This window comes from Streptomyces clavifer, from assembly GCF_036345975.1.
Lineage (GTDB): Bacteria > Actinomycetota > Actinomycetes > Streptomycetales > Streptomycetaceae > Streptomyces > Streptomyces clavifer.
Genome location: NZ_CP107793.1, coordinates 115,070 through 172,477 on the forward strand (window position 1 = coordinate 115,070; position 57,408 = coordinate 172,477).

General features: G+C 70.2%; 50 protein-coding genes and 5 pseudogenes (1 of these 55 running past the window's edge). 35 read left to right on the top strand and 20 right to left on the bottom strand.

Annotated features, from left to right (window positions below):
- Positions 1-210: 210 nt before the first annotated feature.
- Together OG927_RS00455 and OG927_RS00460 are read left to right on the top strand one after the other, a co-directional pair.
- Positions 211-1,896: a serine/threonine-protein kinase gene (locus tag OG927_RS00455; protein WP_330319476.1), complete on the top strand. Its 1,686-nt coding sequence runs from the start codon at positions 211-213 to the stop codon at positions 1,894-1,896.
- Between the two features lie 448 nt (positions 1,897-2,344).
- The gene (locus OG927_RS00460; protein ID WP_330319477.1) at positions 2,345-3,370 is read left to right on the top strand and encodes a C40 family peptidase; all 1,026 of its coding nucleotides are present in this window, start codon (positions 2,345-2,347) and stop codon (positions 3,368-3,370) included.
- Positions 3,371-3,490: 120 nt separating this feature from the next.
- On the opposite strand, the gene OG927_RS00465 is transcribed toward OG927_RS00460, so the two are convergent.
- On the bottom strand, positions 3,491-4,531 hold the full coding sequence (locus OG927_RS00465; RefSeq protein ID WP_330319478.1) for an endonuclease/exonuclease/phosphatase family protein: 1,041 nt from the start codon (positions 4,529-4,531) through the stop codon (positions 3,491-3,493).
- 458 nt (positions 4,532-4,989) lie between these two features.
- On the opposite strand from OG927_RS00465, the gene OG927_RS00470 reads away from it, so the two are divergent.
- Positions 4,990-5,385: an SEL1-like repeat protein gene (locus OG927_RS00470; RefSeq protein WP_241192067.1), complete on the top strand. Its 396-nt coding sequence runs from the start codon at positions 4,990-4,992 to the stop codon at positions 5,383-5,385.
- A gap of 652 nt (positions 5,386-6,037) precedes the next feature.
- Here the strand turns inward: OG927_RS00470 and OG927_RS00475 are convergent.
- Entirely contained in the window at positions 6,038-6,298 is a 261-nt protein-coding gene (locus OG927_RS00475; protein WP_056790186.1) for a hypothetical protein, read from the bottom strand.
- A 622-nt stretch (positions 6,299-6,920) separates the two neighbouring features.
- Between OG927_RS00475 and OG927_RS00480 the strand changes: the two genes are divergently transcribed.
- From OG927_RS00480 to OG927_RS00505, 6 genes are all read left to right on the top strand, one after another.
- Entirely contained in the window at positions 6,921-7,451 is a 531-nt protein-coding gene (locus tag OG927_RS00480) for a hypothetical protein (RefSeq protein WP_330319479.1), read from the top strand.
- Positions 7,452-7,534: 83 nt separating this feature from the next.
- Positions 7,535-8,377: a DUF4097 family beta strand repeat-containing protein gene (locus tag OG927_RS00485; RefSeq protein ID WP_330319480.1), complete on the top strand. Its 843-nt coding sequence runs from the start codon at positions 7,535-7,537 to the stop codon at positions 8,375-8,377.
- 81 nt (positions 8,378-8,458) lie between these two features.
- Positions 8,459-9,460, top strand: coding sequence for an ATP-binding cassette domain-containing protein (locus OG927_RS00490; protein ID WP_056790176.1), 1,002 nt, complete (start codon positions 8,459-8,461; stop codon positions 9,458-9,460).
- The gene (locus OG927_RS00495; protein WP_056790173.1) at positions 9,457-10,248 is read left to right on the top strand and encodes an ABC transporter permease; all 792 of its coding nucleotides are present in this window, start codon (positions 9,457-9,459) and stop codon (positions 10,246-10,248) included. Before OG927_RS00490 ends, OG927_RS00495 begins: the two co-directional genes overlap by 4 nt.
- Before the next feature lie 325 nt (positions 10,249-10,573).
- Complete coding sequence (locus tag OG927_RS00500; protein WP_330319481.1) at positions 10,574-12,688, top strand: DUF4139 domain-containing protein; 2,115 nt, start codon at positions 10,574-10,576, stop codon at positions 12,686-12,688.
- A gap of 6 nt (positions 12,689-12,694) precedes the next feature.
- A complete protein-coding gene (locus tag OG927_RS00505; protein ID WP_330319482.1) occupies positions 12,695-14,254 on the top strand; it encodes a DUF4139 domain-containing protein in 1,560 nt (519 codons plus the stop codon).
- Between the two features lie 127 nt (positions 14,255-14,381).
- Here OG927_RS00505 and OG927_RS00510 read toward each other — a convergent pair whose 3' ends face one another.
- Positions 14,382-14,660 carry a hypothetical protein gene (locus tag OG927_RS00510; RefSeq protein WP_056790164.1) on the bottom strand — a complete coding sequence of 93 codons (279 nt, stop codon included), beginning with the start codon at positions 14,658-14,660 and terminating at the stop codon, positions 14,382-14,384.
- 304 nt (positions 14,661-14,964) lie between these two features.
- On the opposite strand from OG927_RS00510, the gene thpR reads away from it, so the two are divergent.
- Together thpR and OG927_RS00520 are read left to right on the top strand one after the other, a co-directional pair.
- The gene (gene thpR, locus OG927_RS00515; RefSeq protein WP_056790161.1) at positions 14,965-15,561 is read left to right on the top strand and encodes an RNA 2',3'-cyclic phosphodiesterase; all 597 of its coding nucleotides are present in this window, start codon (positions 14,965-14,967) and stop codon (positions 15,559-15,561) included.
- Positions 15,562-16,008: 447 nt separating this feature from the next.
- The gene (locus OG927_RS00520; protein WP_056790158.1) at positions 16,009-16,899 is read left to right on the top strand and encodes a TIGR03620 family F420-dependent LLM class oxidoreductase; all 891 of its coding nucleotides are present in this window, start codon (positions 16,009-16,011) and stop codon (positions 16,897-16,899) included.
- A 159-nt stretch (positions 16,900-17,058) separates the two neighbouring features.
- Here OG927_RS00520 and OG927_RS00525 read toward each other — a convergent pair whose 3' ends face one another.
- Entirely contained in the window at positions 17,059-17,508 is a 450-nt protein-coding gene (locus tag OG927_RS00525; protein WP_319109060.1) for a spore-associated protein, read from the bottom strand.
- Positions 17,509-18,194: 686 nt separating this feature from the next.
- Here OG927_RS00525 and rfbB point away from each other — a divergent pair.
- The 8 genes from rfbB to OG927_RS00565 all read left to right on the top strand — a co-directional run bounded on the left by rfbB (position 18,195) and on the right by OG927_RS00565 (position 27,927).
- Positions 18,195-19,157 carry a dTDP-glucose 4,6-dehydratase gene (gene rfbB / locus OG927_RS00530; RefSeq protein WP_056790150.1) on the top strand — a complete coding sequence of 321 codons (963 nt, stop codon included), beginning with the start codon at positions 18,195-18,197 and terminating at the stop codon, positions 19,155-19,157.
- A 474-nt stretch (positions 19,158-19,631) separates the two neighbouring features.
- A complete protein-coding gene (locus OG927_RS00535; protein WP_209471559.1) occupies positions 19,632-21,068 on the top strand; it encodes an MFS transporter in 1,437 nt (478 codons plus the stop codon).
- Positions 21,069-22,600: 1,532 nt separating this feature from the next.
- Positions 22,601-23,833 carry a glucose-1-phosphate thymidylyltransferase RfbA gene (gene rfbA / locus OG927_RS00540; protein ID WP_456293800.1) on the top strand — a complete coding sequence of 411 codons (1,233 nt, stop codon included), beginning with the start codon at positions 22,601-22,603 and terminating at the stop codon, positions 23,831-23,833.
- Between the two features lie 11 nt (positions 23,834-23,844).
- Positions 23,845-24,462: a dTDP-4-dehydrorhamnose 3,5-epimerase family protein gene (locus tag OG927_RS00545; protein ID WP_330319483.1), complete on the top strand. Its 618-nt coding sequence runs from the start codon at positions 23,845-23,847 to the stop codon at positions 24,460-24,462.
- A 59-nt stretch (positions 24,463-24,521) separates the two neighbouring features.
- On the top strand, positions 24,522-25,694 hold the full coding sequence (locus OG927_RS00550; RefSeq protein WP_056790137.1) for a macrolide family glycosyltransferase: 1,173 nt from the start codon (positions 24,522-24,524) through the stop codon (positions 25,692-25,694).
- A 233-nt stretch (positions 25,695-25,927) separates the two neighbouring features.
- Positions 25,928-26,380, top strand: coding sequence for a nuclear transport factor 2 family protein (locus OG927_RS00555; RefSeq protein WP_056790133.1), 453 nt, complete (start codon positions 25,928-25,930; stop codon positions 26,378-26,380).
- Between the two features lie 319 nt (positions 26,381-26,699).
- A complete protein-coding gene (locus OG927_RS00560; protein ID WP_330319484.1) occupies positions 26,700-26,993 on the top strand; it encodes a hypothetical protein in 294 nt (97 codons plus the stop codon).
- 358 nt (positions 26,994-27,351) lie between these two features.
- Positions 27,352-27,927, top strand: a complete 576-nt coding sequence (locus tag OG927_RS00565; protein ID WP_408058026.1) for a transposase family protein — start codon at positions 27,352-27,354, stop codon at positions 27,925-27,927.
- Here the strand turns inward: OG927_RS00565 and OG927_RS00570 are convergent.
- Positions 27,808-28,821, bottom strand: coding sequence for a DUF4262 domain-containing protein (locus tag OG927_RS00570; RefSeq protein WP_330319485.1), 1,014 nt, complete (start codon positions 28,819-28,821; stop codon positions 27,808-27,810). The genes OG927_RS00565 and OG927_RS00570 overlap by 120 nt on opposite strands.
- A gap of 224 nt (positions 28,822-29,045) precedes the next feature.
- On the opposite strand from OG927_RS00570, the gene OG927_RS00575 reads away from it, so the two are divergent.
- Both OG927_RS00575 and OG927_RS00580 read left to right on the top strand, forming a co-directional pair.
- A complete protein-coding gene (locus OG927_RS00575; protein WP_330319486.1) occupies positions 29,046-30,077 on the top strand; it encodes a hypothetical protein in 1,032 nt (343 codons plus the stop codon).
- A gap of 173 nt (positions 30,078-30,250) precedes the next feature.
- The gene (locus tag OG927_RS00580) at positions 30,251-30,469 is read left to right on the top strand and encodes a hypothetical protein (protein WP_157866816.1); all 219 of its coding nucleotides are present in this window, start codon (positions 30,251-30,253) and stop codon (positions 30,467-30,469) included.
- Positions 30,470-30,692: 223 nt separating this feature from the next.
- Here the strand turns inward: OG927_RS00580 and OG927_RS00585 are convergent, their stop codons facing one another.
- The 7 genes and pseudogenes from OG927_RS00585 to OG927_RS00615 all read right to left on the bottom strand — a co-directional run bounded on the left by OG927_RS00585 (position 30,693) and on the right by OG927_RS00615 (position 36,925).
- Complete coding sequence (locus tag OG927_RS00585; protein WP_124283363.1) at positions 30,693-31,172, bottom strand: nucleoside deaminase; 480 nt, start codon at positions 31,170-31,172, stop codon at positions 30,693-30,695.
- 58 nt (positions 31,173-31,230) lie between these two features.
- A pseudogene (locus tag OG927_RS36175) lies at positions 31,231-31,491 on the bottom strand (IS701 family transposase); the annotation flags it as partial.
- 83 nt (positions 31,492-31,574) lie between these two features.
- Entirely contained in the window at positions 31,575-32,957 is a 1,383-nt protein-coding gene (locus tag OG927_RS00595; RefSeq protein ID WP_330319487.1) for an MFS transporter, read from the bottom strand.
- Positions 32,958-33,010: 53 nt separating this feature from the next.
- The gene (locus tag OG927_RS00600) at positions 33,011-33,934 is read right to left on the bottom strand and encodes an amidohydrolase family protein (protein WP_330319488.1); all 924 of its coding nucleotides are present in this window, start codon (positions 33,932-33,934) and stop codon (positions 33,011-33,013) included.
- A gap of 20 nt (positions 33,935-33,954) precedes the next feature.
- Positions 33,955-34,638: a 4-carboxy-4-hydroxy-2-oxoadipate aldolase/oxaloacetate decarboxylase gene (ligK, locus tag OG927_RS00605; protein WP_056790109.1), complete on the bottom strand. Its 684-nt coding sequence runs from the start codon at positions 34,636-34,638 to the stop codon at positions 33,955-33,957.
- Positions 34,639-34,715: 77 nt separating this feature from the next.
- Positions 34,716-35,741: an amidohydrolase family protein gene (locus OG927_RS00610; RefSeq protein WP_330319489.1), complete on the bottom strand. Its 1,026-nt coding sequence runs from the start codon at positions 35,739-35,741 to the stop codon at positions 34,716-34,718.
- Positions 35,738-36,925, bottom strand: a complete 1,188-nt coding sequence (locus OG927_RS00615; protein WP_330319490.1) for a 4-oxalomesaconate tautomerase — start codon at positions 36,923-36,925, stop codon at positions 35,738-35,740. Before OG927_RS00615 ends, OG927_RS00610 begins: the two co-directional genes overlap by 4 nt.
- Before the next feature lie 170 nt (positions 36,926-37,095).
- Here OG927_RS00615 and OG927_RS00620 point away from each other — a divergent pair, with 170 nt between their 5' ends.
- The 3 genes and pseudogenes from OG927_RS00620 to OG927_RS00630 all read left to right on the top strand — a co-directional run.
- Positions 37,096-37,776, top strand: a complete 681-nt coding sequence (locus OG927_RS00620) for a GntR family transcriptional regulator (RefSeq protein ID WP_330319491.1) — start codon at positions 37,096-37,098, stop codon at positions 37,774-37,776.
- A gap of 282 nt (positions 37,777-38,058) precedes the next feature.
- A pseudogene (locus OG927_RS00625) lies at positions 38,059-38,324 on the top strand (ATP-binding protein); the annotation flags it as partial.
- 472 nt (positions 38,325-38,796) lie between these two features.
- Positions 38,797-38,913: pseudogene (locus OG927_RS00630) on the top strand (IS5/IS1182 family transposase); the annotation flags it as partial.
- A 26-nt stretch (positions 38,914-38,939) separates the two neighbouring features.
- Here OG927_RS00630 and OG927_RS00635 read toward each other — a convergent pair.
- Positions 38,940-39,944: a DUF6215 domain-containing protein gene (locus tag OG927_RS00635; RefSeq protein WP_330319492.1), complete on the bottom strand. Its 1,005-nt coding sequence runs from the start codon at positions 39,942-39,944 to the stop codon at positions 38,940-38,942.
- 366 nt (positions 39,945-40,310) lie between these two features.
- On the opposite strand from OG927_RS00635, the pseudogene OG927_RS00640 reads away from it, so the two are divergent.
- Together OG927_RS00640 and OG927_RS00645 are read left to right on the top strand one after the other, a co-directional pair.
- A pseudogene (locus OG927_RS00640) lies at positions 40,311-40,891 on the top strand (transposase); the annotation flags it as partial.
- A gap of 961 nt (positions 40,892-41,852) precedes the next feature.
- A complete protein-coding gene (locus OG927_RS00645; RefSeq protein WP_330319493.1) occupies positions 41,853-42,962 on the top strand; it encodes a hypothetical protein in 1,110 nt (369 codons plus the stop codon).
- 344 nt (positions 42,963-43,306) lie between these two features.
- Here the strand turns inward: OG927_RS00645 and OG927_RS00650 are convergent, their stop codons facing one another.
- Entirely contained in the window at positions 43,307-43,906 is a 600-nt protein-coding gene (locus tag OG927_RS00650) for a DedA family protein (protein ID WP_330319494.1), read from the bottom strand.
- The gene (locus OG927_RS00655) at positions 43,903-44,088 is read right to left on the bottom strand and encodes a hypothetical protein (RefSeq protein WP_124283355.1); all 186 of its coding nucleotides are present in this window, start codon (positions 44,086-44,088) and stop codon (positions 43,903-43,905) included. The genes OG927_RS00650 and OG927_RS00655 overlap by 4 nt, the downstream gene beginning before the upstream one ends.
- Before the next feature lie 446 nt (positions 44,089-44,534).
- On the opposite strand from OG927_RS00655, the gene OG927_RS00660 reads away from it, so the two are divergent.
- The 4 genes and pseudogenes from OG927_RS00660 to OG927_RS00675 all read left to right on the top strand — a co-directional run bounded on the left by OG927_RS00660 (position 44,535) and on the right by OG927_RS00675 (position 48,636).
- Positions 44,535-44,927: a hypothetical protein gene (locus OG927_RS00660; protein ID WP_056790073.1), complete on the top strand. Its 393-nt coding sequence runs from the start codon at positions 44,535-44,537 to the stop codon at positions 44,925-44,927.
- 88 nt (positions 44,928-45,015) lie between these two features.
- Positions 45,016-45,966: pseudogene (locus tag OG927_RS00665) on the top strand (IS5 family transposase).
- Between the two features lie 524 nt (positions 45,967-46,490).
- The gene (locus OG927_RS00670; RefSeq protein WP_319099408.1) at positions 46,491-47,141 is read left to right on the top strand and encodes a hypothetical protein; all 651 of its coding nucleotides are present in this window, start codon (positions 46,491-46,493) and stop codon (positions 47,139-47,141) included.
- Entirely contained in the window at positions 47,134-48,636 is a 1,503-nt protein-coding gene (locus OG927_RS00675) for a PQQ-binding-like beta-propeller repeat protein (RefSeq protein WP_319099410.1), read from the top strand. Before OG927_RS00670 ends, OG927_RS00675 begins: the two co-directional genes overlap by 8 nt.
- 337 nt (positions 48,637-48,973) lie before the next feature.
- Here the strand turns inward: OG927_RS00675 and OG927_RS00680 are convergent, their stop codons facing one another.
- Positions 48,974-49,882 (bottom strand): NAD(P)-dependent oxidoreductase, encoded by a 909-nt coding sequence (locus OG927_RS00680; protein WP_056790064.1) that lies wholly within the window; start codon positions 49,880-49,882, stop codon positions 48,974-48,976.
- Between the two features lie 83 nt (positions 49,883-49,965).
- On the opposite strand from OG927_RS00680, the gene OG927_RS00685 reads away from it, so the two are divergent.
- From OG927_RS00685 to OG927_RS00695, 3 genes are all read left to right on the top strand, one after another.
- A complete protein-coding gene (locus OG927_RS00685; RefSeq protein WP_056790060.1) occupies positions 49,966-50,337 on the top strand; it encodes a winged helix-turn-helix transcriptional regulator in 372 nt (123 codons plus the stop codon).
- 1,660 nt (positions 50,338-51,997) lie between these two features.
- Positions 51,998-52,228 carry a hypothetical protein gene (locus tag OG927_RS00690; protein WP_330319495.1) on the top strand — a complete coding sequence of 77 codons (231 nt, stop codon included), beginning with the start codon at positions 51,998-52,000 and terminating at the stop codon, positions 52,226-52,228.
- 543 nt (positions 52,229-52,771) lie between these two features.
- Positions 52,772-53,014: a DUF6411 family protein gene (locus tag OG927_RS00695; protein ID WP_056790055.1), complete on the top strand. Its 243-nt coding sequence runs from the start codon at positions 52,772-52,774 to the stop codon at positions 53,012-53,014.
- Between the two features lie 340 nt (positions 53,015-53,354).
- Here OG927_RS00695 and OG927_RS00700 read toward each other — a convergent pair whose 3' ends face one another.
- The gene (locus tag OG927_RS00700; protein WP_274922993.1) at positions 53,355-53,930 is read right to left on the bottom strand and encodes a hypothetical protein; all 576 of its coding nucleotides are present in this window, start codon (positions 53,928-53,930) and stop codon (positions 53,355-53,357) included.
- Positions 53,931-54,214: 284 nt separating this feature from the next.
- Here OG927_RS00700 and OG927_RS00705 point away from each other — a divergent pair, with 284 nt between their 5' ends.
- The gene (locus tag OG927_RS00705; protein ID WP_274922992.1) at positions 54,215-54,589 is read left to right on the top strand and encodes a hypothetical protein; all 375 of its coding nucleotides are present in this window, start codon (positions 54,215-54,217) and stop codon (positions 54,587-54,589) included.
- Positions 54,590-54,708: 119 nt separating this feature from the next.
- Here the strand turns inward: OG927_RS00705 and OG927_RS00710 are convergent, their stop codons facing one another.
- The 3 genes from OG927_RS00710 to OG927_RS00720 form a co-directional block, all read right to left on the bottom strand.
- A complete protein-coding gene (locus OG927_RS00710; RefSeq protein WP_056790050.1) occupies positions 54,709-54,981 on the bottom strand; it encodes a DUF3253 domain-containing protein in 273 nt (90 codons plus the stop codon).
- Between the two features lie 291 nt (positions 54,982-55,272).
- Positions 55,273-55,476, bottom strand: a complete 204-nt coding sequence (locus tag OG927_RS00715; RefSeq protein WP_056790045.1) for a cold-shock protein — start codon at positions 55,474-55,476, stop codon at positions 55,273-55,275.
- A gap of 463 nt (positions 55,477-55,939) precedes the next feature.
- The gene (locus OG927_RS00720) at positions 55,940-56,224 is read right to left on the bottom strand and encodes a hypothetical protein (RefSeq protein ID WP_330319496.1); all 285 of its coding nucleotides are present in this window, start codon (positions 56,222-56,224) and stop codon (positions 55,940-55,942) included.
- Positions 56,225-56,980: 756 nt separating this feature from the next.
- On the opposite strand from OG927_RS00720, the gene OG927_RS00725 reads away from it, so the two are divergent.
- Positions 56,981-57,408, top strand: the 5' portion of a protein-coding gene (locus OG927_RS00725) for a response regulator transcription factor (protein ID WP_056790040.1). It continues 256 nt past the right edge of the window; the window shows 428 of its 684 coding nt (coding positions 1-428); the start codon lies at positions 56,981-56,983; its stop codon lies off the right edge, out of view.

The window sequence follows — 57,408 nt, forward strand, 5'->3', positions numbered from 1 at the left end:
GCCGAAGCACGGCAAGGAGTTCCGCTTCACCGAGCCGGAGAACGGGGGCGGGCGGCCGGCTGCCTCACGTTCCCGGTGACGGTGTCACAGAAGGTGTGGGTGACGGTCCGGATGTCTCGGTGCCGGTCGTGAGGGTCCGTAGCGGGCCGAGCCGGCGCTGCGCCTAGGCTGCAGGCTTTGGCCGACGCAGCACACGGGGGTACAGGGCCGATGAACCAGGCGACGGGGGCCTTCCAGCCGCTCAGGGCCGACGATCCGCCCGTGGTGGGGGGCTACCGGCTCGCCGCGCGGCTGGGCGCCGGTGGCATGGGGCAGGTGTATCTGTCGCACACGCAGGGCGGCCGTCCCGTGGCGGTCAAGGTCGTGCGGCCGGAGCTGGCCGACGATCCCGGCTTCCGGCGCAGGTTCGGCCGGGAGATCGAGGCGGCCCGGCAGGTCCGGGGGGCGTACACCGCCGAATTGATCGACGCCGACGCGGACGGCGTACCACCGTGGCTGGCCACGCTGTACGTGCCGGGGCCGTCGCTGACGGAGGCGGTGACCCGGCGTGGGCCGTTGCCGGTGCCGGCGGTGCTGTGGCTGATGGCGGGGGTGGCCGAGGCCTTGCAGGCCATCCACGCCGAGGGCATCGTGCACCGGGACCTGAAACCGTCGAATGTGCTGCTGGCCGCCGACGGCCCACGGGTGATCGATTTCGGTATCGCGCTGGCCGTCGACGGGACCTCGTACACGGCGACGGGAGGAACGATCGGCACGCCTGCCTTCATGACTCCGGAACAGGCGTCCGGGGACGAGACGACGGCGGCGACGGACGTCTTCGCGCTCGGCCAGACGGCGGCGTTCGCGGCGCTGGGCAGGCCGCTCTACGGCTCCGGTTCGGCCGTCAACATGCTGTACCGGATCGTGCACTGCGAACCCGACCTGTCCCTGCTGCCCCAGGCGCTGCGTCCGCTGTTCGCCCGGTGTCTGGCGGCCGACCCGGCGCAGCGTGCCACGCCGGCGGAGGTCGTGCAGTGGTGCCGGCAGCGGCTGGGGGCTGATGCGGACGGGGGCGGGGGGCCCGCTGTGTGGCGGGAGGTCGCCGGGCCGCAGGCCGTGGTTCCGGCGCCGGTAGCCGAGTCGACCCCGGCCTACCCGCAGCCGCCGGTCCCCGCCCAGGCGCTCGCGCAGCCGCGGTTCGGGGAGCCGCAGCCGACGCGGGAGCAGCGCAGGTCCCGCAGGCGGCGCGGTGCTCTGATCACGGCGGCCGGTGTGACGGGAGGTGCGTTGCTGGTGGTGGCACTGGCCTGGTCGGTCATGGATGTGAAGGACCGGATCGGTGACCGGGTCGCGGCCGGGGCCACGGCGTCCGCGACGAGTCCGGCCGCACGGTCGTCGTCGGCATCCGTACCGGGAGGTTCGTCGGACTCCTCCTCGGAGGCTTCGGGCTCGTCGGGGGAAGCCGGTGACGGTGCGTCCGGTGATGGCGCGTCGGGGGACGGTGCGCCCTCGTCGTCGGGCTCGGGCCAGGAGCCGCGGCCGCAGGGGTTCGTCCTGATGCGGCTGGACGCGAAGAGCTCGCTGAGCCTCTCGGGCTCCGACCCGCAGCTGGAGGGCCCCGAGGGCGACGTCCGCTTCGGGTGCAAGTCGGTGGGCTGTGAACTGTGGGGCGAGGAGACGGTGTTCATCCAGATGTTCGGAGCGCACGGCACCACCCTGGACGAGTGCCGTCTCCTGCTCGGGAGCACCACGAGGCACAGCGTGAAGCTGGCCGCGGCGGCGGCCGGCACCGAGATCTGCATGAAGGACGCCGAGGGCAACATCGGGCTGTACGTGATCCAGACGAAGTCGACCGCGATACCGGACCTCGCCTTCCTGCAAGGAGACCTGACTGTCTGGCGGGGCGCGGCCCGGTAGGGGTTCGGTGGGTCTGCGGGCAGGTGGGTGCTCGGGGTTTTCTGGTGGGGGCGGGGGCTGTTGGGCGCGGGCCGGCGGGCCGGGGCTGTCCGGGGAGTCCGGTGAAGGGGCCGGGCACGGTCCTGCCCCCGCAGTGGCTTCCGTGCCCGGTGGGTCGTGGCGCCGCATGCCGGAAAGGTGCAGGTGAGCGCAACGGACCGTCAGGCCGCGGCTGCGCAGTGTGCGTGGTGAGTACGGAAAGGTCCGGGGTGTCGACAATATTCCTGTGAAGATTGCGTAGATCACGAGATGGTTACTAGGGTCGGCCGTCGAACCTTCGTACGGTTGATTGCCCATCCGGGGTGACGGCGAAGGGACCGCCGAGTCCGTGACGTGCACGGGGCCGGGGATGCAGGTGTATTCCCCCCGCAGCCCGGTAGGCGGTTCGAGGAAGAAGGAGCTCGCCTTCGTGGCGTCCCACCGTCGTCCCAAGCAGCCGAGCCGCACCCGCGTGACCGTGCTCACCGCGACCGCCGCAGCCGCAGTGGCCCTGACCTCCCAGGCCGCCCACGCCGACCCCAAGCCGACCAGGAGCGAGGTCAAGGCGAAGGTCGACAAGCTGTACCACGAGGCCGAGGAGGCCACGGAGAAGTACAACGGTGCCAAGGAGCGGCAGGACAAGCTCAAGAACCAGGCAGACGCACTCCAGGACAAGGTCGCCCGCGGCCAGGACGAGCTCAACACGCTGCGCGCCGAGCTCGGTTCGCTGGCCACCGCGCAGTATCGCTCCGGCGGGCTGGACCCGTCGGTCCAGCTGCTGCTCTCCTCGGACCCGGACAGCTTCCTCGACCAGGCCTCCGCGCTCGACCAGCTGACGGCCCAGCAGGCCGAGTCGCTGCAGAAGATCCAGGCGAAGCAGCGCACCCTCGCGCAGCAGCGCACGGAAGCGCGCTCGAAGCTCAGCGACCTCTCCGAGGTCCGCGAGACGCTCGGCAGGAACAAGCAGAAGTTCCAGGGCAAGCTCGCCGACGCGCAGAAGCTGCTCAACACCCTGACCGTCGCCGAACGCGCCAGGATGGACCAGGACGAGCAGCGTGCCGGCCGCACCGCAGAGGACCGGGTCGACCTCGGCAACGAGGCCCCCGCCTCCGCGCTCGGCGCCGCGGCACTCCAGGCCGCCGACACACGGGTCGGCAAGCCCTACGTCCGTACCGCCACGGGCCCCGACTCCTTCGACTGCTCGGGTCTGACCCAGTGGGCCTACGCCCAGGCCGGTGCCGACATCACCCGCACGACGTTCACCCAGATCAATGAGGGCACCCGCATCCAGCGCGGCCAGCTCAAGCCGGGCGACCTGGTGTTCTTCAGCAACACCTCGCACGTGGGCCTCTACGCGGGCAACAACACGGTGCTCCACGCCCCCTACCCGGGTGCCTTCGTCCGCTACGAGTCGATGAACACCGTCGGCAGCTACCAGGCCGCGGTGCGCATCTGATCACATCCGGGCGGGCCCGGTGCCCGGCCGACTGCGCTGTGTGTGTGGGGGGCGGCGTTCGTGGGGGCGAGCCCCGCTGTCGGCGACGCCTGTGGCCGGGCTGTTCGCCGGGGGCGGGGCTCAGTGGGTGTCGCGCGGCGGCGGGAGCACGGCGAGGACCGCGATGACAGCCCGGTGGTCCGTCCCTGCCAGGGTGCGTTCCCTGACGGACACCCCTGCCAGCCCGGGGCCGTGCAGTACGTGGTCGAGCTGGACCAGGGGCGGGACGATCCCCGTGCCGACGGGCCAGGTCGGGGCCCATCCCCGGCCCAGTTCGGCGTGGGTGTCGGTGAGGCCGGCGGCCAGCAGTGCCCGCATCGGGGTGTGGTCGAGGGTCGCGTTGAAGTCGCCCAGGAACACGGTGTCCGCTCCCCCGTCCCGGGCCAGGGAGGCGAGGGCGGTCATGTCCCTGGTCCACCGGTCCGCGTCCCCGAGCGGGTAGTAGGTGTGAACGGCCACGAACCGCACCGTGCGTGCGCCGACTGCGACCCCGGCAGTGGTCTGCGGCCACGCGGTGTCGGCACGTGTCGTACCCGCCCGGGACAACGGGAGCCGGGAGTAGATCGACGAGTCGTACTCGGGGTGCAGTTCCCGGTACGGGAGCAGGGCGTCCAGCCCGGCCGTGTCGAGCGCGGCGAGCCCGGCGGACGGTGTCTGTTCCACGGCCAGTACGTCGATCCGCTCGGCACGGACCATCTCCGCCACCGCATGGGGGTCCACCGCCCCCGCATCGGTGTTGATCGTCGCCACCCGCAGCTCGGACGCCGACGGGGGGACGGAGGGCGCGTCGGACACGAACCGCGGTGCCATCAGGAGGATCTGGGCCACGGCCAGGACCGTTGCCGCCGCTGCAGTGCCCCGCGATCGCAGGGCGGGGACACCGGCCGTCACGCCGAGCACCAGCAGGCACAGGACGGCCGAGTGGGGCAACAGCACCAGCGGCACGGCGAGCAGCGTCCCGGCGTCGCTGCCCGTCAGCCGTACGAGGAGGAGGGCGGCAGGCACGGCGAGGGCGAGAGCGCAGGCCGCCCGCGCCCAGGTCCGGCCGCGGCGTCGTGGACCGTGCCCGCGGGCGGGGCGCGCAGCCTTCGGGTCCGTGGAGGTCCTCGTGTCGGCACTCACACCGTGCGCCCTTTCAGGAAGCCTGTCTCCGAGCAGCCTCACCCAGGCCGGTTCGGCCGTCGATGAACGCCGCACCGTCGGGGCCTGCGGGGGGGGGGGCAGGTGCGGTCGCGGCGTTCCCGCCGGGACGAGAGGACATGGGCATCCTCGCGTTGACCGCACACAGGAGGACGGGCGGCTTCCGCACGGCTGCCGCCCCGGCCCCCGTGCGGGCGCCCCGGAGTTTAGCGCGCCGGGCGGATCACGTTCCAGGTGCGGCGCCCGGGCGCCGAAGCGGCCCGGCATCTCGGACACGAGGGCTCGCAGAGGTTTTCGCTGCCCGCACGAATGCGGTGTTCGTCCGTGCGTAGCGGGGCCGCCTGCCGGGGAGGACCCAGCGGGGTACATGCGTCAACCGGGGGGCACAGATGCCTTTTCTGCTGTTTGTGACGGCTGCGGTACTGAGCATCATCTCGTTCGTGACCGGCAACGACACTGTTTTCACGGTGAGTTGGGTGGTCTGGTTCCTGGCAGTGCTGCTGGTGCTGCGCAACCGCCGGGTGCGGCTCAGGTACAGCACACCGGAGAAGCTGCGGGCAGCGATCGCCGAGGGCGATGTGCGGGCCCTGCGGGCCACGGCGATGCTCGCGAAGATCAACAAGGATCTGGATGAGGCGGAGCGGCTGCTGCGCCTGGCGGTGGACCGGGGGGATCGGGAGGCCATGTGGGAGATGGGCCGGCTGGTCGAGGAGCGCGACGGTCTCGCCGCGTCGGAGCGGTGGTTCCGGATGGCGGCGGAGAACGGGCACTTCTTCGCGAAGCGCTTCTTCCGGCCCGGCCACGCACTCAACATGGACGGGACGAACCCGCTGTAGCGGGGGGCGGCAGGGGCTCGGAGAGGACTGCCGGCGGGGGCACGCCACGCAGGTGGAGTGGCTTCGTTCGGGGTTCCTCTCGTGTTCCTGCGGTCCTGGGTGTCCAGGTCCTTCGAGGACCTGTGGGTCCGTCGAGGACCGTGGGCTCCCCGGGATCACGCGGCGGGACGACGCGGCGCGGCGCAGGCGTCGTCATGGTCTCCCGTCAGGCCCTGGTCCGAGGGAAGGTTCTCGCGCGGGGTGGCGATCTGCCGGGTGCACCCCGGGCCGGACCGCCGCGGCCGGCCCCGCCCTTCACGCGCGGCGGCCATGGCATCGCCGGGGTGCCGGGTTCCGGGGCTGCTGTGGAACACGGGGCCGGGTGGCGGGCGCCGGGTGCATGGGGTTCAGTGGCCGAGGGTTCCCGGGCCCTGCCGCCGGAGCGCGGTCGTCAGCTGCCGACGGGCCGGGCGGGGGGAACGGCTCCGCATGTTCGGGGTGGTGGGGCTGGGGTGACGCAACAGGGCCTACAGGTCCTGAGATGCGCGGCCGGAGGCTACTGGTCGGGCCGGGGGCGAGGAAGGGGAGTCCGGCCCGCGACGCCGTTCCTTCCGGGTCACGGCGCCGCGGGCCGGCTGCGCCGCGTGTCAGCGGGGTCGCCGGCGTACAAGCGTCATCCCGTCGGCTCGTCCGGGGCGGGCTGGTCCGTGCGGATGGCGGCGTTACGGGCGGAGTCACGGCCCGAGCCGGCCTCGTCGGGATCGGTCTTCTCGGCGTCCGGTTCCGCTTCGGGACGTTCGGTACCCGGCGGGAGGATCACGTCGAGGGCGTCTTCGCCCTCCTGGGCCTGCTGGTCGGGCATGTCTGCGGGTATCGGCGGCGGGCTGGCCTTCGCCCCGGTGTAGGCGGTTCCCTGAGGCCTGCGGTCGGTCATGTCGTCTACTCCCGTGGGTGCGTGCGCGCCCGCTCCGGTGCGTGCGGGCCGGTGTCGCACCTCGCGTACCCCCTGGGCCCCGGACGACGCATGCCCGCCCGGGCTGCGGAGCAGCGGTGCGGGGCGTTGCGGGGTGCGGGGCGTTGTGGGGTGCGGGCCCTACTGCGCCCGGCTGCGGGCTGTGGCACCTTCCACTGTACGTACGGGGGTGGTTGTGCGCCGGGGGCGGAACACGGTGACGGGGCAGCCGGTGTCCGGTGCCCGGCCGGTCGCGTCGCGTTGGTGCGGTTGTTGCCTCCCGGGCCGTGCGTGGCGTCCGGGTGCGCGTGTGCCGTGCCAGTGGCGCGGCCGGGCATCACCGGGGTCCGGACGGGCCCGGGGTCCCGCAGACAGCATGGCGCCACCCGGCATCACATGGCACCACTTGGCACTGCGTGGCGCCGCACGGTGCCAAGTGGCGCCATTTCATGCCGCGAGAAGTGGGCGAACACGCATGGTGCCACGATTGTCCAGCTCAGCTTCAGCACGTTTCCGCAGGTCAGAGGTACTGGAGCTGATGGCGTGTACAGGAATGGCACCGAGCGCCTTGCGCATGGAGCCAACATGGTGCCATTATGGCGTCATGGACCTCACCCCGTATGTCGACACCCTTCGCCGCGAACTCGTGGTGGCCGCCGAAGCCGGCGGCGACGAAGCCCGCGAGCTGGCGGAGAGGCTCACTGCTCCTCTGGAGTCGGCGACCCGGCTGGCCATGCTCCACATGCTTTCCGCCGCGACGGACGAGATCACCCGTGAGCTCGCCCCCGGCTCGGTGGATGTACGGCTGCGCGGGCTCGACCCCGATTTCGTGGTGACAGCGCCGCCCACCGACGGCGGCGTCCCCGCGGAGCCGGCGGGGCCCGTCGGACCGCTCAGGGCCCAGGCCCCGGCCCCGGCCCCGGCCGACGGTGACGAGGGCGGCACCGCCCGCGTCAACCTGCGCCTGCCGGCCCACCTCAAGGCCCGCGCGGAGGAGGTCGCGGCCGGCGAGGGCCTGTCGGTCAACGCGTGGCTGGTGCGTGCCGTGTCGGCCGCGGTCGACGGTGGCGCCCGGCCGCGCGCAGCGGAGAAGAGCCAGACCATCGGACAGAGCTTCACGGGCTGGGTGCGCTGAGCGCGCCCCGGGCCCGCACCACTTCACCGACACCACGTCCCACCAGCGGGGACGCCCTGAAGACCCAAGAGGACGGGACAGCCATGCCTTCTTTCGACACCCCCGAACCGATCTCGGCCACGGCGCACGTGGATGCCGGCTCCATCCAGTTCACCGCGGGCGACCGCTCCGACACCGTCGTCGAGGTGCGGCCCCGCGACCCGGACAAGGACCAGGACGTGCGGGCGGCCGAGCAGACCGAGACCACGTACGCGAGCGGTGAACTGGCCGTCAGGACACCCAAGCCCAACCTGTTCGGCCGCACCGGCACCGTCGACGTGACGGTCGAACTGCCCACGGGCTCACGCATCGAGGTGACCGGCGCCTGGGCCCAGGTGCTCGGCGAGGGCCGGCTCGGCGAGGTCCGCGTGAAGACCTCCGCCGGCGACGTCCGCCTGGACACGACCGGCCCGCTGCGGCTGACCGCGTCCCACGGCTCGATCACCGTGGACCGGGTCGAGGGCCCGGCCGAGATCACCACCAGTTCCGGCAGCATGCGTGTCGGCCTCGTCGACGGCCCCGCCGTCCTGAAGAACTCGCACGGCACCACGACCGTCGGCGCCGTGACCGGTGAACTGCGGGTGAGCGGCGCCAACGGTGACATCGAGATCCGGCGCGCCGAGGACTCGGTCACCGCCACCACCGCCCACGGCACCCTGCGCGTGGGTGAGGTGGCCCGGGGCACCGTCCAGCTGGAGACCCACCACGGCGCCATCGAAGTCGGCGTCCGCGAGGGCACCGCCGCCTGGCTCGACGTCCAGTCGGGCTCCGGGCAGGTGCGCAACACCCTCACCGCGTCCGGGGCCCCGGAGGAGACCGAGGACACCGTCAGGGTCCGCGCCCGCACCCGGCACGGCAGCATCGACGTCCGCCGCGCCAGGGCCTGACCCCGACCAACGGGCCCCGGCCCACCCGCTCCCCCATCCACTCCAGCCTCCGAACGGGAGAGCCCCATGCCTATTTCTGTCATGCCCACATCCAGATCGGGTGACGGTCGCACGCCGGCGGCCGCCGTATCCGCCGTCGGTCTGCGCAAGTCGTACGGCGACAAGACCGTTCTCGACGGCATCGATCTGCGGATCCCGGCCGGGTCCGTGTTCGCGCTGCTCGGGCCGAACGGCGCCGGCAAGACCACCGCCGTGAAGATCCTGTCCACGCTCATCACCGCCGACGGCGGGCAGGCCCAGGTCGCGGGCCACGACCTCGCCGCCGACCCGCAGGCCGTACGGGCCGCGATCGGTGTCACCGGGCAGTTCTCCGCCGTCGACGGCCTGATCACCGGCGAGGAGAACATGCTCCTCATGGCCGACCTGCACCACCTCTCCCGCAGCGAGGGCCGGCGCACCGCCGCCGAGCTCCTGGAGCGCTTCGACCTCCTCGACGCGGCGAAGAAGCCCGCCTCCACCTACTCCGGCGGCATGAAGCGCCGCCTGGACATCGCCATGACCCTGGTCGGCGGCCCCCGGATCATCTTCCTCGACGAACCGACCACCGGCCTCGACCCCCGCTCCCGCCACACCATGTGGGGCATCATCCGCGAGCTGGTCTCCGACGGGGTGACCGTCTTCCTCACCACCCAGTACCTCGAGGAGGCGGACGAACTCGCCGACCGCATCGCCGTCCTGAACAACGGGAAGATCGCCGCCGAGGGCACCGCCGACGAACTGAAGCGGCTCGTCCCGGGCGGTCACGTCCGCCTGCGCTTCACCGACCCGGCCGCCTACCGGTCCGCCACCTCGGCCCTGCGCGAAGTCACCGCCGACGACGAGGCACTGTCGCTGCAGATCCCCAGCGGCGGCAGCCAGCGCGAACTGCGCACCATCCTCGACCGGCTCGACTCCGCAGGCATCGAGGCCGACGAACTCACCGTGCACACCCCCGACCTCGACGACGTGTTCTTCGCCCTGACCGCCACCACCGTGCCCGCCCGGAACACCCGGAACACCCAGCCCGAGGAGACCGTCCGATGAGTACCCTGTCCCTCGCCGTGCGCGACTCCTCCACCATGCTGCGCCGCAACCTCCTGCACGCCCGGCGCTACCCCTCCCTCACCCTCAACCTCCTGCTCACCCCGATCATGCTCCTGCTGCTCTTCGTCTACATCTTCGGCGACACCATGAGCACCGGCATCAGCGGCGGCGGGACGGGCCGCTCCGCCTACATCGCCTACATCGTCCCCGGCCTCCTGCTGATGACCATCGGCAGCACCGTCGTCGGCACCGCCGTCTCCGTCTCCACCGACATGACCGAAGGCATCATCGCCCGCTTCCGCACCATGGCCATCCACCGCGGATCCGTACTCGTCGGACACGTCGTCGGCAGCGTCCTGCAGTCGGTCGCCAGCGTGGTCCTCGTCGGAGCCGTCGGCGTGGCCATCGGCTTCCGCTCCACCGACGCCACCGCCCTGGAATGGCTCGCGGCGTTCGCCCTGCTCGCCCTCTTCGCCCTGGCACTCACATGGATCGCCGTCGGAATGGGCATGGCCAGCCCGAACGCGGAAGCGGCCAGCAACAACGCGACGCCGCTGATCATCCTGCCCCTCATCTCGAGCGCCTTCGTCCCCGTCGAAGCGATGCCGGGCTGGTTCCAGCCGATCGCCGAGTACCAGCCCTTCACACCCGCCATCGAAACCCTGCGCGGCCTGCTGCTCGGCACCGAGATCGGCCACAACGGATGGCTCGCCGTCGCCTGGTGCCTGGGCCTCACCGTGCTCGGCTACCTCTGGTCGAAGGCAGCCTTCGACCGCGACCCGAAGTAACCAGAACAACCTCCCCACTCCCCGCTTCCGCCTTCCGCGTGAGCGTCCCGCCCGGGGCGGCGCACTCCGACACCGCGTCGGCGTACGCCGCCCCGCCCGCGTTCCCGGCCGCCCGCCGGGACCCGGCAGCCCGGACACCACCGGCCGGAACCCGCACCCCCTGCCGCCGGCCTCCCCCGCGAGTCAGGGACCGCGGGGGCACACCGCCGCGGGCCGGCCCCACCGCGGCGGGCCCGAAGGCGGGGCCGGGCGCACCTGTACGCGGACGCGGCTGGCCACGGGCCCGGGCGTAGGCTTCGCCCAGCATGAACAGGGGGCGCAGCACATGACGGACGAAACAGCGCAGAGGTGGCAGTCGACCCTCGATTCCGTGGTGGTGTACGCGCAGGGTGCGGTGTGCCGGCGCCTGGCGCGGGGCAGTGTGCCGCCGGACGGCAGGGTGCGGGTGACGGGTCTGCCCCGCTCGCTGGACCCGGCCTCGCTGCGGGTGCGTGTTCCGGACGCTCCCGGGGTGCGTGTCAGCGAGGCCAGGGTGGAGGCCGAGGCCGGGCCGTCCGGCGCTCGTGTGCCCGGCGGGCTGCGGGAGGCGGCCGAGGGGCTGCGCGAGCAGTACGCGGCGGCCCTGCGCCGCCGGGACCATCTGCTGGGCCTGATCGAGGAGATCAGGGCTCTGCGCCCGGTCCCGCCGGCCCGCAGGTCCCAGGACCCGCCCCGTCGTACCCCGGTCGGGGCGTGGCTGGAACTCGCCGGGTTCGTGGACGAGCGGCTGGCAGGGCTGCACACCCGGCTGGCGGAGGCACAGGAGGAGGTGCGCAGTTCCGGCCACGCGCTCGGCATCGCCGAGGACAGGCTCGCCCGCGCCTCGACCGGTACACCCCCGGCACATGTGGAGACGACGCTCTCGGCCCTCCTGGCCGTCGACACCTCCGCCGCCGGTGACACCGCGACGGAGATCGAGGTGGAGGTGGAGTACGGGGTGCCGGGCGCCGTCTGGGTGCCCGCCTACCGCCTGACCTACCGTCAGGGTGAGGGCAGCGGCCGTCTGGTGCTGCGTGCCTCGGTCGCCCAGCGCACCGGGGAGGACTGGAGCGGTGTGTCCCTCGCCCTGGCCACGGCCGACCTGCGGCGCAGCACCGCTCTGCCCAGGCTCCGCTCGGTGCGGATCGGGCGCCGTCAGCCCGCCTGCGCGCCCTCCGGCTGGCGCGAGCCCCCGGCGGGTCTCGCCGGCCTGTTCTCCGGGTACGACGCGGCGGGCCCGTGTCCTGTTCCGGACGCCGGGCCGCCGGCTGCCGGGGCCGGCCCCGTCGCGGCGCCCGCCCCGCAGGCCTACGGCGGTCCTCCCGCCGCGTTCGCGGTGCCGGGGGGTGCCCCGGAGCCCTACGCAGGTATCGGGTCCGGGCCCGCGCCGCCGGTCGGGGCGGGCCGGGGTGCGGGGAGGCCGGGTTCCGCCGGCGGGGCCTTCAAGGCCCCCGCCCCCGCGGCCCCCTCCCCCGCGGCGCCCGTCTTCGGGTCGCCGCGGGCGTCCGGGGCTCCTGGCCGGGCCGTGCCTGTTTCCCCTGCGCCACCCGTCCCTGCGCAGGACGTCCCTGCGCAGGGGGCCGGTGCACCGCAACCGAGCGGCGAGGAGCTCGACTACGGCGGGCTCGTCCTGTGCGGGCCCGACGAGGACGGCGGCCGACGTGGCCTGCTGTTCCCCGGCTCCCCCTTCGACCCGGTGGCGGCCGGGTACCGCCGCCGCGCCGAATCGGTGGCCTCGCTGCCGCTGCCCGGGCACGCCGTGCGGCCCGGGGGGCCGGCGGGTTCCTTCGACCACCGTTTCGATCCGCCCGCCCGCGCCGACATTCCCTCCGACGGCACCTGGCACACCGTCACCATCGGCGAGATCCCGGTCGCGCTGCGCACCGAGTACCTCTGCACACCGTCGGTGGAGCAGACCGTGTACGCGACGTCGGTGCTCTCCAACGCCACCGACCAGGCTCTGCTCGCCGGCCCGGTGGACGTCGTCGTCGACGGCGCATTCCTGCTGACCGCAGCGCTGCCGGCGCTCGCCCCCGGCGGTGTGTGCCGCCTCGGTCTCGGACCGGCCGAAGGCATCGGGGTCACCCGCCGCACCAACCTGCACGAGTCCGCCTCGGGGCTGCGCAGCAACATCACCGTGCTCGATCACCAGGTCCGCGTGGAGGTGGCCAACCGCCTCGCGCGGCCCGTCACCCTCGAGGTCCGCGAGCGGGTGCCCGTCACCACCGAAGCGGATGTCCGCATCGAGGAACGGGCCGGCTGGACGGCACCCCAGGACGGCCCGGGGCCCGACCGTCACGCCCCGGGCACCCGCATCCGGCGGGTGGACCTGCCCGCCGGCGGCACCGCCGTCCTCGACGGCGGCTACGAGATCCGGATCCCGGCCGGGAAGGCCCTCGCCGGCGGCAACCGCAGGAGCTGACCCACGATGACCACGGCCCCGAAGCCGATCGCCCTGCCCGTCACCGCCGTCACCTGCCTGGAGGACCGCGCCCACGTCGAGCGTGCTGTCACCCTCGACCTGGAGGCGGGGATCCAGCGGCTGCGCCTGGGCCCGGTCAGTGCCCTGGCCGTCGACCGGACCCTTCACGCCGAGCTGAGCGCCGACCACCCGGCGACCGTCCTGGACGTGCGGATCGTCCGGAGCTGGACACCGCGCGGGCCGCTGCCGCACGCCGAGGACTCCGCCCTGCGCAGACACGCGCACACCCTCACCCAGGAGCAGCTCGCCCTGGTCCGCCGGCAGGAGCGGCTGCACACCCGCCAGGACCTCCTGGGCCGCCTGGCCACCGATCTGCTGCGCGAGATCGGTGAGAGTGCCGGCGCCGGGGAGACGGACGGGCCCCGCTGGGCCCGCGAACTGGACCGGGTGGACCAGGAACGCGACACGTGCGGCGAGGAGCTGCGCACCGTGGAGGCGCGGCTCGGGGCCCTGGGCGAGGAGCTCGGCGAGGCCGGGCAGGCCCTGCACGCAGCCGAGGAGGAGCCCGCCGGACTCGTCGGCCACATCGAGCTGACCGTGCAGAGCGCGGTTGCCGGGCCGGTCGGTGTGCGTCTGAGCCACCTGACCCCGTGTGCGCTGTGGCGGCCCGCCTACCGGGCCGTGCTCGAGGGGGACCGTCTGACGCTGGAGACGGATGCGATGGTCTGGCAGCGCACCGGTGAGGACTGGTCGGACGTACGGCTGACGTTGTCGACGGCCCGTTCCGCGCTCGCCACCGTTGCGCCGGACCTGGTCGAGGACCGGCTGACGCTCACGGACCGCTCCGTCGCGGAGCGCCGTGTCGTAGACGTCGAGGTGCGCGAGGAGGAGATCGGGACGCTGGGCCCGGCACCGGTACGGGGTCTGCCGGGGGTCGACGACGGTGGCGAAGCACAGGTGTTGCGGTCCCCTGCGGGGGTCTTCGTGCCCAGTGACGGAACCGCGCACCGTGTGCCGCTGTCCGCGTTCACCACAGCCGCACGCAGTGAGTACGCGTGTTCACCCGAGCTGTCCGACCTGGTCACCCGGGTGGTGCGGTTCGACGGACCGGCCGGCCATGCGCTGCTCGCCGGGCCCGTGGACCTGGTTCGCGACAGCGGATTCAGCGGCCGCGGCACACTGGACTTCACCGCTCCCGGCGCGCCCGTCGAGCTCGCCTTCGGCAGTTGCGACGACCACCGGGTGGTACGGCATGCCGAGGAGTCACGCAGTAGTGCCGGGCTCACCCAGCGGACCGTCATCACCCGCACGGTGAGACTGCACCTGTCGCGGTTCGGTGCCCCCGGGGAACACGGTGAGCGGGTGGTCGTGGTCCGGGAGCGGCTCCCCGTCTCCGAAGTCTCCGCGGTGGGGGTACGGCTGCTCGAGGAGTCCTGCTCCCCCGCACCCGACCTGGTCGACGCCGAGGGCATAGCCCGCTGGGACGTCCCCCTGTCGCCCCGCGGCCACCGCACACTCACCCTCGTCTACGAACTGACGGCGAACGCGAAAGTCACCGGGCTCTGAGAGCAACGGTGCTGCCGGGCAGGGTCGGGCACCGTACGGAACCGGACCCGGAACCCGGGTCACTGGTCCCCGGCTCCGGGCTCCGGGACCGGGCCGGCTGCCCGGGGTGACACCTCGTGTGGTGCGCTCAGGGGGTGTCGCCGGACCAGTCCCAGCGCCCCGGGTCGCCGGGGCGCTGGTCGTACAAGGCCCGTCCCCCGCCGCCGAACCGCCCGAGCTCGGTCTTCAGCGCGGCACCGGTACGGATCGCGTCCCTCGTCCAGCCGGTGATGTCGAGCAGCAGGCCGTCCAGCGGCCCCCCGACCAGTTCGGCGTAGGTCTGCCCCCGCCTCGGTCCCTGGTCCGGGGCCCCCGGGTCCTGGCCGTACACCCGGCCGCGCAACAGCTGCTCGTCGTCACTGTCCATGCCCCCAGCCTTCCAGCCGCCACTGACAGTGCGGACCTGCCGGCCCCGGCCCCGACCTAGGCTTCGGCTTCGGCTTCGGCGCCGGGTCGCCCGGTGCTCCGGTGAAGGCCCCGCCGCGGGCCGGGGCTGCGGGCGTACGTGCCGGTGTTCTGCCTCGAAGGGTGTGTACGCCCGGGCGGCCCGGGCGTGGTGCGGCCGCGCGGTGCGGGCAGGTGCCGAGGACGGCCGTCCCGTCGCCTCACCCCGCACGTCGTTCCCCGGCCCGGGCGTCGCCCCGGACACCCGATGAGGTACGAAGTCCGGTGTGAACGAACAGACTCGGCCCGCGACCGTTCGCGTGTTCATCGCCCTCGCCCCGCCCGACCACGCGAAGGAGGAACTCGCCCGGGAGCTTGGCCCCGCCTATGGCACACACCCTCACCTGCGGTGGAACCGCATCGAGGACTGGCACATCACCCTGGCGTTCCTCGGGGAGCTGCCGGCCGGGACCGTACCGCTGCTGCGCCGGCCGCTCGCCGACCTCGCAGCCGGCCGCCGGCCGCCCGGTCTGGCACTGCGCGGCAGCGGCAGCTTCGACGACCGGGTGCTGTGGAGCGGAGTCGAGGGAGACCTCGGCGAACTGCACACGCTCGCCGCCGACGTGCGCAGCGCGGTCAGGAACTGCGGTGTCACCTTCGAGGAACGGCCCCTGCGCCCCCATCTGACGCTGGCCCGCGCCCGTCGGGGAGATCGGACCTCGGCAGCGGAGATCGCCGAAGGGCTCGCCGGATTCACCGGCCGCCGCTGGCCTGCCGAACGCCTGCACCTGGTCGGCAGCAACGCCGGGCGCGGCAAGGGGCCGATCCACTACCGCGACATCGAGTCCTGGGCCCTGGGCGACGGGGGCCGCACAGGGGCATGAAACACGACGCTCGTCCTCCCTGCCCCCCGGGGGGCCCGGGCCCCGCAGCCCACGGACGTCCCCGGCCCACGGACATCCCGTCCCGTCCGGTCCCACGGCCCGCCCCGTCCCGTCCGCAGCCCTCGGCCGTTTCGCCGCCCCGGCCTTCCGCAGCCGGCCCTGCGGTGCGGGGGCTCACCCCCGCCCCCGTGCCGAGCCACCGGGGACTCGCGGACGGCACGGCTGCGGCACCGGCTCCGGCTCCGGCCGCCGAGCCCGTCGAAGCCCACCACGTCCGGGCCGGCCGGCGCACCACACCGTCCGGCCGGGCCGGGTCGGGTCGGGCGGGCCTGTGCTGCACGGACCGGGGAGCGGGCCGGCCCGGGTGCGGCGTTGAGATGGATGCGCTGTTGAGATGAATGCCTGCCCGGCCGGGAATAGAGGGCGGGGGTGCCTGTTGATCACACCATGACTTCTCTGACGCATGGGGCATGGGGACGGGTGGGTATCTGGAGCAGTGCTCTGCACGCATCGCGGACGGACGACGCGGGCAGGGCAGCGATCGAGGAGGCGGTCGCCGAGCTCGAGGAACTGGGGTATGGCACGGTCTGGATCGGAGGCAGTCCCACGCCCGACGACGCAGCGGCCGTCGTCGCCGCGACCCGCACGGTGACCGTGGCCACCGGGATCCTGAGCATCTGGGACCACACCGCGAAGGACGTGGCGGCACGGATCGCGGCACTCGAGGCGAGCGCACGCGGGCGGTTCGTCCTCGGCCTGGGCGTCAGCCACGGCCCGATGGTGCCGCAGTACGCGAAGCCCTACAGCGCGATGGTCGCCTACCTCGACGCCCTGGACGCCGCCACCCCGCCCGTGGCCGGCGGACACCGCGTCCTGGCGGCGCTCGGCCCGAAGATGCTGAAGCTCGCAGCCGGCCGGTCGCTGGGCGCACATCCCTATCTCGTCACCACCGAGCACACCGCGGAGGCACGCGAGGCGCTCGGCCCCGGCGCGCTGCTCGCCCCGGAGCTGACGGTCGTACTCGACCACGACCTCGACCGGGCCCGCACCACCGCGCGGAACATGCTGGGCATGTATCTCCGGCTGCCCAACTACACCGACAACCTGCTGCGCCTGGGGTTCACCGACAGCGACTTCGGGGGCGGCGGCAGTGTCCGCCTCCTGGACGCCCTGTTCGCGCTGGGTGACACCGAACGGGTGAGGACGCGGACACGGGAGTACCTGGATGCCGGTGCCGATCACGTCGCGCTCCAGGTACTCACCGCCGGTGAGGGCGGCGCCGGCCTGCCGCGGGCCCAGTGGCGTGAGCTGGCCGGGGTGTTCGCCGGCGAACTGTAGCGGTGTGCCCCCTGCTCCGGGCCGTCCCCTGAAGGTTCCCGCACCGCCCGCGGCTCGTTGCCGCCTCCCCGGCCGCGCGGCCGCGGTCAGCGGCAGTGCGCGAGGCCGGGCGGCGGGAAGGCGGCGGCGCGGGAACCCGTGGCCGGGGTGAGGCCCGGATCAGCGGATCTCGGTGACCCGGCGTTCCTTCAGGGCGGCGCAGTTGGAGTTCTCCACCGACACGTACACGTTGGCTATGTTGCCGCCCCAGCTCACGCAGTGGCCCTTGCCGTAGACGTAGGCGGGCCCGGCGTAGGAGGTGTAGTTCCCGAAGTCGTCGGCCCACGCGTCGGTGTCGGGGACGTAGACGTACACGGACATGCTCTTGGCCGTGCCCGGGTTGGAACGGATCGTGGCGACACAGTTCTTGCCGTTGGAGGAGTTGTACGTCAGGTAGACGGTGCCCAGTGAACCGACGGGCACCGAGTTCACGGTCTTGTAGGCGCTGCCGCAGACGCCCTGGGGTGTGACGTTGGGTGCGGCGGAGGCGGTCGTGGCCAGGGCGGTCGTGCCGCCCACGGCCAGGGCGGCGACCGCCCCTGCAGCGGCGATAGTACGCGTGATTCCCATATTTCCCCCTTGTGTACCTGAGAGCGGTTTGCTCCTACTCGATGTGACCCTCGAACGGTGCGGATGGTTGTGCCGGGATCCGACCGGGATACACGGGCCCTCGGGGTGAAGTGGGTTGGCCCGGCGCCCTGTTGATGGCGTCCACCGGTTCATTCGGGGCCGGTCCGGCCGCGTCCGGGCGGCCCCGAAGGCCGGGGTGGGCCGCGTCCGGGCGGCCCCGAGGACCGGGGTGGGCCGCGTCCCGCCCTGGTCCTGCCGGCCTCCGCCGGACCGGGGCGGGACGGACGGGCCGAGAGCATGCGCCTTGCGCCTGCGGGGGCCGGTTCGCAGCCCCGGGACGAGTGCCCGGGACGGGGGCGCACCGGACGGGCAGGGCAACCGGGCAGAGGACCGGGGCGGGGAGGGGGGTGGGGTGGGGTGGGTGTTCCGGGTGGGTGGGCAGAGGACGGGGCGGGGTGTCGCGGGTGGAGAGGAAGGGTGCCGCCGGGCGGGGCGGGCTCGGGGGCTGCTGTCGTTGCCGGAGGGGTGCCGGCCGGGTGGGCGGTTCGCTGCCCGAGGTACCGGACGGTGTGCGGCCGGGCACCGGCGTGTGCGGCCGGGTCTTGGTGCGTGGTGTGCGGCCGGGTCTTGGCGTGTGCGGGGAGGGCTCGAGCGGGTGTCGAGCGGGAGGCCCTAGGGTCGCCGGCATGCGGATCTTCGTTACCGGCGGTGCAGGATTTATCGGGTCCCAGTACGTCAGGGCGCTGCTGTCCGGCGAGCTTCCCGGGTCGGACGGCGCCCGGGTCACTGTCATCGACAAGCTCGGCCACGGCAGCAACATGGACAACCTCGCCCCGGTCGCGGAGCATCCCGGTTTCCGGTTCGTCCACGGTGACATCTGCGATGCGCAACTGGTCGACGAGGTGGTGCGCGGGCACGACGTGATCGTGCACTTCGCCGCCGAGTCGCATGTCGACCGGTCGATCGATGACGCGCGCCCGTTCGTGACGGCCAATGTGCTCGGTACGCAGGTCCTGCTGGACGCGGCCCGGCGGCACGGGGCAGGGCGCTTCGTCCATGTGTCGACGGACGAGGTCTACGGTTCCATCGCGGACGGGTCGTGGACCGAGTCGCAGCCGCTGGCACCGAATTCACCGTACGCGGCGTCGAAGGCGGGTTCCGACCTGCTGGTCCTTTCCGCGCACCGGACCCACGGGCTGGACGTCGTGATCACCCGGTGCTCGAACAACTACGGCCCTTACCAGAATCCGGAGAAGGTCATCCCGCTGTTCGTGACGAACCTTCTGCGGGGCCGGCGGGTCCCGTTGTACGGGGAGGGCGGAAACGTTCGTGAATGGCTTCATGTCGCGGACCACTGCCTGGCCATTCAGCTGGTTCTGCGGGGCGGGCGGCCCGGTCGTGTCTACCACGTGGGCGGCGGCACGGAGCTGACGAACCGGGAGCTGACCGGGCGTCTGCTGGAGAGCTGCGGGGCGGGCTGGGACAGGGTCGAGCGGGTCGCCGACCGGCTCGGCCACGACCAGCGGTACTCCCTGGACATGACCAGGATCCGCGATGAGCTGGGGTTCGTCCCCCAGCAGTCCTTCGACACCGGTCTCAAGGACACGGTCGAGTGGTACAGGGAAAACACTTCCTGGTGGGACCGGTAGAAGTCCGGTGCCCTGCGCGCAGGGTCCCGGAGGCTTTCTTCGTGATGCGTGCGGTGGCCCCCGGATCTCGTGGTGCGGTCCTGCGGCGGCCCGGGCTTCCCTCACACAGAAATGAACAAGGGTGATAGATATGGCCGACCGGAAGACACCGGGGACCGGCAGGGAAGTACGGCCGGTGCACTGTGCCGGGGACCGGCCCGGCAAGGACGCCCCCGAGGTTGTCGAGGCCGGTGTCCCCGCTTTCCCGCCCGGCAGCGTACCGGCAGACGGCCGGCGCCCGCAGGTGAGCGCCGCCGTCCGGGGCCTGACGGCCCAGCAGCCGGGGCCGGTGATGCTGCCGCCCTGTGCCCACGGGCTCCCCCGGGGGCCGCGTGGCCGTCGGGGTCCCGCGATGACCGGCGCCGGGCGGGCACGGCCCGCACACCGGGAACCGGGCGTGGCCCACTCCCCCATCCGAACAAGGAGTTCTCTGCGATGACCGCTCAGATGACCATGGAGGCCCCGGTCAGGGCGCGCCGGGCCGGACTCGTCCTGGCGGTGTGCTGCCTGGGGCAGCTGATCGTGATCCTCGACGCTTCGATCGTGAACGTCGCCATCCCCTCCATCCAGGACGCGCTGCACTTCACACCGGGCAGCCTGACCTGGGTGTACAACGGGTACCTGATCCCGTTCGCGGGTTTCCTGCTGTTCTCCGGGCGGATGGTCGACCTGTTCGGCGGCCGGCGTCTGCTCCTGATCGGTACTGCCGTGTTCACGGTGTTCAGCTTCGTCGGGGGGATCGCCCCGAACGCGGCGACGCTGGTCCTGGGGCGCGCCGGGCAGGGCTTCGGCGGTGCGGTCATCGCGTCCGCGACCCTGGCCGTGCTGAGCTCCACGTTCACCGAGCCGGTCGAGCGTGCCAAGGCGTTCGCCCTGTGGGGTGCGGCGTCCGGGAGCGGCGGGGCGATCGGTGTCCTGAGCGGCGGGGCGATCGTCGAGTGGGCGTCGTGGCGGTGGGTGTTCCTGGTGAACCTGCCGCTGGGCCTGCTGATCGCGGGTATGGCCGTCATGTCGGTCACCGCCGCCCCGGGCGGCGCGGGCGGCCCGCGTAAGAAGGCCAAGCTCGACGTGCTGGGGTCCCTGTCGGTCACCCTGGGGATCGCCGCCCTCGTCTACGGGCTCGCCGAGGGGCAGCACTACGGGTGGGGATCGGCGCGTATCGTCACGTCGCTGACGATCGGTGTGGTCCTGCTCGCGGTGTTCGTGCTCGACCAGGCCAAACTGGCCGAGCAGCCGCTGATGGAGCTGAGCCTGTTCCGTAACCGCTCGGTGTGGGCGGCCAACCTCACGATGCTGGCCTTCGGTGCGGCACTGCCCACGATGTTCTACTTCCTGACCCTGCTCTACCAGTCGGTGCTCCACTACAGTGCCATCCGTACCGGGCTGGCGTTCCTGCCCCTGACGGTGTTCGCGTTCATCGGTGCCGCCGCGTCCTCGAGCGTGGCACCGCGCACCGGTCCCCGGCCGATGATGCTGGTCGGGCTCCTGCCGATGATCGCCGGGCTGGTGTGGCAGTCGGCGGCCGACGAGCACGCCACCTACCTCGCCGATCTGCTGGGCCCGACCCTGCTGTTCGGTGTGGGTCTGGGCATCGTGGTCACCTCGGTGGCGGGCGCGGCGACGGCGGGTGTGCCGGAGGACAAGCACGGCCTGGCATCGGGGGTGCTGAACACCTCGCAGTCGCTGGGCGGCGCGGCCGGGCTCGCGGTCATGGTGGCCCTGGCCCAGACCCGTACGGCGGAGGTCGCCGGTGACGGTCCCCCGGACGCGCATGCGTTCGTGGCCGGGTACGGGGTCGCGTTCCTCGCGACCGGGGTACTGCTCACCCTGAGCCTCGCGGCCGCGGCGGCGGTACCGCGCGGCCCCCGGTAGCCCCAGCGGCCCCCAGGGCCGCACACCCCCACCCGTACGGTCACCGCCCGGCCCACCGCGGCCCCCCCGTTTTTTGGCGGTCCGCTGTCCGGGACGGGCTGCGGGCAGCCCTCGCCGCCCGCAGCGGACCAGCAGTGAGAAGCCCGCCCGGCCCACCGGGCGGGCTTCTCACTGCCCCCGGGCCCGAGTGAACCCCGAACACCCCCGGAGCAGCACACAGACACCGGACAAGTCGCAGGCCGCAGCAGACGGAAGCGGAGGCGGAGGCAGAGGCAGAGGCGGAGGCGGACGGCCGCAGGTGCAGGCGCGGGGCGCAGGCAGAGGCAAAGGCAGAGGCAGAAGCTGAGGCAGAAGCGGAGGCTGAGGCTGAGGCTGAGGCAGAAGCGCAGGCTGAGGCTGAGGCAGAAGCGCAGGCTGAGGCAGAAGCGCAGGCTGAGGCAGAAGCGCAGGGCGCAGGCAGAGGCTGAGGCAGAAGCGCAGGGCGCAGACGAAGGCGGACGGCCGCAGGACCGCAAGGCCGCAAGGCCGCAGGACCGCAAGGCCGCAGGACCGCAAGGCCGCAGGACCGCAAGGCCGCAGGACCGCAGGCAGGGGATCTGTGGGGAGCCGTGTGCGAAGCGGGAGAGCGAAACCAAATCCGGGAGAACCCTGCCGGGGAGGGCGGGGCCCTTGTGGAACAGGGCCGTGAAGCGGGGCGGGCCCGCGGTGTGGCGGTGGGTGGTCTCCCTGGCCATGACGACAAGAGGGACGCCCAGGGCAGGCACGCAGGCACCATGTCCCTGCCCTGCTCCGCCTCGCACAGCGGGTGGGCCGGCGTCCTCTTCTTCGTGCTCCGCGAGGGAACCTTCCACGGATCCCGGCCGGCCACCGACATCAGCCATTCATCGGGCCGGCACGCCCTCACAAGGGTTGGGCACGACCACGGCCAGTGGCCCGGGGCAAGGCAGGAGTGATCCGGGAAGTACTCGATGTGCCGGCGGCAGCCCTCGTTCGTCTCCGCAACCGACCGGAGTCCGTCACCGCGAACGCTCAGGCCCGGCCGGTCACCCCCGGTGAGCGGAACGCCGCGCCCCGAACCGACTCGGACACACACGCACACGCACCCGGCCCCACTGGTGCCGGCCGCCTCGGCCGAACAGAAGCCTGCCCGTGCCAGTGCCGCCGAAGCCCGCTCAGCCGAGGCAGTGGTTTCCCTGCCCCTCCCCCGAGACACGGCCGGCCGGGTTCCGCAGAGCCACCCCAACCGAAGCATCCGGCCCCTCCTCATCGGAGAAGAACAAAACCCTCGCCCGCCACCACCGCCCTCCCCCCTCCGTCCCACAACGGCCGGACCCGGCAACCAGAGCCGAGCCCCGGCCGGCCGGGCCCGGGCCACCACGCAGCCGGCCGCCACGGACACCCCACACCCCCGACGAACACCACAAGGGCCCCCGGGCCCGGACCGCGCCTGCGGCCCGCAACACCCAGAGCAGCAGCCCGGCGCCCACCCGGCCTCGATCGGCGCTATAGGCGGCGTCCTTAGCCTCCCGAACATGCGAGGCATCATCTTGGCCGGCGGGACCGGCTCCCGGCTGTGGCCGGTCACCCAAGTCATGTCGAAACAGCTCATGCCTGTATTCGACAAGCCGATGATCTACTACCCCCTGTCCACCCTGGTACTGGCAGGCGTGCGGGACATCCTCGTCATCACCATGCCCTCCGAACGGGACTCCTTCGAGCGGCTGCTGGGCGACGGATCGCAACTGGGCCTGCAGATCCAGTACGCGACGCAGCCCAGCCCCGGAGGCATCGCGCAGGCGTTCCTGATCGGGGCGGACTTCATCGGGGACGAACCGGTCGCGCTCATCCTCGGCGACAACATCTTCCACGGCGTGGGCCTCGGGGAACAGCTCAAAGCACACTCCTCCCCCCAGGGCGGGCACATCTTCGCCTACCCGGTCGCGAACCCGAGCGCGTTCGGCGTACTGGACTTCGACCGCGAGGGACACGTCCTGTCCATCGAGGAGAAGCCCGCACACCCCAAATCCAGGTACGTGGTCCCCGGCCTCTACTTCTACGACAACCGTGTCGTGGAGATCGCAGGGTCCCTCCTGCCCAGTGCACGGGGCGAGCTGGAGATCACCGAGGTCAACCAGGCCTACCTGCGCCGCGGTGAACTCGCCGTGACCGTCCTGGACCGCGGAACCGCGTGGCTGGACACCGGGACGTTCGCCTCGATGGTGCAGGCCTCGGAATTCGTCCGGGTCATCGAGGAGCGACAGGGCCTGAAGATCGGCTGTGTCGAGGAAGCAGCCTGGCGCAACGGGCTCATCGGCGACGACCACCTGCGTGAACTCGCCCAGCCCCTCCTGCCCAGCGGCTACGGAACCTACCTGACCGGCCTCCTGGACGCCGCCGCCGAAGACATCCAACAACCCACCCCCACCCCGGCAACGGCATCACCGGCACCGGCTACGGCGTCGGCATCGTCGGCCCCGGTGTCGGATCCGGCGTCGGATCCGGTGCCGGTCTCGGCCCCGGCGTCGGATCCGGTGCCGGTGTCGGTGTCGGGTCCGGTGTCGTCGGCCCTGGCGTCGGAGGGCCCGCGGCAGCCCGCCCCGGCCACGGACGAAGAGACCCGCCACCCCACCCCCGCCGGACACAGCCGGCAGCCCACCCCGCCGCACACCTCCCCCCAGCCCACCCCCGCCAAGGAAAGCCGCCAGCCCACCCCCGCCGAACAGACCCGCCGCCCGGTCCCGGTCGGCGCCGGCGCCACCGGGTGAGAAGGAAACTCATGAAGATCGAAGAACTCGGCATCCAGGGCGTCCACCTCGTCCGGCCACAGGTGTTCGACGACCCGCGCGGCGCGTTCCTGGAACTGTTCGTCGGCCACCGACTGTCCGCGCAGACCGGCCGCCCCATGGACGTGGCCCAGGTCAACTGCTCCGTCTCCCGGCACGGCACGATCCGCGGGATCCACCTCACCGCAACCCCGCCCGGCGAAGCCAAGTACGTGACCTGCGTGAGCGGCTCGATCATCGACGTCGTCGTCGACGTCCGCACCGGCTCACCCACCTACGGGGCATCCCTCGCCATCCCCCTGGACGACACACAGCACCACGCCCTGTACATCGCCGAAGGCCTCGGCCACGGATTCGCCGCGGTCAGCGACACCGCCGTGGTCACCTACCTCTGCGACAACACCTACACCCCCGGCCAGACCATCTCGATCAACCCCCTGGACCCCCAACTCGCCCTGCCCTGGCCCGACCTCGACGACATCGTCCTGTCCGACAAGGACCGCACCGCCCCGACCCTCGCCCAGGCCGAAGCCCTGGGCATCCTCCCCCACTACACCACCCCACACACCCCCGCCCGCCCGGCAGGACAACGGCCCGCCCCCCACAAGTGACACAAGGTCACCCAGGAGCAACCCGCCCACCGACACCAGGAACAGGACCAGGAACACTCATGAAGAGGCACATCGCCTTCCTGAACATCCCCGCCGCCGGTCACGTCACACCGACCCTGGGCGTAGTCGAAGAACTCGTCAAGCGCGGCCACAAGGTCAGCTACCTCGCCGCCGGCCCCGTCGCCGAACGCATCGCCTCCACCGGCGCCGAGATCATCCCCTACACCTCCGCCCTCGACCCCCGCACCATCGCACCGACCGGCGCACAGGACTGGCTGGCCCGCGTCCTGCTCGGCGCGGTCCGCGAAGCAGCCGCCACCGCACCCGTCCTGGAAGCCCACTTCGGCGACGACCTGCCCGACTGCCTCGTCTACGACATCTCCATGCAGTTCCTGGGCCGCGTCATGTCCCGCAAACTCGGCATACCCGGCATCCAGCTCTACCCCGTCCTGGCCTCCCACCAGTACTTCTCCCAAGCACACGACACAGCCGAAGGACTCTTCGGCGACCTCACCCGCGAACTACGCACATTCGCCGACACCCACGGCCTCCACGACACGCCCCTGGACGAACTCATGTCCGACGCCCCCCGCAACATCTCCTTCATGCCCCGCGAGTTCCAGACCGACGCCGGCTCCTTCCCCGACGACCAGTACACCTTCGTCGGGATCCCCCTGCGCGAAAGCGACCTCCAGGGCACCTGGCGGCCCACGAACAACAACCCCGTCGTCCTGATCTCCCTGGGCACCACCTTCAACACCCAACCCGAATTCTTCGCGATGTGCGCGAAAGCATTCGAAGGACTCCCCTGGCACGTCGTGATCGCCGCGGGCCCCGGCGTCGACCTCGAAGCCGTCGGTGAACTCCCCCCGAACGCCGAGATCCATTCCTGGCTCACCCTCCAGGCCGTCCTCGAACACGCCGGCGCGTTCGTCTGCCACGGCGGCGCCGGCAGCACCATGAACGCCCTGTATGCCGGAGTCCCTCTCGTCTCGGTCCCCCACAACGGTGACGAAGAAATGATCGCCGCACGAACCGCCGAGCTGAAACTCGGCCGGGTCCTGACCCCCCACGACATCACCGCCGACACGCTACGCGCAGCCGTCCAGGACGTCGCTACCGACACCACCATCCAGACCAACGTACGCACCATGCGTCACGCCATGCACGAAGCCGGCGGCGCTCCCCGCGCAGCCGACACCATCCTGAACCACCTCACCACCACCCCATAACACCCCACACCCCCACCACCCCACCACCCCCGCACCGCCACCCACACAACCACACCACCCACAACCCCCTGCACCACCACACCCACAACCCCCTGCACCACCCCGGCCCGCACCCACACACCGCCACTCACACACACCGCCACCCACAGGGCTGCCACCACAACCCCGCTCTACAGCACCACCCCAGCCCCCTGCACCACCAAGGCCCGTAGTCACCGGAGAAGAAGGAAACGATGAACACACACGACCTCACCACCAAACTCGCCCCACACAACATCTACCTCGAAATCCAGCAGTTCTACGCACTCCAGCTGAAAATCCTCGACCGCGGCGACGGCGAACAATGGGCCCGCACCTTCACCCCCGACGGCGTATTCCAGGCCGCCGACATGCCCGACCCCCTCACCGGCCGCGCAACCCTCACCAAAGCAATCGAACACCAAACCCTCAAACACGAAGGACTCATCCTCCGCCACTGGCTCGGACAACTCACCATCGAACAACTCGACGACAACACCGTCCACGCACAGAGCTACGTCATGGTCTACGTCATCCCCAACCAAACCCTCCTCGACGGAGACGTCCACTTCCGCCACCACACCCTCTGCAACGACAAACTCACCCGCACCAACGGAACCTGGCACGTCAACAACCGCTACGTCACCACCGACGGCAACTACAAATAACCCCCACACACCAACAACACCACCACCCACCACCCCACACCACCACAACAACAACAGCACTGTCAGCGGCAGCAGACCATGCGCTGGCCGAGTTCGGCGGGCGAGCCCTGCTTCCAGGCGGTGTTGTCGCCCAGGCCGGCTCTCAGCCGGTCCCGCAGGCCTTGCTCGCCCTCGGGGCCACGGGTGGTACTGAGATGGCGTCGATCAACGGCAGGTCCGGCTCCGGCGGTATGCCGTGTTCGGCTGCGCCCACGACCGACCCCCGCTTACGATCCGTCAGCAGGTCGACACACCGTGAGAACACCGCAGGGCGCTGGGGATGCAGGAGCGACAGTGGATCACCACCCGCTGGAGCGAACTGGACTCCCTCGCCGCAAAGTTGGCCAAGCAACTCCAGGAGGTCCAGGCCAAGCGGGATGAACTGGCGATCGTGGAGCGGGTGTTGTACCGTCCGGCCGAGCAGGCCCTCGCCGACGCCGCGGCTGTCGCTCCGGTACCGGCGAAGGTGGCCGGGCGGGCAGTCCTACTCATCCCGCTCCGCAGCGACGCGGCCAACGAGGGCGCGCTGCCCCGACGACTACCGCAAGATCCGCGCGATCGTGCGGGAGGCTGACGGCCCGGTGCAGGTCAGGGCGTCGGCGAGCGGCTGGGCCTGGACACCTCGGTGCGCGGCAAGCTGGAACCTCTGCGGGCGAAGATGACCAAGCTCGCCGACCGCGACTGTCTGCACAAGCGGGGCGACGTGCGGTTCACGGCACGTCCGTAGTCGCGCGGGGCGCGCCCTTACTGACGGGCCCTCGTTTGGTGTGAAGAAAAACATCAGTTCCGCGAGGGCCCTGACGGCCTTGTCTACACCGCCCGCCTGCCGCTGTCGAGTGCCACCCTGAACTGGCTCGCCGACCTGATACCCGGCTACCTCAACAAGATCGGCTCGCGGTGGCGTCCTGCCCGCGGGGAAGATCACCACCATCGTGCTGGCGGTGCTGCGCTGTTACCAGCGGCCTGGCGACCTGGCCGGCGGCAACGGCATCCACCGCACCACCGTGACCCGATGGGTGAAGGAGGTCGTCGGCCTGCTCGCCGCCCGCGCCCCACGCCTGGACCGGGCCCTGAAGAAGATCGCCCGAAAGGGCGGCGACATCGTACTGCTGGACGGATCGGTGATCCGCACCCGGCGCAGAACCGGGAGGGAGAACCGGAAGAACTACTCCGGCAAGAACAAATGCCACGGCCTGCTCGTGATCGCCCTCACCGACGACCGGGGCCGACTGCTGTGGATCTCGGCGGCCCGCCCCGGGCGCGCCTCGGAGATCACCGCCTGCCGGCACGACAAGCTCACCCGGAAACCGCGGGAAGCCGGGCTCGGCGCCATCGCCGACCTGGGGTTCGTCGGCCCCGACGACGGCGGCCCCGACGGTGATCACAGGCTACAAGACCGCCCGAACCGACCCGGCCCCGCCAAAGCCGCTGACGGTACGACAGGTGACCGGCTGGCTCACCCGACACCCCGCCGCCCTGAGCGCGGAAGACCGGGCCAGCCTGAATGACGTTCTGGCCCGCTGTCCCGAACTGGATACGCCCGCCGGACACGTCCGGGACTTCGGCGAGATACTCACCGGCCGCCTCGGCTCCACGCTCCCCGCCTGGATCGACGCAGTCGAAGCCAGCCAGTTGCCCGGACTCACCGGGTTCGCACTCCACCTGCGCCGAGACCTCGACGCCGTGGCCGCCGGTCTCACTCTGAACTGGAGCTCCTGCAGCATCGGGGTGCCGTGAACCGCATCAAGAAGATCAAGAGACAGCTCTACGGCCGAGCCGGATTCGAACTCCTTCGTAAGATGATCTTGCTTCAATAGCGCGTCGCCCTGGTGCCGGCTCGCCAGCTTCCCGGCCCCTTGAGACCAGAGTTCGGACGTCCAGATCCCGACAGGACGGCCACGCGAAGGGAACCACAACTGAGGCTGTGAGTCGCGACGCCTCTCGTCAGCCTGCCCATCCCAATGGAAACGGCCCTCGGCATCAGGCCACAGCACGGGGAGAGGCGGCCGCCGGTAGAACCCGATCGCCTGTCCGAAGAAGGTCCGGTGCCAGCTGCGATCGATCTGCCTGAGCGCGACTTGATACCCGTGGACAACATCAGGATGGCTCTGGCCGTCCGCCAGCACTTCGCCTGCGGCGGACTTCTCTCCGAGCGTGTTAAGCATGCGGTGCATGGCGTGGACATTGAGCCCGAACATGGCGAGTTCGGGTCCGCCGTGGGTGTGCGCGAGGCCGATCGTGTAGACGAATCCAGGACTGATCTCGTCTTCGGGAACCATCACGACGTGCCATCCGTACTGCCGCACATGCTCGATGACCGTCAGATCCATGCGGTCCGCTTCATCCCGGTCGCCGTAGTCATGGCAGAGGACACAGCGGCACTGGAACGGATCACCAGTCATGTGCGGAGGTCACGAGGTGAGCGTTCAGGTCGAGCAACCGGGGTTTGGGCCCTCTCAATCGAACAGCGACGTCACGCTTCGCGACGGCTCCCCAAGATCTCGTGGACAAAGCCGGCCAATGTCGGTGAAAGGTAGGAACACCTCCCGACCATCAAGGCCAGACCCTCGGCCTGGCGACCGGCCGGCTGAGGACCAGGCCGGCCGCGGCCCTAGAGTTCGGGATCATGACGAGGACCACGCCACCGCGCCCGCTCGACGTCGAGGCGCTCTTCCCCGGGATCTCGGCCCACCGCGGCACGACTACCCGGTTGCACCCGCGGCCGGGCAGCCCTGACGTGTCGGTGAGCTCCGTGGGCGGGCCGATGCTCTGGCCGGCGGACGAGCCGTGGCCGGTGTGCACCGATCCGCACCCCCACGGGCGTGGCCGGCGCCCCGCGGACATCCACCGGGAGCGGCAGCTCCTGGCCGCCGCGTGGGCCCGGGACCCGGGCTCCGGCCCCACGGACGAGGAACGGCGGCTCCTGGAGGAGCTCAGGCGCAGGCACCGGGCGGCAGGGGAGGGCGGGGAGTCAGATCCGCTCCCGATGATCGGTCTGGCCCAGCTGTACCGCCAGGACGTGCCAGACCTGCTCGCGGGGCCGGAGGAGTGCGATCTGCTCCAGGTCTTCTGGTGCCCCTTCGACGCGCACGGCGAGAACCGGACCGGCATGCTGCTGGACCTGCGCTGGCGCCGGTCGTGCGAGGTCGTCAGGGCGATGGCGCAGCCGCCCGTGCCGGAGGTCGTGGGCTTCGAGGGTTACGTACCCGAGCCGTGCGCGCTGCACCCCGAGCAGGTGGTCACGTACCCCTTCGCCGAGCTGCTGCCCGGAGAGCTGTGCGCCCGGATCGAGGCCAGGGAAGAGGCCCTCGAAGAGGAGGCCGAGGAAGCGGACGCGGAGGAATGGGACTGGCCGACCTACCAGTTCGACCTGTCCGTCCCGCCCGGCTGGCGAGCCGGGGGCTACGCGTCCTGGAACCTGACCGACGCCGCCGCCACGGACTGCCCGGTCTGCGCGGCCCCGATGGAACTGCTGCTGACCATCGCCAGCTCGGAGTGGGACGGCGGAAGCGGCAGCTGGATACCGCTGGAGGAACGGGGCCCTGCCGTCGGCGGGGGCGGCGAGCCCACCGGGGTCACGGTGGGCCGCTGGGGCAAGCTGATCATCTTCGCCTGCCCCGCCGACCCGCGACATCCGCACCTCAGAAGCATCCAGTAGCTGCCGCACGGACCATCGCGCACGAACCCTGGCTATGGCATCGGCGCGAGACATCCGGATGCAGTCGGCCAGGGGTGGCGGCATCTCGACTGGGATTTCCCCAGCCGGAGCACCACCGTGCTGGGGCTGATCTCACGTGCCCGGCCGTGCACCGCGGCCCACGACCCGACCCGGTGGTCATCGACGACAACGTCGGCTACGGCAGCACGCTGCGCGCCGCGCGCGCCCTGGTCGAACAGCTCGGCGGGCGGGCCGTCACCCGCAGCGTCGAATCCGCCTGGACTCTCTACCACCGGTCCGGCGGCACGACATCGCCGACGCTGCAGACCTGCCGACCTGCCGACCTACCGACCCGCGCCCCAACCTGCACCACAGCATCCACAAGCGTCTGACCGGACACCTGCTGCGCGGCGACACCGGAGCCTGTCTGCGCGCCGGAGCCCTCACCCTGCGGCGGAGCCTTGAGGCGCTCGATCTGTGCAGCCCGCAGGTCCGGAATTACGCCCGTTTCCCGAAGCTCGGTCAACCGGCGTTCGAACTCCCGCCGCGCGGTGATGCCGTCGGTTCGCGATGAGTCCCGTGGTGCTCGACCCGGCCCGAACCGCATTGTTGCGCTCAGGAGGCGCGGTGAAAGCGGTGGTGTAGGTCGCGCACCTGCTCCGCGAGGCCGGGAATCGGGCCCTCCACCACGAGGTCAGGGACGATATCTTGGATCGGCAGGGCCCGCACAGGAGGCGCGGGAATATCCAACTCGGCGAGCCAGGCTGTCAGTTGCTCGGAGGAGCTCACGTACACGATGCGCCCCAGCCCGACCCAGCCATGCGCGGCGGCGCACATCGGGCAGTGCTCACCAGAGGTGAAGACGGTCGCAGCCGCTCGTTCCGCGGGGGACATGTTCGCCGCGGCCCACCGAGCCAGCTCGAACTCCGGATGGCGGGTCCGGTCGCCCGAGGCCACACGGTTGTGGTCCTCGGCGAGGACGGTCCCGTCCGCGGCGACGAGCACGGAGCCGAACGGCTCGTCGCCCACTTCCAGGGCTTCGGTCGCCAGTTCCACGCAGCGGCGCAGATGCCGCAGCTCAGCGTCGGTCACCATGTTGCCTCCAGCCCCTGTGCCTCAGTGGATGCTAGATCCTCGATCCGCTCGAAGCATCCGAATTCAGCTCGCGGTAGTCGTGTTCGATGCGCCACCGCAGCTTCGCGAGGCGGACGAGATCGCGGGCGGGAAGGTCGGCAGGCAGGTTGGAGATCCAGTACTTGACCGGCTCGTTCTCACCTACGGACCACTGAGCGACAGCCATTGCGGACCGGTGACTCCGTCTGGTGCGGGTTTCGGGCGGCGGCCGGCGAGGCGGACCCGCAGGAAAACCAAGCGGGCGGACACGGCAGCCTTCGGACCCCCTGCGCCAGGTCAGTCACCACGACCGCGCTGCCACGTCCCGCAGCCAGGATCTCCCGCGCACCACCCACCCGGGGACGCCTGCTGTGACTCCGGCGTTCAGGATGTCGCCGATACGGCCTTCTGCTCCTCCAGTGCCTTGGCCTCCGCCGCCAGCCGGTGGCGGCGCGTGGCCGGGCCGAAGATCGCCAGCACGATAGCTCCGACGGTCCAGGTTCCGGCGATGAACATGAAGACCGCTTCGTAGCCGACTCCGTTGTAGATGCCGGCGATCATCAGCGGGCCGGCCGCGTTCGACAGTCGCCCAAGGCCGTAGGCGATGCTGGTGCCGAGGGAGCGGCCCCGGGTGTCAAAGAGTTCCGGCGAGTATGCGTAGGCCAGGGCGGTGTAGCCGCGCTCGAAGAGATTGACCAGGAACCCAAAGGCGACGATCAGCACCGGGGTGAACGTCAGCCCGTACATCAAACCGGTGACGGCGATGATCAGGCCGAAGACCACCAGGGACCACTTGCGCTCGAACCGGTCGGTGACCATCGCCGCGAGGAAGGAGCCGAGCGGTGCGCCGACCGTCGTCAGCGCCACGTAGAAGATCGAGTCCTCCACGCTGATGCCTTCGGCGGCCAGCAGCGTCGGCGCCCAGCTGGAGTAGCCGAAGAAGCCGATGGTCTGGGTGATCCACAGGACCGACAGCAGGATCGTGGGGAACAGGAACTTCTTATCCTTGAGCATGCCCAGACCGGACCTGCCGGCCGGGCCCTGCGGCTGCGGTTCCTGTGCGGCGGGCAACTCACCGTGCTCGAGTGTCACGCCGGCCTCGAGGCGCGTCAGGACAGCGTCGGCCTCCTCGTGGCGGCCGCGGGACTCGAGCCACTGCGGAGACTCCTCGAGTTTGCGCACGAAGAACAGGAACAGCACACCGAGAGAGCCCCACAGGTAAACCAGGCGCCAGGACCAGTCGGACATCGGCACCACCGCGGAGGCGATCAGGTTGGTGACAGGGGTACCGCAGATACCGATGACGATGGCATATGCCTGGAACTTGCCGCGTTTGGCGCGCGGGTAGAGCTCGCTGATGTAAACGACGGCCACGACGGTCATCGCGGAGAGTCCCGCCGAGGTCAGCACACGGAAGACGCCCAGCGACCAGATGTCCCAGGCGAATACGCACGCGAAGGACCACGCGGTGAACCAGACCGTGCTCATGATGAGCATGCGCAGGCGTCCCAGCCGGTCGGCCAGTCCGCCGGCGACGACGGCCCCGAAGAACATGCCGACGAAGGACAACGAGATCACATAGGCGATGTGGTTGACGTCGATGCCCCATTGTTCGCGCACCACGGGGGCTGTGATGGCGAAGGTGTTGATGTCCGCGAACTCGAAGAAGTACGCGAACGCCACCGCGTAGAGGGCGGTCTTGTGGAACTTGGATATGGGCAACCGGTCGAGCCGGTTGGCCGCGTTGGTGGCGGGTTTGTGCTGCACTGCACGCTCCTGGGGTGGGGACGCGGCACCATTGCGGGGCCGGTGGTTTGCCGTCAGCCGGCCTCTTCCGGCCAGTACAGGTGCCGAGGGTTGTCGACCAGCAGAGCCTGCTGCCGGGTAAACGTCGTGGCGATATGCGGAATGTGGTCGACGAGCAGACCGTCGTCGGGCATGTGGTTCTTGAGGTTGGGGTGGGGCCAGTCGGTGCCCCACAGGGCCCGGTCGGTGAACTCGTCGACGACCTTGCGGGCGAACGGCACGACATCGCGGTAGGCGTGGCGCTCACCGTTCAGAGCGGGCGGTCCGGTGACGGTCAGGCGCTCGGGGCAGGAGACCTTGACCCAGACGTCGTTGGTCTCGACGAAGCGCAGGAAACGAGCGAACTCGGGTCCGTCCGGGCTTCGTGTGACGTCGGGGCGGCCCATGTGGTCGATGACGAGCGGGACTGGCAGGGAGGCGAAGAACGTCTCCAGGTCGGCCAGGTCCGCAGCCTCGAAGTAGAGGACGACGTGCCATCCCAGCGGTGCGATCCTGCGGGCGATGGTCGCCAGTGCCTCGGTGGGCGCGGCATCCACCAGGCGTCGGACGAAGTTGAAGCGCACCCCTCGCACTCCGGCGTCGTGCAGGCGTCGCAGTTCCTCTTCGCTGACGTCGGGGCGCACGGTCGCCACCCCGCGGGCCCGATCGCCGGCAGTCTGCAGAGCGTCTACCAGGGCGCTGTTGTCGGCACCGTGGCAGGTGGCCTGGACGATGACGTTGCGCGCGATGCCGAGGCGGTCGCGGAGGGCGAACAGGTCGTGCTTTGAGGCGTCGACAGGCGTGTACTTGCGTTCGGCCGCGTAAGGAAACTCGGCGGCGGGGCCGAATACGTGGCAGTGGGTGTCAACCGCCCCCGTCGGCAGTGGGAAGGCGGGATCGGTGGGTCCGCGGTACCAGTCGAGCCAGCCCGGGGTGATAGCGAAGGCCGGGTCAGTCATCGGGAGTGCTCCTCGTGCCGTCAGTCGACGTAGGTCAGGCCGAGCTCGGCCAGGGGGCCGCGCATGGCGTACATGTCCAGGCCCAGTTCCCCCTCCACGAACCGTTTCCGCTTTCCCTCCTCGGCGGCCTCGCGCCTTGCGGCAGCTTCGGCCACCGCGACGGCCTGGGGAGCGGGGACCACGACCACGCCGTCGGCGTCAGCGACGATCACGTCACCCGGGTTGACCAGGGCGTTGGCGACGACGACGGGAACGTTGACCGAACCGAGCGTGGCCTTGACAGTGCCCTTGGCGTTGATCGTGCGAGCGAAGACGGGGAAGTCCATCTGCCGCAGCTCGTCGACATCGCGGCAGCCACCGTCGATGACCAGGCCCTTGGCCCCGCGGGCTCGGAGGGAGGTGGCGAGCAGCTCTCCGAAGAAGCCGTCCCCGCTCTCGGTGGTGCAGCCGGCGACGACCACATCGCCCTCCCGCACCTGCTCAGCGGCCACATGCAGCATCCAGTTGTCGCCGGGCTGCAGCAGCACGGTGACAGCGGTGCCGCAGAGCTTCGCGCCCTCGTAGACGGGCCGGATATACGGACGCAGCAGGCCGAGTCGGCCCATGGCCTCGTGGACCGTTGCGACCCCGTACCGGGACAGGGCCTCGACCGCCGCGCGGTCGGCGCGTTCTGTCCTGCGGTGGACGACTCCGAGTTCGTGCATGATTTGACTCCTTGCGCTGTCGTTGGTGATCGATTCGAGAGCAGAACCAGGCCGTGTGGGGCCGAGGGCCCGGGGGCTCAGCGGCCCTGGGCGGTCAAGCGGGCATCCAGACGGGGGTAGACAAGCCTGGCATTCCGTTCCTCGACCGCGGTCAGTTGTTCGTCGGACAGGCCCGCGTTCTCTACGTAGCGGCGCGTGTCGTCAAAGTGGTGGCCGGTGTGCGAGTCGATGCCACGGACGGCCCCGATCATCTCGGAAGCGAAGAGGATGTTGCCGTGCGGGACCACTTCCAACAGCAGATCGATGCCTGGCTGGTGGTAGACGCAGGTGTCGAAGAAGACGTTGCGCAGCAGTGATTCCACCGCCTCGGGCTTGCCCAGCGCCTGCGCCAGGCCCCGGAATCGGCCCCAGTGATATGGCACGGCGCCGCCGCCGTGCGGGATGATCAGGCGTAGCTCGGGAAAGTCGGCGAACAGGTCCCCGGTCAGCAGTTGCATGAACGCGGTGGTGTCGGCGTTGAGGTAGTGCGCCCCGGTGGTATGGAAGGCCGCATTGCAGCTGGTGGAGACGTGAACCATGGCGGGCACGTCCAGCTCGGCGAGCTTCTCCCACACCGGGTACCAGGACCGGTCGGTCAACGGTGGTGCGGTCCAGTGGCCGCCGGAGGGGTCCGGGTTGATGTTGACTGTGACGGCGCCCAGCTCCAGCACGGCACGTTCGATTTCGGGGATGACCGTAGCCGGATCGGTTCCCGGTGACTGCGGCAGCATCGCACCGGGGGCGAATCGCCCGGGGTACAGCTCGGCGACACGGTGGCACAGATCGTTGCAGATGCGGGCCCAGGCGGAGGAGGTGGCGAAGTCACCGATGTGGTGGGCCATGAACGAGGCGCGAGGAGAGAAGACGGTGACGTCGATGCCGCGCTCGTCCATGGCACGCAGTTGGTTGGTCTCGATGGACTCACGGATCTGGTCGTCACTGATGGCGGGCCCTGCGCGGTCGGGTGCCCGTGCCCGATCGGTGAGCGCGGCGATCTGGGCCCCACGCCACTCCCCCAGCGGGGCCGGCGCCGTCGTGTAGTGGCCGTGGACGTCGATGATCACGCGGTCTTCTCCTGAGTGGTGGGGGCGGGGTCCCAGAGGGAACGGGGTACGAGCAGGTCGCCGGCCATGATGAGGCGGGCGGTGCGCAGCAGCGCGGAGCGCGTGACCCGCTGGGGAACGTCCGGGGCGAGGCCGAGGGTGACGCTGAACTCTCCGGACGGGTGCTCGACGGAAATGGTGGGCTCCGTGCCGGAGACATCGGCGGCAACGTCGCGGGCGACACTGCCTTCGAGTACACAGGCAGTCGCGGCCGTGACTGCGGCGAGCACGCCGATGGACTGGTGGCAGACCCGTGGGATGAGGCTGCGCGTGGAGAGGGTGCCTCCGTGACGCGGCGGCGCCACCAGCGTCATCTTCGGGTAGTTCTTCTCCGTGACGTCGCCCAGGCCCATGGCTTCGCCGCAGATCAGGCGCAGGGCCTCGACACGGGCCTTGAGCCCTTCGTCGGCGTCGATCTGTGACGGTATCTCGTAGCCGGTGGCGCCCAGGCGCTCGGCTGTCACGATCACCAGGGGCTGGCCGTTGTCGATCAGGGTGACGTCCACGGCGCCGATCCCGGGGACCTCGACGGTGTCGCGTGCATGCCCAGTGGGGAGCAGGGAGTCGGCGACGGAGCCGGCCGTGTCCAGGAAGCCGATCTCGACCGGAGCGGCAGTGCCTGGGACACCGTCGATACGGGCCTGGCCCCGGTAGTCGACGTGCCGCGCCCCGTCCGTGTCCAGTGGGGTGGCGACGGTGATCTCGGCGACCATGCCGGTGTTGCGGGTACGCACCCGGGCGGTGGTGCGGTCGGCGTCGGGGACGACCATGCCGGTTTCGACGGCGAACGGCAGCACCGCGGCCAGCATGTTGCCGCAGTTGGAGGAAGTGTCGGCTGTGTCCCCGCCGGGCTGCACTTGAACGAAAGTCCACTCCAGGTCGACGCCGGGTTCCGTGCCCGGACCCACGATGCCTACCTTGCTGGTCAACGGGTGCCCGCCGCCGATGCCGTCGATCTGGCGCGGGTCGGGTGATCCCATCGCGGCCAGCAGTACGGCGTCACGGAGCCTGGTGTCCTTTGGCAGCACTCTCGCGTCGAAGAACGGCCCTCGCGACGTACCGCCTCGCATGAACAGGCACGGAATCGCGGTCTGGGAGCCGTGTCGGCGCGCCCCGCGGGACCGGGCAACTGCTTCGGCAGGCATCGGCACTCCTTCGTCGACTGGGGATACGCAGAGGAAGCTAGGTCATCAACCAGATTGTTGACAAGATGTTTGGCGAAATTACAAAAAAGTTCGTCGGGGTCGCGGCCGGAGTCCTCACGAGGCTCTAGGCTTCACATGCACTGACCTGCCGACGAAAGAGGTCGAACGAGTTGACGGACAAGCTGACGGGCGCAGCCGGACGCCAGTACGTGACCGACGCCATCAGGCACTCCTTGCGCTCCGGGGACCTGGTACCCGGGCAGCGACTCGTGGAGAACGACCTCGCCGAGTCCTACGGGACGACTCGCAGCGCGGTCCGCGAGGCTCTGCAGGACCTCGCCGCCGAGGAGATCGTCGAGATCATCCCCCGCCGCGGCGCGCGCATCCGGGCGGTCTCCATCGACGAGGCCATACAGATCACCGAGTGCCGCTCCGCGCTGGAGCAGCTGTGCGCCACGAAGGCCGCTACGCAGGCGAACGAGGCACAGCGTACGGAACTGCGTCGGATAGGCACGGAGATGCGGCAGGCCGTCGCGGACGGAGCGGTACACACATACTCCGCCCTCAACCAGCGCCTGCACGAACTGGTGGTCGAGGCCAGCGGTCAGGAGGTCGCCAGGCGCCAGCTCGAACGACTCAACGGACCGATGGTGCGTTATCAGTTCCGGCTGGCCTTGCGCCCCGGCCGTCCCGCCCAGTCACTGCAGCAGCACCTGGACATCATCGACGGGATCGTCAGCGGTGACGCCACGGCAGCGGCACGGGCTGCTGCCGCGCACTTGAACGACGTGATCGAACAACTGCGGTCGTCGGCCACCACATCATCCGCAACGGCACCAACCCGCACATGAACCGCCATCGCGTCCGGCAGGCTGACGAGGCACACAGCCCGCTGTTCGCATGGCCATAACTTGATTCGGTGGACGGATGTGCCGCCGACGCGCGGGCGCAGTCAGCGCATGGTCGTCGCGGGAGTCGAAGGTCTGCTGGCGGGCCACGTGCTCGGCGAGCGCCGGCCGTTGAGCGCGCTGCGGGCGCCGCCGGATACTGACGGTTGCGACCAGCGACGTTGACACCCATTTCGGCATAGTCGCGGTCTCGACATAGGTCGATCGATGCTGATATCCGCATAGATCGACGAGCTCGGCTACATGGACTCGACCGCCGCGGCGCCGAACTCCTCTTCCAGGTATTGACCGAACGCGAGGAGAAGAACAGCGTCGCCATCGCCTCCGACGAGCCCTTCGGCGGCTGGACCAAGACCTTCACAGATCCCCGCCTCGACGCGGCCATCGTCGACCGCCTCACCTTCAACAACGCGATCATCGAGACCGGCACCGACTCCTACCGCCTCGCCAGCACACGCGCCCGAGCTGAAGAGCCCGCAAAGGCCGGCTGACCCCGTGCTCCCGCATCCGGGCCGCCACCCGGAGCGCGGCCCGGATGGGACACCGAGGTAACCGTAATGAAACGGGTCATCACCGGTCGAAACCGCGCTTTGCTCCAGGTCATCCACGAACTGCTCGTGCACTCGAAGCTCGTGTCCCCTGCCAGGACTCGCCAAGACGATGGTCTTCGCCTCCCCGAGTGCCGTGGGGCCGGCCCTCAGTAGCTCGCGCGTGATCACCACTGCGTCGAGCACCTCGACCCGACGCTCACTCAGCAGCCTCTGCACGACAGCCATCCCACCAGCAGTCGTCAGCAGCGGTCGGCACTCATCCACGAGCGCCTCAAGCCTGGCCGTCCTCTCCGGATGCAGCCCTCTGATCACCATCGCAGTGCCTCCTCGCCTCGCAGCTCCGCGGGTCGTCCCCGATCATGGCGTTCCCGTGGTTGAGCTACAGGCGTTCTCGCAACTCGCGAACAATGCGAAACGCGGCGTCGCGAGGCTGAAGTCTTGGCGGATCTTCCGCAGGTCCCGATGCAGCCCCAACCGCATGACGTCAATCGCCAAGGCCATCATCCTCACGCTGGAGGGGCAACGCTGAAGAAGCTCAGCTCAGCGAGCGCCTCGTCACAGAGTCCGTTCGTGAATCGTCGGAAGAATCGTCTCGGCTATGTCAAGGAGTGCGCTGTCGTCCGGGAGGGCTCCGGACTTGCTCCACACGGTGATGTCGTAGTAGCCACCACGGTCATTCCCGTCGAGGGCCACGGACAGTGTTCTGGCCAGGGGGCCTTGCCCGACGGATCCTCCGGATCCACCGCTCCCGAGATTGAACTCGAGCGCCACGGTGTGATCCGAGGAGAGGACCCCGGGCCGACCGAGGACCGAGAGCGTCTTGACGTCCGGCTCCTCCCCGAACTCCATCAGTTTCACGTACTGGGCGATCGACAGCTTGTTGTACGTGGCGGAGACGTTCACGGTGTAGGTGTCGAACTGGACCTCCGCCGCTGGTTGGGCGACCTTCCCGTCCGTCAGGGGGGCGGTGTTGTTGGTGCCCGATGCCATGGTCGCGGTCTCCGCGGGCGTTCCGAGGAGCTGGGCCAGGTCTGACCTGTTGAGAGCCTTGCACAGCTCGTCGCCGGTGACAGCCTGGGACGTCTTGTCGTAGGCGCTCGGCAGCTCCTCGCCTTCCCCGCTCGAACATGAGGCGGCGGGCGGCGTGCTGTCTTCGTCGGGGGGCAGCAGATGCGGGCCCAGCCACAGCGCGACCCCGAGGGCCGCGAACACGGCCACGGCCGCGACAGCCTGGCCCAGCGCGTTGGGTTCCTTCTCCGGATCCGGATCCGGGACGAGACGCTGCCCCGCAACCTGCGAATGCGGCTGGACAGCAGCATCGGACACCGCCCCGTCCACAGAGGCGGCCGGACTCGGGTTCCGGCGTGCGCGCAGGGCTTGGACCACCGTGTGGACGCGCGCCGCGGTGACCACCAGGAACACCACGCCGATCCCGGCTGCCGCCCATTCTTCTTCGCGGAGGGCGAGATACATGATGCGTACGCCGAAAACGGACCCGACCACGATGAACAGAGGCTCACGGACCCAGAAGGGCAGGAGACGGAAGAGGAAACCGAGCATCCGGCGATCTCACCAGGACAAGATCGTGTTGGCTGTGACGGAAGCCATAGTTCCGGCTCGGGACTCAACCGTGATGAAGCGGGGAATTGCGGTGCCCTCGAGCCTCGCGGCCAGAGCGTTCCCGTAGGTCGGCGCCGTCACCACACTGTCCTTACTCGAACTCCGGCGACTCTCAAGCTTGACTCTGTCGGGAATCTTGGTGGATCGGCCCCGTCGGCCCCCCCATACGTCGTGGGAACGTTCCACCATGATCGGCGTGCCGCTACTCAGGTTCCGGGAGCCCACGCGAGGATTGCGCGGACGTCGGTGGAGCTGTCGACCTGCTCGCCCCTGGAGTGCTCAGTTGTCTTTCGCTGCCGGGGCCGAATGGCCGGCGTCCGCCTGGTCATCTGCGACAGCCACAGCGGCCTGGTCAAAGCCATCCGCAAGGTCATACTTGGCGCCGCCTGGCAGCACTGCCGAGTCCCTTCGTCCGCAATGTCTTCGCCGCCATCCCGAAAGGCTCGGCGGAGACGGTCGCCGCCACGATCCGCACGATGTTCGCCCAGCCCACCGCGGACAGGGTCCGCACTCAGCTCGACACCGTCGCCGAGATGCTCGGCCGGCAGTTCCCCACGGTCAGAGAAGTGCTTTCGGAGGCGAAGGAAGACCTGACCGCGTTCGCGGACTTTCCTCGTCAGCACTGGAAGAAGATTCAGTCGACGAACCCGCTGGAGCGGCTGAACGGGGAGATCAAGCGCCGCACCGACGTCGTCCAGGTCTTCCCGAACCCGGCTGCCGTCCTCCGCTTGGCCACCGCGGTCCTCGCCGAACTCCACGACGAGTGGATCGCCTTCCCCCGCCGCTACCTCTCCAACGAAAGCATGGACGCCCTCTGCACCGACGGGCCAACCGTCCTGCCCGCTGCATCAAACGACCGATCGCCAACACCACGCAAAGGGACGTGACCTGTACGAGGGAGCCGCACGATGCCTCCCGTGGATACCTCACGGGACGACTTGCGATGCGGGCTCTGTGGGCAGGTTGTGAATGCCCGGCACGAGCAGCACCACGAGGGATCGGCCGTCGGTGCGGGGAGGCGTGTTGAGTATGTAGTGATCGGACTGCATGGTGCCAATGCCCTCTATCACGCTGCCGATGAGCCCTCTCGGACCCGCAGGACCAGTGCCGCCAACCTGGCGAAGGCACTGGGGGTTGGGCTGCCGGATCTTCCTGGCCGCCATTACACGTGCTGGGAGGTGCCTGGGGAGTACGGCGACGTCATCCGCCAGCGTCGTGGAGCCGGAGGCCCTCCCGGTTACGGACACGATCCCTGCTCTGCTACGCGCTCCTCAGGGAGTCGCTGCGCGGAAGCCCGGCCGATACCGGCCTCGACACGGCACCCTCACAGCCCGCGTCCTCGACACCCTGCTGCACGGGGCGGGCCAACGCGGTTGAGTCGTCCGCCGACCCGAGCGGCCCATGCCGGAAGCGGAAAGGCGGGTTTCCGCCACGTAGGGCCGCGAGGCGCATGGAGAAGATGTGGGGGGAGTGTCGAGAAGAGGCGACTCAGGCCCGGCAGCGGCCTGAGCCGCTGCTCCGCACTGTGGCAACGAGCGAACTGAGTGGGGCCTGGTGCCCCTGCGCCGCATGGGAAGGAGCTAGGAACGGCTGGCCGAGAGCGCCCCAGTGGACCGTGCTTCTGGAACAGTGAGCGCGCCGAGTCCCCTCGCAGGGGCGCGGGGCAGGGGCACGGCGCACGGGCACCGCGGGGGGCGGGGGCAGCTGCCTCACGTAGTCGCGGTTGTGCGGTGCCGCGCAGCGGAGGGGAGCCGGAGCAGCCCGCCCCGCAACCGCAGGCATGGAACGTCCGTACCACAGCACCGGATCGCGCTGGCAGCACCCACCTCGTCCACAGGAGGCACGCCCATGCACGTCCGCACCCCAGACTCGTCGAGCAGACCCGTACGGGCCGTGCTGCTCGTCCTCGGTATGCTGGCCACGCTCCTGGCCGCGGCTCTTCCTGCCGCAGGATCCGCCCAAGCCGCGGTTCCCGACCGCTGGGGCTTCGCGTATCTGGACGACCCGACCCCTCCGCCCGGATACGCGCCCGATCCCTCACGCCAGTGGGGCAGTTGGGCCTCCCCGTCCACCAACCCCGTCAAGGTGGACCAGATCGGCCTCGGGTCGTACGTCGTGCACTTCCCGATGATCGGCGGTGTGGACGGAATCGCACACGCCACCGCGGTCGACAGCACGGGCCGCTGGTGCCAGATCGTCGCCTGGAAGGACGTGGGGTCCGGCGAGGACGTCTACGTGAACTGTTACCGCCCCGGTGGCGCGCCCGACAACTCCACCTTCACCGTCCTCTACACCAGCAGCAGCGGCACCCCCGCGACACCTTCCGGCTCGTACGGCTACCTCTACTCGGACACGAGCGGGATCGCTCTCACCCAGTACAACTCCACGGGAGCGGTCAACTCGGTGAGTCACGGCGCGACCGGCGTCTGGAAGGCGTGGCTTCCCGGCCTCGGACTGTCCAGCCAAGCCGGAAACCTGCAGGTCACCGCCGTCGACACTCGGCAGGGCGCACGATGCAAGGTGTCCGACTGGGCGCCGGGCACGGCCGGACAGACCGTCCAGGTGGCCTGCTACGACGCATCCGGCGCTCCGTACGACACCAGGTGGACGCTGAGCTACTCCCACCTGCGGGCGGTCCACGGCCCGGCCTTCCCACCCAAGGCATTCGGTTACCTCTGGTACAACGGATCACTGCCCACTCTGACCAACTACAACTCCAGCGGAGCCGCCAACACCCTCGGCGGTTCGGGAGCACCCTTCGTGGTCACCATGCCGTCGATCGCCGTCCCGTCCGACACCGCTCAGACCACCGCCTACGGCCGCGGGGCCGACTACTGCGGCCTACACGCGCCCTGGGACCGGAGCAGCGGAACCGTCCGGCTCTACGTCAGTTGCTTCGGCCCCGGCGGGGCACCGGTGAAGGTTCCCTTCTTCACCGCCTACACCTCAGCCCGCTGACCCCCTGTCGCTCGGGCTCGCCGAAGCGGCGCGTCGGGCGGTCGTTCAGCCCCAGCACCAGGTGGATTGCCTACGTGCGGAGGCGATGAGCGAACCTGTGGTTTGGGGTCGGCGAGCACGGTATGCGTCACGTGGCCTGGAGCGACTTGGCTCTGGCCGATCACCGGCGCCGTTACCTCGCCGACCCTCATTCCTATCTGCGGCACGTCCTTGACCGAGCGGGCGCTCCTGGAATGCTCGGCCGGGCCACAGCTTCCGGTCAGTGCCGACTGCCCGCCGGTGACAGAGCCTCGTCCCGGCCCCGGAGGCCCGCCGGGGCGGCAGACGCGGGCTGCGCTTCATGATCATGCCGCTGCCGGGGCGCCGAGTGCCGCCGCCAGAGTGTGACGGTGGTAACGACCGTGACGGCGATTGCGGCCAGGGCCGGTGCGCCCAGGGTGAGGATGCGCTCCAGCGATGCTGCGGCTGCGTATCCGGCGCTGATCTCCACGGTGGCCCACAGGCAGGCTGCGGTGACGCTGTAGGGGGCGGTAGGGCAGACGGGTGGCCCCCGCGAAGTGGGGGGCGAGGGTCCGGGCCACGGGCAGGAAGCGGGCGATGAAGACGGCCCGGCCTCCGTGCCGGTTCATCAGCCGCTCCGCCTGCCGCCAGGCAGCAGGCGGAATACGGCGTCCGATACGACCGGTACGCAGACGCGTGCCGAGGAGTTGGCCGGTGCGGTGGGCGAGGAGATCACCTGCGACCACGGCGGTGGCAGCCGTGGCGACGATGAGAGGGAGGCTGATTTCGCCGCTGCGGGCCAGGGCGCCGGCCGTCAGAAGCAGTGTGAGGGTGGGGATGAACGCGCCGACCAGGAGAACGGAATCGGCCAGAATGGCACCCGCCACCACCGCATAGGCGAGGCCATGCGGGAGGTGACCGAGCAGCTGGGAGACCGCGTTCACCGCCGGGCCTCTTCCGGTCGCGGGGCGGAAGGCGCGTCGGCCCTGGCCAGGGGGCGCTGCAGGTGCCAGACATGGGCGGGGCAGTTCATGATCCGCTCGACGTCTTCCGGGGCGAAGTTGGTCAGCGGCAGACCGGAAACGATCACGTCGTAGAGGTGAGGCGTGTCGAACTCCTCGATCAAGCTCTGGTGCGCCGTTGCCCGTCCGGAAGGGCCCATCAAACTCGGCGCGCGGCGGCAATGATCGACCGTCGACCGCTCTCGCTGCCCGCCTTCTCCGAGCCCGCTTCCGACGCTCCCGCCCCCGCCCGGGCGGGGGCGCCGGCTGATGCCGGTCGAGCAGGGCGCCGACTTCCGCCAACCGCCCGGCGAGCCCGCACCCGCCTCGGCCCGACGTCCGCTCGCCCCCGGCGGCCTCGCCTCCTCAGACCCGGACCGCCATATCTGAGCGATACCACCACGGGGTGCGCCACGTCCAGGACCAGCTCACCACCTAGCCACACCGCCCGGTGGGCCAGCGCCTCCGCCTGGACAGTGGTCGTAGCCGGCCCGGCTCCCGCCTCGGATACCGTGTTCCTCTACGGGGTGCCATAACGGATGTGACGCCCCCCACAGGAGGTAGCCAGCGTATGAGTTCAAAGCGCAGCAAGAATCCAGCCCTGCCCGTACTTGACGACGCCTTCCGACTCGCGTCGGTCAAGGACGCCGAAGAGTCCACCCGTGACTTGGCCGCGCGGCTGGCCACCACCGAGCTGCGCCGCGTTTCCCACCCGGGCCGGATCACCTGGGAGCCGACCGATCAGGCCGAGCCCGTACCGGTCCCGCCGACCGTGGTCGACGGTGACGGGGACCTGTGGCTGCGGGACCGGGGCACTGGCACCTGGACTATGCCCGAGTTCAACCCGAAGGAGTTCCCTGCCCGCTGTGGCGAGGTTCTGACGTGGAACCAGCTTGCCCTCGAGTTCGGCCCGCTAACCGCACTGGCTGACGACCGCCGCATCGGCGGCGGTCGGCGTCGCTGACCGCGCAGCCTTCTGGGATGACCGCGCCCCTAGGCACTGTTCCTCGGATCTCGCGACGTGCGTGGGATGTTGGGGGCAGGCTGTCTGTATGGGCCGTGGGGATCTGACGAATGCGGAGGGGGACCGGCTGGAGTCGTTCCTGCCTCCTGGTGGGGCCCGCGGGCCGGTGGAGTGACCACCGTCGGGTGATCAACGGGGTGCTCTACCGGGTCCGGACGGGCGTGCAGTGGAGGGATCTGCCGGAGCGGTTCGGGCCGTAGGAGACCGTTTACAAACGCCATCGCCGCTGGTCAGCGGATGGAACATGGACGATGCTGCTGTCGCGGATCCAAGCGGCCGAGGACGCCGCGGGCCGGATCGACTGGGACGTCTCGGTGGACTCGACAGCTGTGCGGGCCCACCAGCACGCCGCCGGCGCGAGGAAGGCGCCGGCGGTCGCGGTCCCTCAAAAGGGGATCGCTGAGAGGGGGGACGAACCAGGTCGATCCAGTGTTGAGGAAACTGACGGTCCGGCTGGAGGAAGTGGTCAGATCGGATGGTGTCTGGGACGTTCCCGCGGCGGATTCACCACCAGAATCCACCTTGCCGCCGACGGGCGATGCCGGCCCCTCGCCCTCGTCCTGACACCCGGACACTACGGTGACGGGCCCCAGTTCGAGCGAGTGCTGGAGCAGGTCTCCGTGCCCCGTATCGGAGTCGGCCGACCTCGGACCCGGCCCGACGATGTCCTGGCGGACAAGACCTACGCCTCTCGGACGAACCGAACCGTCGTCACCTGCGACGACGCGGAATCCGGCACACCATCCCCGAACGCCTCGACCAGCGGAGACACCGCAAGAATCGCGGTTCCCGAGGCGGCCGTCCCACCGGCTTCGACAGCGAGCGGTACAAGAAGCTCAACACCGTCGAACGCGCAATCAACCGCCCGAAAGGCTTCCGCGCAGTCGCCACCCGCTACGGGAAACGCGCCTACATCTACCTCGGCACCGTCAAGCTCGCAGGGATACGCGGCACCGTTCCGACACGTCAACCACTGTGAGACCGATCTCGATGATCTCGTTCACAGAGCCGGGCAACCGCATCCATCCCAACAGGTCGCTTCCACATCGACGACGTTCAACAGGGCGGATTCGTGGCGCATGGGTCCAGGGTAGGAATGCGATCCTGGTACTGGCTCCTCAATTTCCGCATGTCCATGCCGTCGACAGCAGTTACCACCAACAGCACCCTTTTCGAGCAAAACCTGACGCCTTGACTCTCGAGGTGCGGCATCTGCCACCCCTGCGAGAGCACACATCACGGCCCGTGCGGTCAGCGGGGCGAGTCCTCGCGTACCCCTGTGATCAGGGCGAAGGCCTTAGCTCGACATTCCTGCCCTGGCTGCCACGCTGCCGCGGCTGGGCCATCCGCGGTCAAGTCCCCCTACCTTCGGCAGATTCTCTTACGAGCCGCAGAAACTCTTCAGGGGCGTCCCTTGTTGATGCCGGCGCCCGCCCGGCGCGACAATCGCGGTAGCCACGACAGCAGGCGACAGGATTGATCGAGGATGGGAAAGGTGGAGCGGTGGCGCTGCATCCTGAAGGCATGTTCACCAGCGGGCCGATCGCGCACCTTGTCGGGCTCGCCGCGGGCGGGCCCGACCCGCTGGAGTGGGAGGTGCTGCGGTTCACGCGGGTCACCCGGACCGATCACTGGGACGTGACCTGGCGGCACACCGCACAGCCGCTTGCCTCACAGCTGGACTACCTGGCCACGGCCTTCAGCGAGAAGTTCTTCGCGGCCTGCCCGCCGGACGCACGCCGGGCGTGGACCGCGGCCGCCGGGCCAAGGAGCGTGCCGGAGTTCATGTCCGAACTCGCGATGCTGCTACGACTCGCGGACCGCCAGTGGCCCGCCGGATACGACGACGTCCCGTTGGCCCAGTGGGAGGTGCTGGCCCAGTTCCCGCTGCTGCTCGCGTTGGACTCCTGGGCGCACGACGGGGAGCACGTATCGTACGAAGCAGCCCTGCTGGCCTACATCGCAGCCGAGCACCCCTTCTGCTACTACGAGTTGATCCCTCGTGTAACCCAGGCGCTGGAGGTAGGGGCACTCAGCACGCAGTGCGACGCCTTCGCCAAGTCGTTCCTGAGCCTCGTCCCAGCCGCGACGCCCGAAACCCTCGGTACCCTGGCCCGGGTCTCGTTCGCCCATCTCACGGAGCACCATGGCTGATCGGCCTGAACCGCACACCACCACGCTCCACGACCAGCCGTTTCCCGAACTGCTCGGATACCCGTGCGACGTAGTGGTCAGCAGCGACGGACAGTGGATCGCGAGCAGTTCGGTGCTGCACCGGTACAGCCGCGTCGCCGTGTACCGCGCCGCCGACCTGTCCTGCGCCCACTTGCTGACCTTCACGACGGAGGCCGAGTCGATCGCCTTCCACCCCACGCTGCCCCTCCTTGCCATCGGCCTCGACAACGGCGACGAGTACGACCGCAAAGGCGGCCTCACCCTGCTTGAGTGCGACACGGGCCACCGCGTCGACTTCGCCGACCCGGCGTGGGGCATCGAGCCGGTCCGCTGGCTGGACGACCACACCCTCGAACTCAACTTCTTCACCATGGACAACGAGGGCGCCCCCTGGACTGCCCGGGCGACGGTCGTACGGGCGAACTGGCGCAACCTCCCCTCCGATGCCCTCGACCTGACCGCCCTCGACCGGACACCGCACACCCCCGAGATCCCGAGGGTGTACGACTGCATATCGCCTGCGCTGCCGCTGCTGCGCACGCTGGCCGAGCGGGCCGGACGCAGTTACGACGCGCAGGGCGGGGTACGGGCCGTGGCCGGGCTAGGCGACGGCCGCGTGCTCGCCACTCGTAAACACGTGGCCGTGGAGTGCTGGGCCGCGGACGGGACAGCGATGTGGAGCGTGCCCGCGCCCTCGGCGAGCGGCGGCACCCGGATCGCGGTGGCCGCCGACGAGCGGAGCGTGCGTGTGGCCGTCTCAGGCCCGGACGCCCGTACCCGGACCGATTTCCTGCTCGTGGACACGGTCGACGGCACCGTTCTCGACCGGCACTCCGTGCCGTTCTCGGCCACGATGTCCGCCCGTTCGGACGGAGTCTGGGCAATCCGGGACGCGTACGACCGATGTATCGGGACGGATCCGCCCACCCCGCCCAGCACACAGATATTCGCCGCCGACGGCAGCCACCGGATCGGATCGGTCCACGTGCCGGACCGATACGACCTTGTTCCGCTCCAGGCCCGCCGGTGCCCCGAGCTGCTGTACGTGCGGACCGGCGGGAAAGTGGTCGCGCTCGCCCCCGACGCGCACGAGACCATGCTCTTCTCCGTCGACGCGCCGCTCGGTCGGGTGGTGTACGTGTGCGATGCCGCCGGCGCCGCTCTGCTGCACGGGCGCACTGAACTCGTACGCCGGGGCTTCCCGTCCGGTGAGGTCCTCTGGAACAGGCCGTTGGAGTCCGAGGTCATCGACCTCGACTCGCATGCCGGGATCCTGTACGCCCTGTGCGCAGACGGAAGCCTCGTATCCGTCGACGCGGCCGACGGCACAGTACTCCACCGGCGTCCGCTGCCCCCGTACGGATGGCTCTCCCTGCACGTGGCACCCGACGGCACGCCCCTCGTCGGCACCACCGCCGGCCAGATCTTGCGCCGGCCGACGATGCGCGTACCGAGCAGGGCAGCCGACCGGTGACACGATGCGGCAGGGGCCCGGACCGTGACGCGCGGTCCGAGCCCCTGCTGCCGTAGGAGCCCTCGGCCTCCTCAGCTCTCATCGGCCGCGCCCGCCCTCGCTACGTTCGTTCGTCGGGGGACCGGCGCTTGTGACGGGCTGTCTGCGTCAACGGCACAGTTCATGCCCGCTGTCGGAGTGACGGGTTACCCCGGACGAACGACAGCCTCCGATGCGCCGCGTGAGTCCCCGCTTGCCAGACCCGACCCGTGCCGGGGCATGGCCCGGCACGGGCGCGCGTGGTCAGTGGGGTCGGGGCAGAGTTGCGCCGTGCGGGCACTGAACGGTTTCTTGTGTGTCAGCGTGGTCCTCGGATGCTGTCGATGATGCGAGTCCAGTTGTCGCTGCCGTGCCCGTCCTCGATCACCCGCCGATAGTGGGCTTGCACCGCGCGTGGAAGAGCCAGGTCGAGCCCGAGTGACGTGCTCGTCTCGACGATGTGGTCGGACGTCGCACCCATCATGGTGACCGTGCTGAGGTCACCGGGGTGCTTTCCGTCATCGAGCGCGGCGCCGGGGTTTTCTTCACCAGCCCTCACGATGTCGCCGATCGAGTCCGCGAAGGAGAGCAACTCCGGCAGCGCCTCCTCGGCCGTCACCCCCGCGGTGCCCAGCATCGCGGTGGCGTGCATCAGGCCGGACAGGGTGGTGAGGAACACCGCGAGCTGGGCCTGGTACATCATCTGGGCGAGGCCAGGATCCTCGCCCAGATGCCTTGGTGTGCCGAGCAGCGTCAACGTCGGCAGATGGCTTTCCCACGCCTCATCAGGACCGCTGTAGTAGACAAGGGCTGCCTCCGTACCGACCATCGGCGCGGGGACCATGACACCTCCGGTGAGGAAGGCGGCGTCGTGACCCGCCGCCCACGTTGCTGCCTCGCGTGTGCGGTCGGGGGTGTCGGAGCTCAGGTTGACCAGCGTCCGACCGGCGAGCGATGCGGTGGCGCTGCCGAGAACGTCATACATGGCCTGGTAGTCGGTGAGACTGAGGAGCACGAGGTCACTCGCCTCGACCGCCTCGCTGGGAGTCGAAGCACGCGTTGCTCCGGCGGTCACGACAGCGTCGGCCCGGCCGGCGGTGCGGTTCCAGACGGTGACCGGGTGGCCGGCGCTGAGAAGGGTGTGAGCCATCGCCTGGCCCATGGGGCCAAGCCCGATCACGGTGACAGGGCTCTTTTGCCTGGTGGTGCGGTTCCGTTGTTCGTTCACCCCTCCATCCTCGGAGAGCGCCACTAGTCTCGGAAGTACCCACTATTTTCTGCGGTACTTACCTTTTCGTAAGGGGATCAGCAATGGCCAAGGCGCCCAGATGCGGGCCTTACATCTGCGGCATCGACGCTGCGCTCGATGTGCTGAGCGGCAAGTGGAAGGGAATGATCCTCTGGGAACTGGACACTCACCGTGTACGCCGCTTCGCCGAGCTCCGTCGCGGCCTTCCAGGAGTGAGCGAGAAGATGCTGACGCAGCACCTGCGTGAGATGGAAGCGGACGGTCTCGTGCTCCGAGAGGTTCATGCGGAGGTGCCGCCGCGGGTGGAGTATTCCCTGACGGAGCACGGGCGCATGCTCAATCAGGCGCTGGGGCCGCTGGGCGCCTGGGGAGATGAGCGGATCCGGCGGGAAGGCCACGAAACGATCACTGTGGTCGCGACTTCGCAAGGCTAGTGACCTGAGCCTGAGAACCCCCGCCCGCGCCGGTGTGAATGAGCGTCGTGGACCACCTGCAGCCCTGCTTCCGGACCTGGACACGGGGCTGCGCACCCTGAGCACGACGCTGCCTGAAGGCCGCGGTCGCCGGCCCGGTCGCCTGTCCGACTCCCAGTCGGTGCGGCCTCAGCCCTCGCGCAGGGTGGGTCCGGCTGGAAGGGAGGTTGCCGGCCGCCCCCGAGCGTTCTGTGGCCGGGCGGGTGCCAGGATTCCGTGTCACCCGCACCGGGCCACGGGCGGCCCGCCCATTCGCACTCCGGGATCGCGCCTTCCCAGTCGTCAGTGCGCCGGTCGGCCCAGGCACGGGCCACCATGACCGGTCGGGTCAACACGGTGTCGGCGAACGACTGGACCCGCATCACCAGACCGAGCCCGTTGACTCCGGGGTTCCCCCGCGGACCGTAGGACACATCGAGCACTTCGCACCTGTGAGCGTGCAGCAGGAACCGTTCCAGATCGGCGGGGACACATCCGGACAACTCCCTTCCCCAGAGGGTCACCTGGGGTCCGCGGACCGCGTCGATCGCGACGCAGTGCAGCTGGCCGTCGGCGAAGTAGGCGTACACGGCGGGCTGCGCACGACCCACGCCGAACTCCACCCCGAGGGGCTCCGGGAAACCAGGATCGGCCTGGAACTGTCGGATCTCGGTCATGCCTGGAAGCGCTGCGCCGACCTCAGCGATACGCATGCCGAAACGCAGCGGCCCGACACCTTCCAGGGGCATCAGTTCCCAGTCCAACCGGCTGGCCCTCTTCGCGGCGCCCCGAGGCACTGCTGCCGCCATTTCTCCTTCCGCCCCCCGTCGCTACCGAGCTGCGCCGATCCTCGGCACCAAGCCTCACCCCGGCATTGCAGCAGGCTCAAGATCATTTAAGCAACCCCTGGCGCACTGGTCTCAGAAAGCTCCAGGGGTAGGCCTGCACAGCGGCTGTGTGGGGAGCCGAGGTTATGCAGAAGGGCAACGACTGCCGCCAGCACTTCCGCCGAGGGGGCATTGAGCCTACACACGCAAGCGCCGTCGGCCTGGGCGGCTTCGGTATCAACCTGAGAAGTGTGGAGCAAGCGTTCGCGCCTACGTCACCCCGTCGGGTCGCGGCCGGGCCAGGGGCCGAGCCCGAGGCTTGCTACGCCATAACGGCGCATACGCGCAATGTCTGGATCACCCGCGACAGATGCCGGCCCGGGTGTGCCGGAGAGCCGGTTCGCGTCCCCGTGCAGGGTGAAGGGCTTGACGGCCTTCGACCGCGAGACGCCTGGTGGACACGGCGGCGGTGCCCGGAAGTGCCACACCTGCTGTCCAGCAGCCGGTGCAGCCCCAATACACGCTGAACTGCAGATTTCTCCTGCCCGGAACGAGATGTCCGTGTCAGGCCACACCGCCGTACGTACCCCCGGGGGGGGCGGGCAGAGGCACATGGGTGCGCGGACTATGCGTCAGCCTGCCGGTCCGAGCGCGCGAACGTGCGCACAGGCGGATGCGGATGAAGCGGCGGGGATGCGCATGCGGCGCAGAAGATCACGTGTGGCGCGCAGGGTCAGAGTGCTTCGCCAAGTGGTACCGGGGTGACGGGATCGGAGGTGCGACAAGGCGCGGGTGCCGAGCCCGGTGGAGTGGAGGTGGTCGTCGATGTCGACGCCACTGATCACGCCCTCACCGCACGCGGTGCAGACCCGGTAGTGGATCTGGCCGACGACCTTGCGGACATGCACCAGGAGCAGACATTCCTCACCCGGACCGGCTCTGTCGGGGACATGAGTGGAGAGGAACTCGACATCGCGGTAGGCGAAGATCCTGAGGCGAAGCCGCTTGCCGAATCCCGTGCGGCGCCCGTGCTTCGCTCCCCGTGAGGGCGGCTCGGAGGCGGAGCGGAAGAGGGTGCTCGAGGGACGTGCGTGTTCTCCGGACATAGACATCGTGTGCCCAAATGACCGCCTCTCACCCTCCTGCGCTGTCTCCCGCAGCGTGCTCAGCCGCCGATCGGGCCTGTATCCCGCGTACGAACCCCCTCTCGTGGCCGACGGCGGCCAGGCTTTGGAGGCCGGCACAGCACTGCGGAGCCCTCGTCTCGGTCCCCCGCCGACGGCTCGCCCTGGTCGTTGCCACGCGCCGGCCCTCGGAGCCGGTCGCCATGGCGGCCCTGCCCGGCTGAGACGGCAGCCGGGATCATGCTGTTCCGTCGCGGCCCCGGGTCGACGCGAAAACATGCGTCCGACTACGGGGTGTGCGGAAGCATGCGGAGTCCAGGCGTCCGGATACCAGGTCGTCGGTGGGCGGTTCCGAGGACCGCGCCGGCTCCCTCCCCCCTTCGGCTCTTTCACGGAGCACGACCCGGCATAGAGGCGACGTCGTCGGGCACACGGCAGGTCCAACGTCGATTTGAGGAGTCCGTCATGATGGTTGTCGGAATCGTTGCCGTGTGCGTCGTCCTGGTCGTTCTGGCCTTCTTCGTTCCGCGCCTGTCGCGTCATCCGGAGCGGGGCACTCAGCGCACCCTGGGGCTGGGTTCGCGCGCGGGCGGCAAGGCACCCGGCGTGCTGGGGCGCATCTTCAGTAAGCCTTTCCGCAGCAGCTCCAAGGCCGTCGGCCACAGCGGCTCGGCCGGCCGTCGCGCCCGTGGTCGTATGCCCTTCTGACGGCTTGCGGTTCCGCCGCAAAGAGATCTCGCCACCGAGCGGATCCTCGTCGCCGAGCAGTACCAGGGCATGGGCGACGGTGAGTCGGGCACGACTGGTCCGCATGTCGAGAACTCAGCGGTTCCAACCCGGGTTCGCCTCGGCTCGAACCGCAGAGCTTCGCCTTCACGGTGCTGCTCGCGTCCTCTGAGGACCGAATCGGCGCTCCGGTCAGTCTCGGCACCACCTGTGGGACTGCGGACGGAGCGCGTGAAGGCCGCGAACAGCGGCCAGCGCGGCAGCGTCGAGAACGGACACTGCACCGGGTGCGGGCCGCGAGGGCTTGCCGGTCCGGCAGTGCTCAGCTACGCCTTGGGGGCCCGCGCCGTCCAGCCGGGCCCCCGGCCATGAACTCCTCGATCAGCTCCGCCGCATTGGCGTCCGCGGTCAGCCGGAACATCGCATCCGGATCGAACATGTCGTACAGAATCACGGGGACCGGCCGGCCCAGCACCTCCACGATCCTGCCGCTCTCGTGGAGGCGTTGGGCCGCCCTGACACACACCTCGTAGAACCACTCCACCAACTGCGAGTCGCAGTCGTCCGGCTCATCGTCATCTTCGTACCAAAGCCCCCGGGACTCCGCCTCCCGCCGGTGGAGTTCGACACCTTCAGGGTCGCGCCCGACGAGCCGGACTCCTTCGAGGCCGGTCTCCGGGAAGCACGCATAACTCCAGCGCGACTCCCAGGAGTCCGAAAGCCTCTCCGCCTCTTCCGCGGCGTCGGCCTCGGTCGTGTAGCCGACCGCCACGTACGGCCATCGTGGATCCTGGTCGACGCTGTCGATCCGGAACGTCACCGCGTAGATGCCGCCGTCCGGCGGGAACTCCCCCACGACGTCGTCAGCGACCCGTTCCACATGTTCCTGAAACGCCATATGACTTCCTCCCCGAACAGGTCAGAAAGCATAGACCCCCGCTGGGCGAAGGCAGATGCGTAGGGCGCCACGCTGCGGGCGGGAGCAGCGTGGCCATCCCCCACTCACCGGCCGGGAGGCGGCGGCCTTCCTCAACAGCCACCGGGCGTCACAACCAAACGGTCCGATTCTGCGTCCTCCTCGCAGTACCCTCTCCGGCCACGCAGGTACGGAGCAACGCCTGGAGGAACATCATCGCCGCATCCGCCCCGCAGCAACCCGACCATGCTCCACGCCCCCGCCGGATGGCCGCAGTCGGCTGGACGCTGTTGGGCTGCCTGGGCGGTGTCGTGCTGACCACCGCATTCGTGACGGCGCTGTGGTGGCCGCGCACAGAGGTGACCTACCGCAGCAGCGCCCCCTCATCGGTGGCCTACGACGACCAGTCACCGCACTTCCTCGGGCTGGTGCACAAGCACACCCTGTCCGGACGGAACACGTACAGGCTGGTCGTCGGCAGGGATTCCAGCCTGTCCTACGGACATTGGGTGGACCTCGACGCCGTCCTGGGAGCCAAGGGGATCCGGTCCGCCACGTGGACTGAGTCCGGAGTGCGCGTGCGTTTCCCGACCGGTCACGAGATCTTCGTGCCTGCCCGTTCCTTCATGTACGGCAGGTGACCCCCACCAAGCCGCGCGGTGACCGCACGCGGAATGCCCGTGTGAGCGGTGGACCTGGGCGCAGAAAGGGGCGAGCAGGCGGGCCTGGGGCAGTGCGGACGGCGCCGGACCGAGGGGTGTCAGCGGGCGCGACGGATGCGGATGGGGCCGCGGGCCTTTGCCGGGTCGACGGGGTTTCCCCCCTGAGTGATCTCCACCTCGCCTGCCGTGACCAGCCTCCGGGCCGCACGGCGGGCCGGCTCCATGAGTGCGCGCCAACCGTCATCGTCCCCTTCGTACGCCGCCCGTGCCGCGTCGGAAGGGCAGATCGTCGCAGTGGGGGCACGACGCTCCAACAGCTCCAGGATGACCTGTTCCAGGTGCCGGTCCGTCTGCCGTTCGGTGTCCGTCACTTCACCAGTGTGGCACCGACGGGAGCGAGGAGCAGAAGTCGACGGGGACCGGTGGCGCGTGGCGCCGGGCGGTACCGCTCGTCAGGGTGGGGCTGGGACGCGCCTCCGGCTGCCGACAGGCTGCGGATCGGGCGGGCCGGGCCAGGAGGATGTCTGGGGTCACGACCAGCGCCCTCATGCCACAGGAAAGGATCTCCGGTTCCTCGGGCGTCGCTGATCAGGCAGTGCACTGCCGACCCTGCCCAGGCCTGCGGAGCGAGCTGCGCAGGCCTGGGCGGTCTCGCTCCGCGATCAGGAGGCGGTGATGTTCTCCGCCTGAGGGCCCTTCTGGCCCTGGGTGATGTCGAAGGTGACCGTCTGGCCTTCCTGCAGCTCCCGGAAGCCATTGGCATTGATGTTGGAGTAGTGCGCGAAGACGTCCGGCCCGCCGCCGTCCTGCTGAATGAAACCGAAACCCTTTTCGGCGTTGAACCACTTGACGGTTCCGCTGGCCATGCTCGTGCCTCTCGCGTTGGTATCCGGGTCCGCACCTCGCGGCCTCGGAGATGGCTTGGTCCGCACCACGCAGAGAAGTGCCCGCGCGGAAGCGCGGGCAGGTTGTGCGGACCACGACATCTGACGGTGACGCTACACGGGGAGACCGTTCGCCACCAGAGAGCAACGAGGAGTATGTCTCGCAATCCTGACTCCGCGTCTGCCGGCTGCGGTCGACGGGCAGCTCGTGGGTCGTTCGGAACACGCCGATCAGGGAGCGGGCTCTAGGGCGCGCCGCCCATCAGCTGTTGGTTCTCAGCCCTCGCGAGGGCTGAGAAGATCCAGGATCGCGGCACCGGTCGCCGTACGGGGCCGGGCAGGGCACGACACCAGGACCCTGACTGGACAGAGCCAGGACCGCGGACCGGGAGCTGCCGGCCGATGGACCCGGCTCGCGGTAGTCGCCCGGCGCTCAGCCTCGTCATCACGTCGGCGGTTGCGGATTTGCGGTCGCACTCAGGCCGTCCAGGAGCAGGTCGAGGCCGGCGGTGAACTGATCGCGGTCGTCGTGATCGCGGTCGTCGTGATCGCGCAGGTCGGCGGTGGCGCGGGTCAGGCGAGGGTACTCGGCGAGCTCGAGCTCCTTCCACCGTTCGGGCTCATCGACCTCTCCGACGGCGGCCCCCCGGGCCGGCAGGGGGGCAGGCGAGCAGTCCTGAGCAGCGCCCCGACGTGCCCGTCGCTGCGCCCGCAGTGGGGCTGCGCTCACGCGGCACGACCCCCGCCTCCCCTGGAGGGTCGACAGCCGGTGGTCATCCGCAGGGGGTGGCGTCACTTCCTGGTCGACGTGTGCGAGGGCGTCCCCGATATCCGCGAGGGTCACTGCACCCGGTGGTCCGCCACCTCCTCCGGGACGGCCCTCTCCAGCTCATCTCATGTGCGTTCGCTCGCCGAGGCCGCGACGACACGCGGAAACCCTGCGAGGCCTCACCCGTCGCCGCTTCGCGATGCGGAACAGCACGTACGCGGCAGCCCTCCCGAGACCGCGCACGTGCTGTGACAGAGAAGCTGCGCGCTGGAACCGTGATCGGCGATTCGGAGGCCAATGTCTCACTGCTCACCGCGCAGGAGTTCGTCACCACCTCGCGCCCGCCTGGGAGTATGAGGAGTCACCGCTGTCGCACCTCCTGGAGTACGCCCATGACCCGTCGTCACCTCATGCTCTCCGCCGGGCCCGTGCTCCCGAGCCGGGGCGCCACGGGGCGGGGCGCCGGAGGGAGTCGCCGCCGTGCTGGTGCGGTCGGTTCGAATTCCGTGGCCGCCCGAACCGCACGCACTGCTGCGCCGTGTCGCCGACTGCCCGCGCCGGCGGCCGCACCGGCACCTCTGAGGCGGGCCGCGCGCTGACCGGGGACGCGGGCGGATCACGGCCACGGACGCCGTCGTCCGATCCCCGGTCCGGCCCTCACGGATCAGTCGCCGGACCCTTACGACTCCCCCTCCCCCACGCCCCCGGAGCCCTGCCATGCCACGCGTCCTTCTCGTCGAAGACGACCCCTCGGTACGCGAGGGTGTCGAGATCGGGTTGCTCCGACGCGGGCACGAGGTCCTCGCCGCTGAGACCGGCGAGGCCGGTCTGGAGGCACTGGGCGCCTTTCGCCCCGATCTCCTGCTTCTCGACCTGATGCTGCCCGCCATGAGCGGTGTCCAGGTGTGCTGCCGGGTACGCGAGACCAGCCAGCTGCCGATCATCATGCTGACCGCACGCGGCGACGGTTCGGACATCGTCGTCGGCCTCGACGCGGGTGCGGACGACTACATCGTCAAACCCGCCCGGACCGAGGTCATCGAGGCCCGTATACGTGCGGTGCTGCGCCGCATCGAATCCCCGGTCGACGCGAGACCCGCCGTTGAGCGCCACGGTGAACTCGACATCGACCGCGCCGGACACAC

Excerpts from the sequence above, each read along its gene's own strand:
- OG927_RS00585 (WP_124283363.1), bottom strand. The coding sequence starts at position 31,172 with ATGGTGACCGACGCTGAGCTGCGGCATCTGCGCCGCTGCGTGGAACTG.
- OG927_RS00550 (WP_056790137.1), top strand. The coding sequence starts at position 24,522 with ATGAAGAGGCACATCGCCTTCCTGAACATCCCCGCCGCCGGTCACGTC.
- OG927_RS00705 (WP_274922992.1), top strand. The coding sequence starts at position 54,215 with ATGGCCGCAGTCGGCTGGACGCTGTTGGGCTGCCTGGGCGGTGTCGTG.
- OG927_RS00700 (WP_274922993.1), bottom strand. The coding sequence starts at position 53,930 with ATGGCGTTTCAGGAACATGTGGAACGGGTCGCTGACGACGTCGTGGGG.
- OG927_RS00600 (WP_330319488.1), bottom strand. The coding sequence starts at position 33,934 with ATGACTGACCCGGCCTTCGCTATCACCCCGGGCTGGCTCGACTGGTAC.
- rfbA (WP_456293800.1), top strand. The coding sequence starts at position 22,601 with ATGCGAGGCATCATCTTGGCCGGCGGGACCGGCTCCCGGCTGTGGCCG.
- OG927_RS00675 (WP_319099410.1), top strand. The coding sequence starts at position 47,134 with ATGGCTGATCGGCCTGAACCGCACACCACCACGCTCCACGACCAGCCG.
- OG927_RS00500 (WP_330319481.1), top strand. The coding sequence starts at position 10,574 with ATGACGGACGAAACAGCGCAGAGGTGGCAGTCGACCCTCGATTCCGTG.
- ligK (WP_056790109.1), bottom strand. The coding sequence starts at position 34,638 with ATGCACGAACTCGGAGTCGTCCACCGCAGGACAGAACGCGCCGACCGC.
- OG927_RS00475 (WP_056790186.1), bottom strand. The coding sequence starts at position 6,298 with ATGACCGACCGCAGGCCTCAGGGAACCGCCTACACCGGGGCGAAGGCC.
- OG927_RS00480 (WP_330319479.1), top strand. The coding sequence starts at position 6,921 with ATGGACCTCACCCCGTATGTCGACACCCTTCGCCGCGAACTCGTGGTG.
- OG927_RS00570 (WP_330319485.1), bottom strand. The coding sequence starts at position 28,821 with ATGACTGGTGATCCGTTCCAGTGCCGCTGTGTCCTCTGCCATGACTAC.
- OG927_RS00645 (WP_330319493.1), top strand. The coding sequence starts at position 41,853 with ATGCACGTCCGCACCCCAGACTCGTCGAGCAGACCCGTACGGGCCGTG.
- OG927_RS00455 (WP_330319476.1), top strand. The coding sequence starts at position 211 with ATGAACCAGGCGACGGGGGCCTTCCAGCCGCTCAGGGCCGACGATCCG.
- OG927_RS00575 (WP_330319486.1), top strand. The coding sequence starts at position 29,046 with ATGACGAGGACCACGCCACCGCGCCCGCTCGACGTCGAGGCGCTCTTC.
- OG927_RS00695 (WP_056790055.1), top strand. The coding sequence starts at position 52,772 with ATGATGGTTGTCGGAATCGTTGCCGTGTGCGTCGTCCTGGTCGTTCTG.
- OG927_RS00635 (WP_330319492.1), bottom strand. The coding sequence starts at position 39,944 with ATGCTCGGTTTCCTCTTCCGTCTCCTGCCCTTCTGGGTCCGTGAGCCT.
- OG927_RS00485 (WP_330319480.1), top strand. The coding sequence starts at position 7,535 with ATGCCTTCTTTCGACACCCCCGAACCGATCTCGGCCACGGCGCACGTG.
- OG927_RS00545 (WP_330319483.1), top strand. The coding sequence starts at position 23,845 with ATGAAGATCGAAGAACTCGGCATCCAGGGCGTCCACCTCGTCCGGCCA.
- OG927_RS00535 (WP_209471559.1), top strand. The coding sequence starts at position 19,632 with ATGACCGCTCAGATGACCATGGAGGCCCCGGTCAGGGCGCGCCGGGCC.
- OG927_RS00510 (WP_056790164.1), bottom strand. The coding sequence starts at position 14,660 with ATGGACAGTGACGACGAGCAGCTGTTGCGCGGCCGGGTGTACGGCCAG.
- OG927_RS00615 (WP_330319490.1), bottom strand. The coding sequence starts at position 36,925 with ATGCCTGCCGAAGCAGTTGCCCGGTCCCGCGGGGCGCGCCGACACGGC.
- OG927_RS00495 (WP_056790173.1), top strand. The coding sequence starts at position 9,457 with ATGAGTACCCTGTCCCTCGCCGTGCGCGACTCCTCCACCATGCTGCGC.
- OG927_RS00525 (WP_319109060.1), bottom strand. The coding sequence starts at position 17,508 with ATGGGAATCACGCGTACTATCGCCGCTGCAGGGGCGGTCGCCGCCCTG.
- OG927_RS00505 (WP_330319482.1), top strand. The coding sequence starts at position 12,695 with ATGACCACGGCCCCGAAGCCGATCGCCCTGCCCGTCACCGCCGTCACC.
- OG927_RS00685 (WP_056790060.1), top strand. The coding sequence starts at position 49,966 with ATGGCCAAGGCGCCCAGATGCGGGCCTTACATCTGCGGCATCGACGCT.
- OG927_RS00520 (WP_056790158.1), top strand. The coding sequence starts at position 16,009 with ATGACTTCTCTGACGCATGGGGCATGGGGACGGGTGGGTATCTGGAGC.
- OG927_RS00490 (WP_056790176.1), top strand. The coding sequence starts at position 8,459 with ATGCCCACATCCAGATCGGGTGACGGTCGCACGCCGGCGGCCGCCGTA.
- OG927_RS00660 (WP_056790073.1), top strand. The coding sequence starts at position 44,535 with ATGAGTTCAAAGCGCAGCAAGAATCCAGCCCTGCCCGTACTTGACGAC.
- rfbB (WP_056790150.1), top strand. The coding sequence starts at position 18,195 with ATGCGGATCTTCGTTACCGGCGGTGCAGGATTTATCGGGTCCCAGTAC.
- OG927_RS00555 (WP_056790133.1), top strand. The coding sequence starts at position 25,928 with ATGAACACACACGACCTCACCACCAAACTCGCCCCACACAACATCTAC.
- OG927_RS00560 (WP_330319484.1), top strand. The coding sequence starts at position 26,700 with ATGCAGGAGCGACAGTGGATCACCACCCGCTGGAGCGAACTGGACTCC.
- OG927_RS00715 (WP_056790045.1), bottom strand. The coding sequence starts at position 55,476 with ATGGCCAGCGGAACCGTCAAGTGGTTCAACGCCGAAAAGGGTTTCGGT.